52 protein-coding genes and 1 pseudogene (1 of these 53 running past the window's edge) are annotated in these 55967 nt (G+C 65.2%); 22 read left to right on the top strand and 31 right to left on the bottom strand.

What is annotated here, in order from left to right; genetic code table 11:
- The 3 genes from ASF61_RS06465 to ASF61_RS06455 all read right to left on the bottom strand — a co-directional run.
- Positions 1-19, bottom strand: the start of a protein-coding gene (locus tag ASF61_RS06465) for an ABC transporter permease (RefSeq protein ID WP_056152761.1). The gene continues 956 nt to the left of window position 1, outside the view; only the first 19 of its 975 coding nucleotides appear in the window; it begins with the start codon at positions 17-19; its stop codon lies beyond the left edge, outside the window.
- Positions 20-1591: an ABC transporter substrate-binding protein gene (locus tag ASF61_RS06460; RefSeq protein WP_056152758.1), complete on the bottom strand. Its 1572-nt coding sequence runs from the start codon at positions 1589-1591 to the stop codon at positions 20-22.
- A 78-nt stretch (positions 1592-1669) separates the two neighbouring features.
- Complete coding sequence (locus ASF61_RS06455) at positions 1670-2971, bottom strand: DUF445 domain-containing protein (protein ID WP_056152755.1); 1302 nt, start codon at positions 2969-2971, stop codon at positions 1670-1672.
- Between the two features lie 115 nt (positions 2972-3086).
- On the opposite strand from ASF61_RS06455, the gene ASF61_RS06450 reads away from it, so the two are divergent.
- Positions 3087-3779 (top strand): pentapeptide repeat-containing protein, encoded by a 693-nt coding sequence (locus tag ASF61_RS06450; protein ID WP_056152752.1) that lies wholly within the window; start codon positions 3087-3089, stop codon positions 3777-3779.
- Between the two features lie 131 nt (positions 3780-3910).
- The gene (locus tag ASF61_RS06445) at positions 3911-5086 is read left to right on the top strand and encodes a polysaccharide lyase family 1 protein (protein ID WP_200919812.1); all 1176 of its coding nucleotides are present in this window, start codon (positions 3911-3913) and stop codon (positions 5084-5086) included.
- A gap of 110 nt (positions 5087-5196) precedes the next feature.
- Here ASF61_RS06445 and ASF61_RS06440 read toward each other — a convergent pair whose 3' ends face one another.
- The 5 genes from ASF61_RS06440 to ASF61_RS06420 form a co-directional block, all read right to left on the bottom strand.
- Positions 5197-6585 (bottom strand): amino acid permease, encoded by a 1389-nt coding sequence (locus tag ASF61_RS06440; protein WP_082491249.1) that lies wholly within the window; start codon positions 6583-6585, stop codon positions 5197-5199.
- Positions 6586-7005: 420 nt separating this feature from the next.
- A complete protein-coding gene (locus tag ASF61_RS06435; protein ID WP_229205737.1) occupies positions 7006-8649 on the bottom strand; it encodes a chemotaxis protein CheW in 1644 nt (547 codons plus the stop codon).
- Complete coding sequence (locus ASF61_RS06430; RefSeq protein ID WP_056152742.1) at positions 8642-9223, bottom strand: chemotaxis protein CheD; 582 nt, start codon at positions 9221-9223, stop codon at positions 8642-8644. Before ASF61_RS06430 ends, ASF61_RS06435 begins: the two co-directional genes overlap by 8 nt.
- A gap of 10 nt (positions 9224-9233) precedes the next feature.
- Entirely contained in the window at positions 9234-10055 is an 822-nt protein-coding gene (locus ASF61_RS06425) for a protein-glutamate O-methyltransferase CheR (protein WP_056152739.1), read from the bottom strand.
- 2 nt (positions 10056-10057) lie between these two features.
- Complete coding sequence (locus ASF61_RS06420; protein WP_056152735.1) at positions 10058-11755, bottom strand: methyl-accepting chemotaxis protein; 1698 nt, start codon at positions 11753-11755, stop codon at positions 10058-10060.
- 325 nt (positions 11756-12080) lie between these two features.
- Between ASF61_RS06420 and ASF61_RS06415 the strand changes: the two genes are divergently transcribed.
- The 5 genes from ASF61_RS06415 to ASF61_RS06395 all read left to right on the top strand — a co-directional run bounded on the left by ASF61_RS06415 (position 12081) and on the right by ASF61_RS06395 (position 16678).
- On the top strand, positions 12081-14168 hold the full coding sequence (locus ASF61_RS06415; RefSeq protein WP_056152733.1) for a 3-hydroxyacyl-CoA dehydrogenase NAD-binding domain-containing protein: 2088 nt from the start codon (positions 12081-12083) through the stop codon (positions 14166-14168).
- Between the two features lie 85 nt (positions 14169-14253).
- The gene (locus tag ASF61_RS06410; RefSeq protein WP_056152730.1) at positions 14254-14556 is read left to right on the top strand and encodes a Dabb family protein; all 303 of its coding nucleotides are present in this window, start codon (positions 14254-14256) and stop codon (positions 14554-14556) included.
- Positions 14553-15548, top strand: a complete 996-nt coding sequence (locus tag ASF61_RS06405; protein WP_056152727.1) for an NADP-dependent oxidoreductase — start codon at positions 14553-14555, stop codon at positions 15546-15548. Before ASF61_RS06410 ends, ASF61_RS06405 begins: the two co-directional genes overlap by 4 nt.
- Before the next feature lie 85 nt (positions 15549-15633).
- On the top strand, positions 15634-16167 hold the full coding sequence (locus ASF61_RS06400; RefSeq protein WP_056152724.1) for a superoxide dismutase family protein: 534 nt from the start codon (positions 15634-15636) through the stop codon (positions 16165-16167).
- A gap of 76 nt (positions 16168-16243) precedes the next feature.
- Positions 16244-16678 (top strand): GNAT family N-acetyltransferase, encoded by a 435-nt coding sequence (locus ASF61_RS06395; RefSeq protein ID WP_056152721.1) that lies wholly within the window; start codon positions 16244-16246, stop codon positions 16676-16678.
- A gap of 190 nt (positions 16679-16868) precedes the next feature.
- Here the strand turns inward: ASF61_RS06395 and ASF61_RS06390 are convergent, their stop codons facing one another.
- From ASF61_RS06390 to ASF61_RS06380, 3 genes are read right to left on the bottom strand one after another with little or no spacing between them, the layout of a single operon-like run.
- The gene (locus tag ASF61_RS06390; RefSeq protein WP_056152718.1) at positions 16869-17618 is read right to left on the bottom strand and encodes an NRDE family protein; all 750 of its coding nucleotides are present in this window, start codon (positions 17616-17618) and stop codon (positions 16869-16871) included.
- Positions 17609-17896: a DUF4936 family protein gene (locus tag ASF61_RS06385; RefSeq protein ID WP_056152715.1), complete on the bottom strand. Its 288-nt coding sequence runs from the start codon at positions 17894-17896 to the stop codon at positions 17609-17611. The genes ASF61_RS06390 and ASF61_RS06385 overlap by 10 nt, the downstream gene beginning before the upstream one ends.
- A gap of 1 nt (position 17897) precedes the next feature.
- Entirely contained in the window at positions 17898-18920 is a 1023-nt protein-coding gene (locus ASF61_RS06380) for a folate-binding protein YgfZ (RefSeq protein ID WP_056152712.1), read from the bottom strand.
- Positions 18921-19109: 189 nt separating this feature from the next.
- Here ASF61_RS06380 and mltG point away from each other — a divergent pair, with 189 nt between their 5' ends.
- The 6 genes from mltG (at position 19110) to ASF61_RS06350 (ending at position 23819) form a co-directional block, all read left to right on the top strand.
- Positions 19110-20099: an endolytic transglycosylase MltG gene (gene mltG, locus ASF61_RS06375; RefSeq protein ID WP_056152710.1), complete on the top strand. Its 990-nt coding sequence runs from the start codon at positions 19110-19112 to the stop codon at positions 20097-20099.
- A 4-nt stretch (positions 20100-20103) separates the two neighbouring features.
- Positions 20104-20739 (top strand): dTMP kinase, encoded by a 636-nt coding sequence (gene tmk, locus ASF61_RS06370; protein WP_056152707.1) that lies wholly within the window; start codon positions 20104-20106, stop codon positions 20737-20739.
- A gap of 78 nt (positions 20740-20817) precedes the next feature.
- Positions 20818-21852, top strand: coding sequence for a DNA polymerase III subunit delta' (locus ASF61_RS06365; RefSeq protein WP_056152704.1), 1035 nt, complete (start codon positions 20818-20820; stop codon positions 21850-21852).
- 20 nt (positions 21853-21872) lie between these two features.
- Positions 21873-22268, top strand: a complete 396-nt coding sequence (locus ASF61_RS06360; RefSeq protein WP_056152700.1) for a PilZ domain-containing protein — start codon at positions 21873-21875, stop codon at positions 22266-22268.
- 55 nt (positions 22269-22323) lie between these two features.
- On the top strand, positions 22324-23112 hold the full coding sequence (locus ASF61_RS06355) for a TatD family hydrolase (RefSeq protein ID WP_056152698.1): 789 nt from the start codon (positions 22324-22326) through the stop codon (positions 23110-23112).
- Positions 23112-23819 (top strand): ankyrin repeat domain-containing protein, encoded by a 708-nt coding sequence (locus ASF61_RS06350; RefSeq protein WP_056152695.1) that lies wholly within the window; start codon positions 23112-23114, stop codon positions 23817-23819. The genes ASF61_RS06355 and ASF61_RS06350 overlap by 1 nt, the downstream gene beginning before the upstream one ends.
- Before the next feature lie 21 nt (positions 23820-23840).
- Here ASF61_RS06350 and ASF61_RS06345 read toward each other — a convergent pair whose 3' ends face one another.
- Positions 23841-24644, bottom strand: a complete 804-nt coding sequence (locus ASF61_RS06345; protein WP_056152692.1) for an alpha/beta fold hydrolase — start codon at positions 24642-24644, stop codon at positions 23841-23843.
- A gap of 175 nt (positions 24645-24819) precedes the next feature.
- On the opposite strand from ASF61_RS06345, the gene ASF61_RS06340 reads away from it, so the two are divergent.
- The 3 genes from ASF61_RS06340 (at position 24820) to ASF61_RS06330 (ending at position 26441) form a co-directional block, all read left to right on the top strand.
- Entirely contained in the window at positions 24820-25791 is a 972-nt protein-coding gene (locus tag ASF61_RS06340) for a methyltransferase domain-containing protein (protein ID WP_255354547.1), read from the top strand.
- Between the two features lie 66 nt (positions 25792-25857).
- Positions 25858-26106 carry a hypothetical protein gene (locus ASF61_RS06335; protein WP_056152912.1) on the top strand — a complete coding sequence of 83 codons (249 nt, stop codon included), beginning with the start codon at positions 25858-25860 and terminating at the stop codon, positions 26104-26106.
- Positions 26107-26240: 134 nt separating this feature from the next.
- A complete protein-coding gene (locus ASF61_RS06330) occupies positions 26241-26441 on the top strand; it encodes a hypothetical protein (RefSeq protein WP_056152686.1) in 201 nt (66 codons plus the stop codon).
- A gap of 12 nt (positions 26442-26453) precedes the next feature.
- Here the strand turns inward: ASF61_RS06330 and ASF61_RS06325 are convergent, their stop codons facing one another.
- Both ASF61_RS06325 and ASF61_RS06320 read right to left on the bottom strand, forming a co-directional pair.
- Positions 26454-27590, bottom strand: coding sequence for a phospholipase A (locus tag ASF61_RS06325; RefSeq protein WP_229205736.1), 1137 nt, complete (start codon positions 27588-27590; stop codon positions 26454-26456).
- 110 nt (positions 27591-27700) lie between these two features.
- The gene (locus ASF61_RS06320) at positions 27701-28207 is read right to left on the bottom strand and encodes a hypothetical protein (RefSeq protein ID WP_056152684.1); all 507 of its coding nucleotides are present in this window, start codon (positions 28205-28207) and stop codon (positions 27701-27703) included.
- Between the two features lie 93 nt (positions 28208-28300).
- Between ASF61_RS06320 and ASF61_RS06315 the strand changes: the two genes are divergently transcribed.
- On the top strand, positions 28301-29689 hold the full coding sequence (locus tag ASF61_RS06315; RefSeq protein ID WP_056152905.1) for a hypothetical protein: 1389 nt from the start codon (positions 28301-28303) through the stop codon (positions 29687-29689).
- A gap of 13 nt (positions 29690-29702) precedes the next feature.
- Here the strand turns inward: ASF61_RS06315 and ASF61_RS06310 are convergent, their stop codons facing one another.
- Together ASF61_RS06310 and ASF61_RS06305 are read right to left on the bottom strand one after the other, a co-directional pair.
- Entirely contained in the window at positions 29703-31370 is a 1668-nt protein-coding gene (locus ASF61_RS06310; protein ID WP_056152680.1) for an FAD-dependent oxidoreductase, read from the bottom strand.
- A 115-nt stretch (positions 31371-31485) separates the two neighbouring features.
- Positions 31486-32505 carry a site-specific integrase gene (locus tag ASF61_RS06305; RefSeq protein WP_082491248.1) on the bottom strand — a complete coding sequence of 340 codons (1020 nt, stop codon included), beginning with the start codon at positions 32503-32505 and terminating at the stop codon, positions 31486-31488.
- A gap of 190 nt (positions 32506-32695) precedes the next feature.
- Between ASF61_RS06305 and ASF61_RS06300 the strand changes: the two genes are divergently transcribed.
- The gene (locus tag ASF61_RS06300) at positions 32696-33676 is read left to right on the top strand and encodes a DNA-binding protein (RefSeq protein ID WP_056152677.1); all 981 of its coding nucleotides are present in this window, start codon (positions 32696-32698) and stop codon (positions 33674-33676) included.
- 112 nt (positions 33677-33788) lie between these two features.
- Here ASF61_RS06300 and ASF61_RS06295 read toward each other — a convergent pair whose 3' ends face one another.
- The 9 genes from ASF61_RS06295 to ASF61_RS06255 all read right to left on the bottom strand — a co-directional run bounded on the left by ASF61_RS06295 (position 33789) and on the right by ASF61_RS06255 (position 39151).
- Positions 33789-34508 carry a hypothetical protein gene (locus tag ASF61_RS06295; RefSeq protein WP_056152675.1) on the bottom strand — a complete coding sequence of 240 codons (720 nt, stop codon included), beginning with the start codon at positions 34506-34508 and terminating at the stop codon, positions 33789-33791.
- Positions 34508-35584, bottom strand: a complete 1077-nt coding sequence (locus tag ASF61_RS06290) for a type VI immunity family protein (protein ID WP_056152672.1) — start codon at positions 35582-35584, stop codon at positions 34508-34510. Before ASF61_RS06290 ends, ASF61_RS06295 begins: the two co-directional genes overlap by 1 nt.
- 10 nt (positions 35585-35594) lie before the next feature.
- Positions 35595-36305 (bottom strand): VRR-NUC domain-containing protein, encoded by a 711-nt coding sequence (locus ASF61_RS06285; protein ID WP_056152669.1) that lies wholly within the window; start codon positions 36303-36305, stop codon positions 35595-35597.
- The gene (locus ASF61_RS06280) at positions 36302-36883 is read right to left on the bottom strand and encodes a PAAR domain-containing protein (RefSeq protein WP_056152666.1); all 582 of its coding nucleotides are present in this window, start codon (positions 36881-36883) and stop codon (positions 36302-36304) included. The genes ASF61_RS06285 and ASF61_RS06280 overlap by 4 nt, the downstream gene beginning before the upstream one ends.
- Positions 36880-37548 (bottom strand): XRE family transcriptional regulator, encoded by a 669-nt coding sequence (locus ASF61_RS23165; RefSeq protein ID WP_156369480.1) that lies wholly within the window; start codon positions 37546-37548, stop codon positions 36880-36882. Before ASF61_RS23165 ends, ASF61_RS06280 begins: the two co-directional genes overlap by 4 nt.
- A gap of 75 nt (positions 37549-37623) precedes the next feature.
- Positions 37624-37824 carry a hypothetical protein gene (locus ASF61_RS06270; RefSeq protein WP_056152663.1) on the bottom strand — a complete coding sequence of 67 codons (201 nt, stop codon included), beginning with the start codon at positions 37822-37824 and terminating at the stop codon, positions 37624-37626.
- The gene (locus ASF61_RS06265) at positions 37821-38096 is read right to left on the bottom strand and encodes a type II toxin-antitoxin system RelE/ParE family toxin (RefSeq protein WP_056152660.1); all 276 of its coding nucleotides are present in this window, start codon (positions 38094-38096) and stop codon (positions 37821-37823) included. Before ASF61_RS06265 ends, ASF61_RS06270 begins: the two co-directional genes overlap by 4 nt.
- On the bottom strand, positions 38096-38371 hold the full coding sequence (locus tag ASF61_RS06260) for a CopG family ribbon-helix-helix protein (RefSeq protein WP_056152658.1): 276 nt from the start codon (positions 38369-38371) through the stop codon (positions 38096-38098). Before ASF61_RS06260 ends, ASF61_RS06265 begins: the two co-directional genes overlap by 1 nt.
- Positions 38372-38473: 102 nt before the next feature.
- The gene (locus ASF61_RS06255) at positions 38474-39151 is read right to left on the bottom strand and encodes a hypothetical protein (protein ID WP_229205735.1); all 678 of its coding nucleotides are present in this window, start codon (positions 39149-39151) and stop codon (positions 38474-38476) included.
- A gap of 194 nt (positions 39152-39345) precedes the next feature.
- Here ASF61_RS06255 and ASF61_RS06250 point away from each other — a divergent pair.
- Positions 39346-42315: pseudogene (locus ASF61_RS06250) on the top strand (Tn3 family transposase).
- 106 nt (positions 42316-42421) lie between these two features.
- Here the strand turns inward: ASF61_RS06250 and ASF61_RS06245 are convergent.
- Entirely contained in the window at positions 42422-43348 is a 927-nt protein-coding gene (locus ASF61_RS06245) for an alpha/beta hydrolase (protein WP_056152655.1), read from the bottom strand.
- 13 nt (positions 43349-43361) lie between these two features.
- Between ASF61_RS06245 and ASF61_RS06240 the strand changes: the two genes are divergently transcribed.
- On the top strand, positions 43362-44027 hold the full coding sequence (locus ASF61_RS06240; protein WP_162241972.1) for a DUF1080 domain-containing protein: 666 nt from the start codon (positions 43362-43364) through the stop codon (positions 44025-44027).
- Positions 44028-44066: 39 nt separating this feature from the next.
- Here ASF61_RS06240 and ASF61_RS06235 read toward each other — a convergent pair whose 3' ends face one another.
- The 4 genes from ASF61_RS06235 to ASF61_RS06220 form a co-directional block, all read right to left on the bottom strand.
- The gene (locus ASF61_RS06235) at positions 44067-45302 is read right to left on the bottom strand and encodes a DUF4861 family protein (RefSeq protein WP_056152649.1); all 1236 of its coding nucleotides are present in this window, start codon (positions 45300-45302) and stop codon (positions 44067-44069) included.
- Positions 45303-45481: 179 nt separating this feature from the next.
- Complete coding sequence (locus tag ASF61_RS06230; RefSeq protein ID WP_056152646.1) at positions 45482-47851, bottom strand: acyl-CoA dehydrogenase; 2370 nt, start codon at positions 47849-47851, stop codon at positions 45482-45484.
- Between the two features lie 95 nt (positions 47852-47946).
- Entirely contained in the window at positions 47947-51000 is a 3054-nt protein-coding gene (locus ASF61_RS06225; protein ID WP_229205740.1) for a di-heme oxidoredictase family protein, read from the bottom strand.
- Between the two features lie 262 nt (positions 51001-51262).
- Complete coding sequence (locus ASF61_RS06220; RefSeq protein ID WP_056152639.1) at positions 51263-53239, bottom strand: U32 family peptidase; 1977 nt, start codon at positions 53237-53239, stop codon at positions 51263-51265.
- A gap of 149 nt (positions 53240-53388) precedes the next feature.
- On the opposite strand from ASF61_RS06220, the gene yghU reads away from it, so the two are divergent.
- Together yghU and ASF61_RS06210 are read left to right on the top strand one after the other, a co-directional pair.
- Positions 53389-54231 carry a glutathione-dependent disulfide-bond oxidoreductase gene (gene yghU / locus ASF61_RS06215; protein WP_056152638.1) on the top strand — a complete coding sequence of 281 codons (843 nt, stop codon included), beginning with the start codon at positions 53389-53391 and terminating at the stop codon, positions 54229-54231.
- A gap of 156 nt (positions 54232-54387) precedes the next feature.
- A complete protein-coding gene (locus ASF61_RS06210; protein WP_056152635.1) occupies positions 54388-55578 on the top strand; it encodes a tyrosine-type recombinase/integrase in 1191 nt (396 codons plus the stop codon).
- 178 nt (positions 55579-55756) lie between these two features.
- Here ASF61_RS06210 and ASF61_RS23930 read toward each other — a convergent pair.
- Positions 55757-55967 (bottom strand): hypothetical protein (locus tag ASF61_RS23930; protein WP_229205741.1); only part of this gene is annotated, 211 nt, incomplete at its 5' end.

Genomic DNA, 55967 nt, shown 5'->3' with positions numbered 1-55967 from the left:
ACAGGCTCATCGTGTTCATCTACCTGGTCCACTTCATGTCGCTGATGCGGTAACTGCGCTCGAAAGCGTCGACGCTGACATTGCCGACGCGGCTGGAGACGGCGATGGTCTGGCGGTACCAGACCACCGGCACCACCGGCAGCGCTTCCTGCAGGCGGCTGGCCACGTGCTGGCGGTCGGCGTCCTGGGCGGCCGGCGCTTCGCCGCTGGCCAGGCGGCCCAGCGCGGCGTCGAGCGCGGCGTCGCGCCAGTGCATCGCGCCCCAGTCGCCGCCGCCGTTGCTGTAGTCGCCGATCATGGTCGCTGTCGGGTCCGGCGTGGTGCCGAAATTGCGCGCCACCAGTCCCATTTCCAGCGTGCCGCTGCGGTGGCCGGACGGGATGTCGCTGGAATTGCCGACCACTACCCGCACGGCGATGCCGATCTGGCGCATCTCTTCCTGGATCGCCGAGGCGATCAGCGGCAGTTCCGGGCGATCGACAAAGGTATAGAGCGTGAGCGCGAAGCGGCGCCCGTCGCGCCGCAGAATGCCGTCGGCGCCGGGTGTGAAGCCGGCTTGCCGGAGCAGCGCGCGGGCGGCGCCAGGATCGGTGCGCAAGGGCGCCAGCGCCGGCTGGTGCCAGCGCGCCAGCGCGGGCGGGAACAGCTGGGTGGCGCCGAGGTCGGCATCGCGCAACAGCGCCCTGGCGATGCCTTCGCGCTCGACGCCGAGGCTGATCGCGCGGCGCACGCGCTCGTCGCGCAGGAAGGGGTGGGCGGCATTGAGTTTCAGGAAGGTGGTGCGCGGCAGGTTCTGCGCCACCAGCGACACGCCGTTCTGCCGCTGCAGGCGGCGGATGCTGGGCGGATCGAGCGTAAAGGCCAGGTCGGCCTGGCGGCTTTGCGCCATCAGCGCCCGCGTTTCCGCGCGCGATACGCTGATGTAGCGCGCGCGGCGCACGGCCGGCGCGTCGCCGTTCCAGGTCGCGGCAAATTCGGTCTCGAACATTTGCGGCAGCGTGATCGACTTGATGCGGTACGGACCGCTGCCGACGATGGCAGTCACGCGGCCGTCGGCGGCAAACGACGACGGCGCCAGCAGCTGGGTGCCGTACTGCGTGAACAGATAGGGCAGCGGCGCGAACGGGCGGCGCAGGCGCACCACGATGGCGCCGCGCTCGGCGTACATGTCCTCGATGCCGGCCAGCTGCAGCACGCCCGGCGTCGTCAAGGCCCGCCGCAGCGACACCAGCGCCGTATTGGCGGTCAGCGCCGAGCCGTCATGGAAGCGGTTGCCCTGGCGGATGAAGAAACGCCATTCGCGCTGGTCGGGCGAGACATCCCAGCTGCTGGCGGCGGCCGGTCGCAGGCGGCCCTGGTCATCGACATCGAGCAGGGTTTGGGTGACTTCCATGCGGGTGAACATGAAGCCGCTGCGCGACGGCTCGATCCCGGTCAATTCCCACGGACCGACCACGGTCAGCGTATCGGCGCTGGCCGCCGCCAGTTCGTGGACGTGACCGGCATCGGCCAGGACGTACGGCGCCGCCAGCGGCAGCGCGAGCAGGGCGGCGACCAGGCGTGGCAGGAACGAGACGGACACTGGGCTCATGGACGGCAAAGTGATGAAAGACCTCGCATGGTAAAGCATGTGGGCCGCTGCGGCCAGTGCGGGATGGCGCCGGCGCACCTACACCGTGTACTGGACGATGACATGAATCAGCAGGCCGGCCACGCCGCCGACGACCGTGCCGTTGATGCGGATGAACTGCAGATCGCGGCCGATCGCCAGTTCGATGCGATTGCTCATTTCGTCGCGGGTCCAGCGGGCCAGCTGGGTTTCGATGAACAGTCCCACCTCGCCACGGTAATTGCGCACCAGTTGCGCGCTGCCCGCTTCCAGCAGCCGGTTCAGGCCCTCGCGCATGGCCTGGTTTTCGGCCAGCATGCGGCCGGCGTTCTGCACCAGCGTTTGCAGGCCTGCCGGTATCCGGCCCGGCACCCCGGGCGCCGCGCTGTGCAGCTCGGCCTGCACGCGGCTGCGCAGCGCATCCCACAGGCCTTCGAGCATGTGGCGCACCTTGTCGCTGGCCAGGGCGTCGTGCTGGAAGCGGGCGATCGCCGCCTGCCACTGCGGATCGGCCTTCAGGCGCAGCGCGCTGTCGGCGATCCACGCGCCCAGACGCGCGCGCAGCGGGTGCTGGCGGTCGACCCGGACATCGGCCACCTTGCGGATGGTGGAGCGGATCAGGCGCGGCATGGCCTTGTGCAGCGCGTATTCGACCACCGAGCTGTCGGTATTGACCGCGCTTTGCACCACGTTGCCGATGGTTTCGTGGTTGCCCTCGTCCGACAGGTACTCGCCCAGCTGGTCGAGCAGCAGGTCCACCAGGTGCTGCGGCTGGTCCTCCGCGATCAGCGCATCGACGCAGTCGCCGGCCAGGCTGGCCAGGTCCAGCCGCGCCAGTTCGCGGGCGGCCGTGTCGCACACCAGGCGCCGCATCCTGTCCTGGTCCAGCGACTGCAGCAGCTGTTCCAGAGCAGGGCCGGTCCAGCGCGTGAGCCGCTCGGCGTGGGCGGGATCCTGCAGGTACCGGCCCGCCTTGCCGGCGATATCGACCTCGCGCAGGCGGGCGTTGATCGCCGCCTCGGTAATAAAATGGTTTTCGACGAACTTGCCCAGGCTTTTGCCGATGCGGTCCTTGCTGTTGGGGATGATGGCCGTGTGCCACAGCGGGACGCCGAGCGGGTGGCGGAACAGCGCCACCACGGCGAACCAGTCGGCAATCGCGCCGATCATGGCCGCTTCAGAAAACGCTTCGAGGTAGCCCCAGGCCGGATGGCCGTGGCGCTGCGCGCGCGCCAGCGCAAACAGCAGCGCCGCCAGCAGCAACAGGCCCAGCGCCACCAGCTGCATGGTGCGCAGGCGCGCCCGTTGCAGCACTGCTTCCTGGTCGTCGAGCTGGCGGATGATGTCGAGTTCACGTTCCAAGCGGTTTCCCCCCGGTTGATCTGATCGCATTGTAGGGCAGGGGGCGCGGGAGCGGTCGCACGCGCGGCACTGCTGCGGGTAAAATGTCGGCCACCCGCATCGAGGAACCGTTTTCATGGCACCAGCTAGCTCACCCCCTTCCACCGTTTCCGGCATCGCGCTCGACCGCGACCAGCTGGCCCGGCACCTGGCGCAGGACGTGCGCCGCTTCGAACACTGCGCGTTCGATGATGAGGACCTGTCGCGGCTCGACCTGCAGGGATGCACGTTCGAGCGCTGCACGTTTGCCGGCGCCACCCTGTTCGCGGCAAAGCTGGCGCGCACCGTGTGGCAGCGCTGCCGCGCCGGCGGCGCCGATTTCGAGTCGGCGGACGCGGTCGACGCCCGCTTCGACAGCTGCGACCTGAACAACACCAGGTGGCGGCGCGCCAAGCTGGCCTCGGTCAGCTATTGCGGCTGCAAGCTGACCGGCGCTGCGTTCGAGGAAGTGGCGCACCTGGGGCTGCTGTTCGAGGAATGCCTGCTGGTGGGCGCCGACCTGCGCGGTTTGTCATTCCGGAAGGCACTTTTGAAAGAAAACGATTTTTCGGATGCGTATCTGGCCGGCTGCGACTTCCGCGACGCCACCTTCGAAGGGGGCAGCCTGCGCAATGCCGTGCTCAAGCAGGCCCGGTTCCAGGGCGCCGACCTGCGCGCGACCGATATCGAAGGGTTGAAATTGTCCGATGCAGCCGTCTTCAAGGGTGCCATCATTTCCCATGCACAAGCGGCAAGCTTCCTGCGGGCACTCGATTTTGTGGTAATTTAGTATAACGTTTTCCCCATTCTGCGACTTTTTTCGGCATTCTGGCGTCGGGGCTGGAAAAGCAGGTGATTTTGCTTGTTATTTCTGCTAGCGTTGCCTTAGGGAATTATCCCTATAACAACAACGGAGATAACATGATGAGCAAACCTATCCACATGACGGCAGCCGTCTTGGCTGTGCTGGCAGCCTTTGCCACCGCGCCGGTGCACGCCGACGACACCCTGCAGACGGCGCCCTCGACCGGCTGGGCCGGTCAGAACGGCGGCACCAAGGGCGGCGCCGGCGCATCGGCCGCTGCGACCTACAAGGTCAGCTCGGCAGCGCAGCTGCTCGCTGCGCTCAAGGCCCAGGGCGACAAGCCCAAGATCATCAAGCTGTACGGCACCATCGACCCCACCACGGCCGACAACGGCGGCGCCTACAAGGATGCCAACGACCAGGCTGCGCGCCTGCAGATCAAACTGAACAGCAACACCACGCTGATCGGCATCGGTTCAAATACCAAGCTGGTCAATGCGAACCTGGTGCTGAACGGCATCCAGAATGTCATCATCCGCAACCTCAATATCATCAATCCTTGCGACATCAACCCGATCTGGGATCCGGAAGACGGCAGCGCCGGCAACTGGAATTCCGAGTATGACGGCATCACGGTGCTCAATTCGAAGAATATCTGGATCGACCACAATGTCTTCACCGACGCGCCGAAAACCGATGACCAGCTGCCTACCGCCAACGGCCGTCTCAAGCAGTGCCACGACGGCGCGCTCGACGTCAAGAACGGCTCGGACTACGTGACGATTTCGCACAACCGCTTCGAGCTGCACCAGAAAAACACGCTGGTCGGTTCGTCCGACAGCCGCACCACCGACGACGGCCACCTGACCGTCACCTTCCACAACAACCATTACCTGAACGTTTCGGAGCGCGCGCCGCGGGTGCGCTTCGGCAAGGTCCACCTGTATAACAACTATTTCGAGGGCAGCCAGTCGCACAAGGTCTATCCGCATCACTACAGCGTGGGCGTCGGCTACAAGGCCAAGATCATCATGCAGAACAATGCCTTCGACATCGCCGGCGCCAGCGCGTGCGCGGACATCGTCACCAACCCGGGTTCGGCCAGCAAGTCTGGCGCAGTGACCGACGCCGGCTCGCTGCTCAACGGCGCAGCGCTGAACCTGGCCGGCAAGTGCAGCTTCAGTAACGCGGTGGGATGGTCGCTGCCGTACGCGGTATCGCCGATGTCGGCGGCTGCGGTCAGGCAGTCGGTGCTCGGCAATGCGGGCACCGGCAAGATCAGCGTGGACTGACAGGGAGGAAGGACGGCAAGCCGGTCGGGCTTGCCTTGTGCAGCAATACTTCAGGTGGCCTCGAAAACGCCTGCGCCGGTGTGAAGGTGGGCGCGTTTTCGAGGTTGCCGTCAATTCAGCAGCGAATGCTTGCGGGCGTAAGCAAAATAGACGATCAGGCCGAGCGCGATCCAGATCGCGAACGCCACCCAGGTGTGCCAGCTCAGGTAGGTCATCAGCAGCACGCAGAAGATCACGGCCAGCGCCGGAATCAGCGGCACCAGCGGCACGCGGAACGTGCGCTTGAGGTCCGGGCGTTTCTTGCGCATGATGACCACCGCGATCGAGACCAGGCTGAAGGCGGCCAGCGTGCCGATGTTGATCAGCTCGGTCAGGATGTTGAGCGGCACGAACGCTGCCACCACGCCGAAGAACAGGCCCACCATCCAGGTGGCAAAGAACGGCGTCTGGAATTTCGGGTGCACCGACGACAGCTTTTTCGGCAGCAGGCCATCGCGCGACATGGCAAAGATGATGCGGGTCTGGCCGTACGCCATCACCAGAATCACGGTGGTCATGCCGAGGATGGCGCCGAGGTCGACAAAGCCTGCCACCCAGTTTTCGCCCGCATACTTGAGCGCCAGCGTGACCGGGTGGTCGACACCGAGGAATTCCTTGTACGGCACGATGCCGGTCATGATCGCGGCCACCACCACGTACAGCACCGTGCACACGCCCAGCGAGCCGATGATGCCGATCGGCAGATCACGCTCGGGACGTTTGACTTCTTCGGCCGCCGAGGTCACGGCGTCGAAACCGATAAAGGCAAAAAATACCAGCGCGGCCGCGCTCAGCATGCCGTTGTAGCCATAAGGCATGAATGGCTGCCAGTTCGCCGGCTGTACGTGGCGTGCGCCAACCACGATAAACAGCAGCACCACGCCGATTTTGATGGCCACCATGATGTTGTTGACACGCGCCGATTCGCGCACGCCCCAGCCGAGCATGGCGGTCAGCACCAGCATGATGACCAGCGCCGGCAGGTTGATGATGGTGGACACGCCGGGGATGGCGCCAGGCGCCGCCGTCAGCGCCACCGGCAGCTGGTAGCCGAAGCCGGCGATCAGCGACTGGAAATAGCCGGACCAGCCCACCGACACGGCCGCGCAGGCCAGGCCGTATTCGAGCAGCAAGTCCCAGCCGATCATCCAGGCCGCCAGTTCGCCCAGCGTGGCGTAGGTATAGGTGTAGATCGAGCCTGCCACCGGCACCGACGAGGCGAACTCGGCGTAGCAGAGTGCGGCAAAGCCGCAGGCAATGGCGGCGACCACGAAGGAGAGGGTGAGTGCGGGGCCGGCAGTGACGGCGCCGGTGCCGGTCAGGACGAAAATGCCGGTCCCGACAATCGCGCCTATGCCCATCAGGATCAAATCGAATGGACCGAGTACTTTGGCCAGACCGCCGGGCTTCTTGGCACCGGCAATCATATCGTCGAGGTTCTTCGTTCTAAAAAGGCTCAAATCAGGCTCCAGATATTTTTATGGTGGCGGGATTGCACCCCGTGTCCCGGGTCGCGGCGACGGCAAATAATACAGGAAGATGACGGCCTGGCGATACTTTCATTTGTTGCATTATTGTAGAAATGCAGCAGGCGTTTCTGCTGCGGTCAGAACCGTTCAACGAAGGTCCTCCCCTCCGTCGTACCCGCGAAGACGGGTACCCGAGTTCTGCGAGACGCGTCGGCATGTCCGCCACATTGGGTCGCCGCCTGCGCAGGGACGACGTTCTGAACGTTTTAATGCTGACAAAGTCAATACTTTCCGCTTAACGACATCAGGTCCTTACCCGATATGGCAAGTCGGTCTCAGGCGGCCGCTACGGTAGAGGTCCAGGTCAGAAAGCCGGCGCCGGGCAAAAATGGCGCCGGCGACGATGCGGCGTCAGGCAGCTGCAGCCCGCAGCTGGTCGGCCAGCCGTTGCAGCAGGCGGTCGCATTCGAAGACGCTCAGCGTCTGGTGGCTGGCGCCGTCGCCCTCGATGTCGATGACGTCCGGCATATCGCTGCTCGGGCCCTTGCTGTCGGCGCCCGTGCCGCGCATGATGCGCGGCGCCGTGAAGCGGCGGCTGTCTTCGATGGTCATGATGTCTTGCACGGCATCGACCATCAGCCCGAATTTTTCCACACCGAGGGCGCCCGCCCGTTCGACCACCAGGATCTTGGTGTCCGCGGTGGCTTCGGCCGGCGCCATGCCGTATAGGCTGCGCAGGTCGATCACGGTAATCATCTGCTGGCGCAGGTTGAGCATGCCGCGCATAAAGTCCGGCATGCCGGGCGGACGCGCGATCTCGGCCGTGTAATCGATGATCTCGCGCACCTGTTTGATTTCGACGGCGTAGATATTGTCGAGCGCAAAGGTCAGATAGACGCGGCGCTGGATGCGCCGGGCCTCGCGCGCGGCCAGGCTGGCCGCCGCCGTCTCGTCGGTCGGATACAGGCGCGCGTGGCCATTGCGCATCTCGACGATTTCCGCGCTCGACAGGATCTGCCGGTGGTCGAGCACGATCACGTCGGCGCCGGACGGCCGGGCGATGCAGCCGGCGAACATGCCGGCGCGCGCGCGGCTCAGCAGCGGGATCGGCATCAGGTCTTCGGCATAGTAATGGACGATGCTGTCGACCGAATCGACCAGGAAGCCGATGGTGGCATCGTCGATGCGGGCAATCACGATGCGCTGGTCGGGCAGGTACTCGCGTGCTGCGCAGTTGGCGTCCTTGGCAGCGCCCGGGGCCGTGAGCAGCGTGCCGAAGCAGACGATGGCGACCGGGCTGCCGCGAAAATTGATGCGGCCCAGGCACAAGGCGCTGTTGAGGATGGACGGCTGGATTTCCGGCACGCGGATGATTTCCTGGATCGCGCCCATGTCGAACGCGAACGCCGAGCCGGCCGCGCGAAAACTCACGCACTGGCGCCGCTCGCCCTGCTGCCGGCGCGCGGCCTGGCGTCCGGCGCTCTGCAGGGCCAGCACCTGCGGCACGTTTTCGATGCGCACCAGCGCGGCCGGGTCGAGCACCTGCAGCAGGCGGGCGCCATCGGCCAGCAGGATGGTGCCGGCGACCACCGCGTGGCGGGCGCCGGGCGCATAGCTGAGCGTACTGCGCTGTTCGGGACGCACGCGCAGGATTTCGCCGGTGGCGTGGAACAGGATGCCGATCAGCACACCCTGGTAATCGAGAATGGCGATCTTGTGGGCAGGGTCGGCCGACGGCGCGGCGGGATCGAACACGCGGCTGAGATTGACGACCGGGATCACCGTGCCGCGCAGGTTGAACATGCCGTCGAGGAACGGCGGCGCCAGCGGCACGGCCGTCATCCGGTCCGGGTAATTGACCACTTCGCGGATGCAGGAAGCGGGCAGGGCGAACTCGTCCGGTCCCAGCAGGAAGGAACCGAACAGCTCGACGGATGGCGCGGCCGGCTGCGCCGGCATTGATGGTGGCATCGGTGCCTGCGGCACCGGCTGCGTTGGTCTCTGCGCGGGGGCCAGGTCGCCGGTCGCCATGCCGTTATCGACGGTATCAGGCATGGAGCGCCACCCGGCTGCGGGCCCGCGCCGGGGCCGTTGGCGCGATTGCGCATACTTTGACTTCCTGCGTGGCGCAATCGACGGTCAGGGTGCGGCCGCAGTTGCCGCCCACGTCGGCAAAGCGCAGCCGCAAGCCGTGCAAATCCAGCTGCCTGCGGGCGGCGTCGATGTTTTGCTGGCCGATCCGCAGGCGCGACGAACATCCCTCGAGCATATTGGCGCCGCCGGCCACCACCACCTCGATGTCGGCGTAATCGGCCGCACAGGCGCCCATCAGGCGCAGCAGCGAAGGCACGGCCTGGCTGACGTAGCGCGCACCCAGGTTCGCCGGTGGCGCCGACGACCCGGGCAGCAGGCAATGGGCCAGGCCGCAGCGGCCGCGCTTTTTCCACAGCAGGGCGATGCCCACGCACGAGCCGAGCAGCACCTGCATCTGGTCGGTGCGGGCGCCCACGCGCAATGCGCCGCTGGCGATGTGGAAGCAGCGCTGGCTGCCGGTGGTGGCCACCGGCGCGGCGTCGATGTCGAACCACGCGATCGGCGTGGCGATAAACGGATGTGGGAGTGCGTGCATGGCTGCCCCGTTATTGGTCGAGCTTGTAGATCATCGGCCGGTCGAACTGGTAGGCGGTGTCGAGGCCTGTGATCGATTCGGATTCGCCCAGGATCAACCTGGCATGGGGCGCCATACTGTGGCGGACTTGCTGCAGGACGGCCTCCTGGTGCTCCTGGTCGAAGTAGAACAGGACATTACGCAGGAACACGAGGTCGAACTGTTTCGGCGGTTTCAATGGCGTGAGCAGGTTGTGCTGGGCCAGTTCCACGTGTTTTTTCAGTGCTTCCATCACTTGCAGGCCATTGCTGCTGGCCTGGAAATACTTTTTGACCCATTCCGGGTGCGTGGCGCGGAGCTTTTCCACCGAGCGGCCGGCGTAACGCCCGCTGCGCGCATGGGCCAGGATCTGCTGCGAGATATCGGTGGCGTAAATCCGGTAGCCGAAGCCCGGCGTCCTGGCCTTGAACTCCTCGCACAGGATGGCCATCGAATACAGCTCCTCGCCGCTCGAGGCTGCTGCCGACCAGATCTTCAGCGGCTGGCCGGCGTGCTCGCGCTGCCACTGCGGCAGGAAATCCTGCTCCATGTAGTCCCACACCTGCTGGGTGCGGAAGAACAGCGTGTCGTTGGTGGTCACCAGGTCGATAAAGTGCGGGACCTCGGCGCGGTCCTTGACCACCTTGTCGAGGTAGGCCTGGTAGCTGCCGATCGCCAGCGCCTGCATGCGCGGGCGCAGCCGCCGTTCCAGCAGCACGCTCTTGCGCTCGGACATGGCAATGCCCGTGTGTTCGCGTACCAGCGCGATCAGCGCGGTCAAGGTTTCGGGCTGGATGCCGGCGGACAGGGACATGGTCACACCACGAAGCCGGACACGGTTTTGTTGAGGTCGCCTGCGCGCTGGTTCAGTCCCTCGGTGGAGCGCGCGATGCTGTCGCAGGCGGCCGCCGATTTTTCCGCTTCCTCGGCGATGTATTGCACGGCCGTGGCCACCTCGCGCGCGGTCAGCTGCTGCTCGTTGGTGGCGGTCGAGATGTCGGAGATGGCCACCGTGGTCTTGGCCACGCCGGCAACGATCTTGTCGAACGCGACGCTGGCCTGGCGCGAAATCTCGCTGCCGGCCGAGACACGCTTGACCGACTCGTTGATCAGCTTGGAAATTTCCTTGGTCGCCTGCGACGAGCGCTCGGCCAGCTTGCGTACCTCGTCGGCCACCACCGAGAAGCCCAGCCCGTGTTCGCCGGCGCGCGCCGCTTCGATGGCGGCGTTAAACGCCAGCATATTGGTCTGGGTCGCGATTTCGCTGATCACCTTGACGATTTCGCCGATGTCTTCCGACGACCGGTTGATCAGGTCCATCGCCTCGATCGACTTGGCGACCGCCTTGGCGCCGGCCTCGGCCTCGCGCTGGGTATCCTTGGCCAGCGCGTCGGCGTTGGCGCTGTTGCCGGCAATGATGTTGATCGAGCTGCTCAGGCCGTCGATGGACGCGTTCATTTCCTCGACCGTGGCGCCGAGCGCCTGGGTGCCGACCGCCACCGCGTTAGAGCGCTCGGCGATGGTGGTCGAGGCGTCCGACAGGCCGCTGGCCGAGGACACCACCTCGCCGATGAGCTTGCGCAGGTCGGCGATCATCTTGCTGATGCCTTCGGCCAGCTGGTCGAGCGCCTCGTCGCCCGAGATATCGATTTCGCTGGTCAGATCGCCTTGCGCCGCGCGCTCCACCGACAGCAGCAATTTATGAATCTTGGCGCTGTCCGATTCGGCCTTGGCCACCACCGAATTTTCCAGTTCCACCTGCGCGGTAATATCGCTGGCGAATTTCACAACCTTATAAGGTTTGCCATTCAAATCGAGTACCGGATTATACGTAGCCTGTATCCATACGGTTTTGCCATTGTTGCCGAGACGTTTATAACGGCCGGTATCGAATTCGCCGCGGTTGAGTTTTTGCCAGAAACGCTTGTAATCGCTGCTGGCCGCATACTCGGGCTCGCAGAACATGCGGTGGTGTTCGCCGCGGATGTCGTCGATCTCGTAGCCCATCACGTCGAGGAAATTGTCGTTGGCGCCGATCACGTGGCCGCTCATGTCGAACTCGATCACGGCCTGGGCCTTGCTGATGGCGGCAATCTTGCTCTCGTGTTCGGCGTTCTTGAGTTTGCTGTCGGTGATGACGGTGGCAAACTTGATCACCTTGTACGGCTTGCCGTCGTCGTCCATGATCGGGTTGTACGAGGCGCTGATCCAGATCTCGCGCCCGCCCTTGGCCAGGCGCTTGTATTCGCCGCGGTCGAATTCGCCGCGGGCCAGCTTGTCCCACAGGGCCTGGTAGGCGCCCGAGTGCACGTAATCGGGATCGCAGAACATGGCGTGATGCTGGCCTTGCACCTCGCTCAGCGTGTAACCCATGGTGGAAAGAAAATTCTCGTTGGCGTGCAGGATGCTGCCATCCAGATCGAACTCGATCAGCGCCTGGACGCGGTTGAGCGCGGTATTAATCGCCTGCAAGTCCTGTTCGCGGGTATGTATGGCTTGATTATGCGCTTCCATGAGGGTCCTGTTATATTTGGTGAGAATTATTTCAAAAGCAAATATTTAAATCCGGCAGCCTCGGCATTAATGTGGGGCCGATTTCTAATGCGTTTTATTATTCAGGCTGGCCACGATTATTTCAAGTGCGCCGCCCTGCTTTCCGCTGCTGCTGTACCTTATTTTCCACGTTGAATTAATATTTCCGCAAACCGGCATTTGAATGGGCGCGTTTATTCTCCTTAAATAAAAGTTTTACCGCCGCATTCAAAGCACTGGCTTTTCGATCAAGATTTCAGGTACGATCACGGCCTGCATTGCCAGCTCACTACAACAAGGACGAGACATGACTGCCCACTACCAGGTCCACGGCGCCGTTGCCGTAATTACCCTCGATAATCCGCCGGTGAATGGCATGGGACTGGCCACGCGGACTGCCGCCGTTGCCGGCATCGAGCGTGCGCTGGCTGACGACGCCGTGCGCGCCATCGTGATCACCGGCGCCGGCAAGGCGTTTTCGGGCGGCGCCGATATCCGCGAATTCAATTCGCCCAAGGCGCTGGCCGAGCCGACCCTGCATACCTTGATTGCCACCGCAGAGAGCGCGACCAAGCCGGTGGTGGCGGCGATCCACACCATCTGCATGGGCGGCGGGCTGGAACTGTCGCTCGGCTGCCATTACCGCGTGGCGCTGCCGGGCGCGAAAATCGCGCTGCCCGAGGTGAAGCTGGGCCTGCTGCCGGGCGCCGGCGGCACCCAGCGCCTGCCGCGCGTGCTGGGGCTGGAACCGGCCCTGCAGATGATCGTCACCGGCGAGCCGGTGTTGTCCGAGCAACTGGCGCAGACGCCGCTGTTCGACCGCGTGTTCGAGCCCGGCGCCGACCTGATCGCTTCGGCAATCGCGTTTGCCGACAGCATCGCCGACGTGCGCCCGCTGCCCAAGGTGCGCGCGCGCGCGGTCACCCACCCGCAGGCGGACGCCGTGCTGCAGCACGCCCGTGCGCAAGCGCTGGCCCGGGCGCCCGGCTACCCGGCGCCGCTCGAATGCATCGCCACCGTGGGGGCAGCAGTCAGCATGCCGTTCGAGCAGGGCATGAAGTTCGAACGCGAGCGTTTCATGCACCTGATCCAGGGGACCGAATCGAAGGCGCTGCGCCACGCCTTTTTTGCCGAGCGGGTGGCGGGCAAGGTACCCGATGTGCCGGCCGATACGGCGCTGCGCCCGCTGACCTCGGCTGCCGTGGTCGGCGCCGGCATGATGGGCGTGGGCATCGCCATCAATTTCCTCAATGCCGGCATGCCGGTGGCCCTGCTGGAAACCTCGCAGCATGCGCTCGACAAGGGCCTGGCGTCGCTGCGCACCTTATATGACAACGCCGTGGCCAAGGGCAGGCTGACACCGGAACAGCTGGCGCAGCGCGTGGCGCTGGTCCGGGGCACGCTCGACTATGCCGACCTGGCGCAGGCCGATATCGTGGTGGAAGCGGTGTTCGAGGACCTCGCTGTCAAGCAGGCCGTGTTCCGCGCGCTCGATGCAGTCGCACGGCCGGGCGCCATCCTGGCCACCAATACGTCCACCCTCGACGTCGACGCCATCGCGGCGGTCACCGGTCGTCCGCAGGACGTGCTGGGCCTGCACTTCTTCAGTCCCGCCCACGTGATGAAGCTGCTGGAAATCGTGCGTGGCCGGGAAACCGCCGTCGATGTGATCGCCACCGCGCTGGCACTGTCGAAAAAGCTGCGCAAGACCGGCGTGGTCGCGCGCGTGTGCGACGGTTTCATCGGCAACCGCATGATCGAGCAGTACAGCCGCCAGGCCGGTTTCCTGCTCGAAGAAGGCGCCTTGCCGGCGCAGGTGGATGCGGCAGCCGAGCGCTTCGGTTTTGCCATGGGGCCGTTCCGCATGGCCGACCTGGCCGGCAACGACATCGGCCAGGCCATCCGCCAGCGCCGCGCGGTGGAAAAGCCGGAACTGGCCTATTCCAGGACCGCCGACCTGCTGTGCGCCATGGGCCGGCTCGGCCAGAAGACGGGCGCCGGCTGGTACGATTACCGCCCCGGCCAGCGCACGCCGCACCCGAATGCCGAGGTCGATGCCATGATCGTCGCCCATTCGGCGCAGCTGGGCCTGGAGCGGCGCGAGATCGCGGACCGGGAAATCGTCGAGCGGCTCGTGTATGCGCTGGTCAACGAAGGCGCCCGCATCCTCGAGGAGGGAATCGCCTTGCGGGCCTCCGATATCGACATGGTGTACCTGACCGGTTACGGTTTCCCGGCCTACCGGGGCGGACCGATGTTCTATGCCGACACGGTAGGCTTGCCGGCCGTCCTCGCGGCCATGCAGCGCTTCGCGGCCGGGCGCCACGGCGACGCCTGGACTCCGGCGCCCCTGCTTGCGCGCCTGGCCGCAGAGGGCGGGCGCTTCAACGGCTGAGCATGGCCGCTGGGGGCCTGGCGCCGCCCGGTCCCCGTGTCATGTCAGCCCATTTCAAGATTCCCAGGAAAGACAGGAGAGACATATGCTGAAACACATCGTGATGTGGAAACTGAAGGACCACGCCGAGGGCGCCGACCGCGCCGCCAACGCCGTCAAGATGAAAGCCTTGCTCGACGGCTGCGCCGGCATCGTGCCCGGCATCGTCACGTTCGAACCGATGCTGGCCCAGCCCGGCCTGGAAGCGACCTATGACGTGGTGCTGTATTCGGAGTTCGTCGACAAGGATGCACTGAACGCCTACCTCGACCATCCCGACCACGTCGCCATCAAGCCGTTCATTGCGGCCGTGCGGCTCGAGCGCCAGTGCATGGACTACGAAGTATGACGCCGTACTGGCGCGTGGTGCTGGCCAGCCGCCCGCGCGGGGCGGTCACGCCCGAGAACTTCCGGCTCGAAACGGCGCAGGTGCCGGCCTTGCAGGACGGCGAACTGCTGGTGCGCAACCATTACCTGTCGCTCGATCCGTACATGCGCGGACGCATGAGCGCAGGCAAGAGCTACGCTGCTGCGCAGGCGCTGGATGAGACCATGATCGGCGGCACCGTCGGCGAGGTGGTGGCGTCGCGCCATGCCGGCTACGCGGTCGGCGACACCGTCGTCGGCGTGCTGGGCTGGACCGAGATGGCCGTTTCGGACGGCACCGGCCTGCGCAAGGTCGATGGCGGCAAGCTGCCGCTCTCGGCCTACCTGGGCGCGGTCGGCATGCCGGGCATGGCGGCCTGGTACGGGCTGAACAAGATCATCGCGCCCAAGGCGGGCGAGACCGTCGTGGTGTCGGCCGCCAGCGGAGCGGTGGGCAGCGTGGTCGGCCAGCTGGCGCGGCTGCAGGGTTGCCGCGTGGTCGGCATCGCGGGCGGACCGGACAAGTGCGCGTATGTGGTCGATGAACTTGGCTTCGACGCCTGCATCGACTACAAGGCCGGCCGCCTCGACGCGGACCTGGCGGCCGCCACGCCCGACGGTGTCGACGGCATCTTCGAAAACGTCGGCGGCGCCGTGCTCGACGCCGCGCTGGCGCGCACCAATGCGTTCGGACGCGTGGCGCTGTGCGGGATGATCGGCGGCTTCGGCGGCGCCGACATGGCAATCAACAACGCCAAGCTGTTGCTGATCAACCGCCTGACGCTGCAGGGTTTCATCGTCACCGAGCACATGGACCTGTGGCAGCAGGGGCTGGCGCAGCTGGCCGACCTGGTGGCAGGCGGACAGGTCAAATACAGGGAATCAGTGGCCCAGGGACTTGCTTCGGCGCCGGCGGCGTTCATCGGATTACTGCAGGGGTTCAATTTTGGCAAGCAACTGGTAAAGTTGATATGATTTGAGCGCGTTGTGCTGTATCAAGCGTCCAGCGCCCGCGCATCGTTTGCCTGCCCACCCGTTGTCTACTTTCGAAGGAACCGCAATGAAAACAGCCGTACTCAGCTGCATCCTGGCGCTGGCCGCCATACAGACCGCCTCGGCCGCCATCGACACGGCCAAGGTCACCGCCGAGGCCAAGCTGGCGCCGACCGCCAACAGCAAGACGTCCGGTCTGGTCACCTTCGAACAGACGGCTGCCGGCGTCCACGTCAAGGCCAAGGTCGAGGGCCTGACCCCGGGCCTGCACGGCTTCCATATCCACGAAAAAGGCGACTGCTCGGCACCGGACGGCAGCAGCGCCGGCGGTCACTTCAATCCCACCAGCGCGCCGCACGGCGATCCGACCCACAGCAGCAAGCACAGCGGCGACTTCGGCAACATCACGGCCGACGCCAACGGTGTCGCCATGCTGGACGTGACCGTGCCGCTGTCCCAGCTGACGCTGACCGAAGGCAGCCCGGTCAACGCCCTCAACCGCGGCGTGATCGTGCACACTGCGCCCGACGACCTGAAAACCCAGCCCACCGGCAATGCCGGCGGTCGCCTGGCCTGCGGTGTGATCCGCGCCACCAGATAAGGCGCACCGCAATCAGCGGTTCCGAAAACCAGGCCGGCGTGCGACAATGGTCGTTTTTCCTGAGCAAAGCGAAGCGATGAACGACACTGTCCAACACACGATACGCTACGGCGACTGGGCCACCATGGCTGCCGACGCCAAACTGATCCGCACCGAAGTCTTCGTCGAAGAGCAGGGCGTGCCGGCCGAACTGGAAATGGACGATATGGATGTCCTGTGCCTGCACGCGGTGGCCTACGATGCCGCCGGCGTGCCGATCGGTACCGGCCGCCTGCTGCCGGACGGCCACATCGGGCGCATGGCCGTGCGCAAGTCGGGACGCGGCACCGGTGTCGGCGGCGCCCTGCTGCAAGGGCTGATGGCGCAAGCGCGCGCCCGCGGCGAAAGCCTGGTCGCCCTCAGCGCCCAGACCCACGCCGCGCCGTTCTACCAGCGCCACGGCTTCGCCATCGAAGGCGAAGAATTCTACGAGGCCGGCATCCGCCACATCAATATGCACCACAAGTTCTGACCGCGAAGTTCATGCGGCTAAGTGAAGGTCTTCCTGCCCGTCGTACCCGCGAAGGCGGGTACCCAAGTTCTGCGAGCTGCGTCGACATGTCCAGCCAAATTGGGTCCCCGCCTACGCAGGGACGACGTTTTTATGCCAACAAAATTAATGCTTTTCGCTTAACTCGGCACCAATAGGCCCCGAAGTGGGGTTACCGGAAGATGTGTTCTTGCAAGGTGGCAGTGGCGTTGGCGTAGAGCTTGACGACGGTGGAGGTGCGGGTGCCGTAGCCTGGGCTGTCGATCCTGACGGAGGACAGCACGCGCTCGATGTCGAGCGGGACGCCGGTTTCTGGCAGGCGCTGGTCGGGGGCGGGGGTGGTATCGGCCAGCATTTCGAAGAAGGCGTCGTCGGGCGCGCCCAGGCAGATCAGGCTGGCCAGCTCGGCCTTGGTCTTGACCACCTTGGGCCACGGTGCGTCGAGCAGGGCGTTGGAGACGCCGTACACGCCCGGCGGCAGCGGCTGGCCGTTGCGCGGGTCGGCGTCGCCGCGGTTCGAATACCAGATCAGCGTGTCGCGGTCGCCGACGACGAGGTTGAAGCCGTTGTAGTCGGCCGCGCGGCCGCGCAGCGTGTCGATATAGGCCTGGGGGCTCAGATTGCCGGTGAGGAAGTCGGCCACCAGCCGGCCGCGCGACGGCGCATCGTCGCGGCGTTCGCCCGGTGCGCGGATATTGGTGATGGCCGCAAAGCGGGCGCCGTTCCGGTCCCCGCCCGCGTCGCCGTGCGCGATGCCCATCCAGCTGCCGCCCGCCTGCAGGTCGCGGCCGCCGTAGATGTGCGGATGGTCGGGCCACGGCGCGGCGGCTGCGGTGGCGCGTCCGTAAAACTCGTCGCGGTTGGCCGCTGCGACCAGGGGGACTGCCGGCAAAATTTTCCAGGCAAACACCATCAGGCACATGGCAGCACATCCATGAACGCTTCCACGTGGCGATTGCCGATGATCCATTGCGACAAGCCGGCCCGTTCGACCGCCACGGCCAGCGTGGCGGCAAAGTTGCCCGGTGCGTCAGGATAGATTTCCATCCAGGTTTGCACGCCGTCGCTCGCTTCGGGCCGGCGTTTGAGCTGGCTCGTCACGGCGAACTGGTCTGCCAGGTGCGCCTGCATGGCCACGACTGCCGCGCGCAGGCGCGCCGCATCGGCTTCCCTGACCTTGTAGTAGATGAACAGGTCCATGCTAGAGGTCGAGCGGTTCCAGCACGTATGGCAGCGGCAGGAAGGTCAGCGCCGGTCCTTCGGCCGAACCCAGCCGGACCGAGGCAGCCTCGATGGCAGCCAGTTTCATTTCTACCAGGGCATCGACGCCGCCGTGGCCGTTGGGCGCCGCGTTGACGATCATGCCGCACGGCTGCTCCGGATCGGCCGTGGCAAACACTTCGGCGCCGGCCGCCGCTGCCGAGTCCGCGATGCTGACCAGCGTCGTGCGGCGCTTGAGCTTGCCCAAGTACTGGCTGCGGGCGACGATTTCCTGGCCCGGGTAGCAACCCTTCTTGAAATTGACCGCGCCCAGCAACTCGTAATTGACCATCTGTGGCACGAACTGCTCCTGGGTGGACTTGTCGATGTGCGGCACCCCGGCGTGGATCTCGGACAGGCGCCAGGCCTGGTCGCCGCCGACCGCCAGCGTGCGCGCCAGTTCGGCGGCGATGGTGTCTGCCGTGGCGGCCGACATCAGCCACTGGTAGCGCGCGCTGCCGAAGGCATCGGCCACCCGCAAGAGCGTGCCCAGCGGGTGCTCGACGCGCGTATAAGGCTGGGCCGGCAAGGTGTCGAACCAGTTCTGCAGCACCACCTCGGCCTGGTCGCCGCCGAAGCCCAGCACCACCTCCATGCCCGGCAGCGCGGTGGCGTCGCTGAGCTTGGTCTTGGCGCGCAGCACGAACATCGACAACCGTTTTTGCACCGGGGCCTGGATCTCGCGCGGCAGCTGCAGGAAGATGGTGGTGGCGCTGCGCCACATCAGGAACGACGCCAGCAACCGCCCCTTGGGCGAGCAATAGCCGGCCAGGCGCAGGTCGCCGGCGCCCAGGTGTTCGACGTCATTGGTCAGCTGGCCGTGCAGGAACTTGGCCGATTCCTCGCCGTCGAGGGCAATCAGGCCTTGGTCGGTGATCGGCGCGACGAAACCGCCGGCAAGCGTGGTGGTGGTCAGCGGGCCAGCGGGCGCGGCGGCGGATAACAGTTCGGTCCAGGATGACATAATTTCCAGTATTTAACGACGTATTTGACGGTGTGAATGACGATTACGCATTATCATTACGGGCTCATTATAGTGATGTCGCGTCGATCGCGTCGGCACCGGTGCAAAAGCGGCCGGGCCGCTGCTGTGCAGGCGCTGCCAGTGGCACGCCGACCGATGGCTTCCCGATAGACCCCCTATGGCACGGAAATGGCTTTTATTAAAAAAATAATCACCCTCTGCATCCTCGTGGCGCTGGCAGCCGGCGCTTACTTCGCCTACTGGCAGCAGGCCCCGATCCTTGCCGGCGCAGCCGCACCCGTCGACTTCACCATCGTGCCCGGCAGCGGCGCCCATGCGGCCGGCCAGCAGATCGCCGATGCCGGCGTGCCGATCCAGCCGTTGCTGTTCAACCTGCTGGCGCGCGGCAGCGGCAAGAGCAGCCGCATCAAGGCCGGCTCGTACGAACTGAAACCGGGCACCACGCCTTCGCAGCTGATCACCCAGCTGGTGCGCGGCGAATTCGCCCAGGAGCAGCTGACCATCATCGAGGGCTGGAGCTTCCGCCAGATGCGCGCGGCAATCGACGCGCATGCCGGTCTCAAGCACGAAACGACCCTGCTCAGCGATACCGAGCTGATGGCGGCGATCGGGTCCGGGTACAAGCATCCGGAAGGGCTGTTTTTCCCTGACACCTATCTGTTCGCCAAGAATTCAAGCGACTTGCAGATCTATCGCCAGGCCCATGCGATGATGATCAAGCGGCTCGATGCGGCCTGGGCCAAGCGCGACGCGGGCCTGCCGTACAAGACGCCGTACGAGGCGCTGACCATGGCGTCCATCGTCGAAAAGGAAACCGGGCAAAAGTCGGAGCGCAACATGATTGCCGCCGTGTTCGTCAACCGCCTGCGCCTGGGCATGATGCTGCAGACCGATCCCACCGTGATCTACGGCATGGGCTTGAAGTTCGACGGCAATATCCGCAAGCGCGACCTGGAAACCGATACGCCCTTTAATACCTATACGCGCACCGGCCTGCCGCCGACGCCGATCTCGCTGCCGGGCGTGGAATCGCTGGCGGCCGCGATGGCGCCGGCGAAGACCGCCGCCCTGTATTTCGTTGCGCGCGGCAACGGCACCAGTAAATTCTCCGACAACCTGAACGACCACAATCGGGCAGTCAACCAATACCAGCGATAGCACGATGACCGATAACCGTACCCGCAGCAGCAAATTCATCACCTTCGAAGGCATCGACGGCGCCGGCAAGTCCACCCACATCGCGTTTGCCGGCCGTTACCTGGAACAGCGCGGCATCGCGCTGGTCAGTTCGCGCGAACCGGGCGGCACCGCGCTCGGCGAAAAGCTGCGCGCACTGGTGCTGCACGAAACCATGGACCTGGAGACCGAAGCGCTGCTGATGTTTGCCAGCCGCCGCGAGCACATCGCGCAGGTGATCGCGCCGGCGCTGGCGCGCGGCGCCTGGGTCATTTCCGACCGGTTCACCGACGCCAGCTTCGCCTACCAGGGCGGCGGGCGCGGCATGGACCGCAGCAAGCTCGAAGCGCTCGAGCAATGGGTCCACCCGCATCTGCAACCGGATCTGACCCTGCTGTTCGACGTGCCGCTGGCCGTGGCCCGCGCCCGCCTGGACGCCACCCGCGCGCTCGACAAGTTCGAGCAGGAACAGAGCGATTTTTTTGCCGCCACCCGCAACGAATACCTGCGCCGCGCCGCGCAGTTCCCGCAGCGCTTCCACCTGGTCGATGCCACCCGCACGATTGCCGAGATCGAGACCGAGATCGCGGGCGTGCTCGACGCCCTGCTGGCGCAAGACTAGGCGCCAGCGTCCGGCCGGCTGTCGTCACATAGCGTTTCGACATTGCTTCGGCAGCCAGTTTGCAACACACTAACGACAATGAGCGATACCATTTATCCTTGGCAGCAAGAATCCTGGCAGCAATTGCAGCAGTTGCGCCAGCGGCTGCCGCACGCCATCCTGTTCCACGGCGCGGCCGGGATCGGCAAGGCCGACTTCATCGAGCAGTTTGCCCAGGGCCTCCTGTGCGAGGCCGTGCGGCCGGACGGTCACGCCTGCGGTCAGTGCGTGTCCTGCGGCTGGTTCGTCCAGCACAACCATCCCGATTACCGCCGCGTGCGGCCCGAGGCGCTCGAGGACGAGCCGGCCGAGGGCGAGGAAGGCGAGGGCGATGCCAAAAAATCGGCCAAGTCCGCCAAAGCGCCGTCGAAAGAGATCAAGATCGAGCAGATCCGCAACCTGGCCGATTTCATGAACGTCTCCACCCACCGCGCCGGCTTGCGCGTGGTGGTGCTATATCCGGCCGAGGCGCTCAACATGCCGGCCTCGAATGCGCTGCTGAAAACGCTGGAGGAACCGCCGCCGGGCACCGTGTTCCTGCTTGCCTCCAACAGCCTGGACCGCCTGCTGCCCACCATCCTGTCGCGCTGCCGCAAGTTTGCCCTGCCGATGCCGTCGCACGCGCAGGCGCTGGCCTGGCTCAAGCAGCAAAACGTGGCCGACGCCGACAGCTGGCTGCGCGAGCAGGGTGGCGCGCCGCTGGCCGCCATGGCCCAGGCCGAACTGGGCAACCGGGACGACCTGGAAACCCTGCTGCAGCTGCTGGCCCGTCCCAGCGTGGAAGGCGCGCTGAAAGTGGCGGACAAGCTGCAGAAGGTGCCGCTCACGGCGCAGGTGTCGTGCTTGCAGCGCTGGCTGTATGATGTGTGTGCGGTCAAGCTGGCAGGCAAGGTGCGCTACTATCCACGCTACCAGCGCGAGCTGACGGGCCTGGCGGACAGGATCCACATCAGCCGCCTGCTGGCGGTCACGCGGGGCGTCAACGAGCGCCGCGCCACGTCGGACCATCCGCTGTCGCCCAAGCTGTTCCTGGAGGATATGTTGCTCGACTATACCGCCGCCTGCGCTTCCTAGTGTTTCTTACAAGGTGATCCATGCCCGCTGACAGCCTTTACGACGCCTCCGCCGCTGCGGACAAACCGGCTCAGTCGGGCCGGCCGGCTGTGCTGTCGCTGGCGATCCGCGAAAAGGCTGCACTGTACGCGGCCTACATGCCGTTCCTGCGTCATGGCGGCCTGTTCATTCCGACCCGGCAGGCGTACAAGCTCGGCGACGAACTGTTCCTGCTGCTGACCCTGATGGACGAGCCCGAAAAATACCAGGTGGCCGGCCGCGTCGCCTGGATCACGCCGGCAGGCGCCCACCACGACAAGGCGCAGGGCGTGGGCATCCATTTTCCCGGCGACGAAGGCGGCCAGAAGCTGCGCCAGCGCATCGAGGACATCCTGGGGCCGGCGCTGCGGTCGGCCCGCGCCACCCACACGCTGTAGCGCTCCGCCGGTGCCGTCGTGGCACGCGCGCCAGCCTTCAAGGTACAATCGCGCCATGTATATCGATTCCCACTGCCATATCAATTTCCCCGAGCTCGCCGCTCGCATGCCCGAGATCCTGGCCACCATGGCCGAGAAGCAGGTGACGCACGCGCTGTGCGTGTCGGTCGATTTGCCCGATTTCCCGCAGGTGCTGGCGCTGGCGCACCAGTATCCGCACATTTACGCCTCGGTCGGCGTCCATCCCGATTACGAAGACACGCCGGAACCGACCGTCGAGCAGCTGGTGGCGCTGGCCGACGATCCGAAAATCATCGCCATCGGCGAGACCGGCCTTGACTACTACCGCCTCGAAGGCGACCTCGAATGGCAGCGCGAACGCTTCCGCACCCATATCCGTGCCTCGCGCCTGACCCGCAAGCCGCTCATCATCCACACCCGCAGCGCCAGCGACGATACCATCCGCATCCTGCGCGAAGAGGGCGCGGCTCCCGAAGCGGGCGGCGTGGCCGGAGTGATGCACTGCTTTACCGAATCGCTGGAGGCGGCGCGCGCCGCCATCGCGCTCGGCTTTTATATTTCGTTCTCGGGCATCGTCACCTTCAAGAGCGCCAGGGAGTTGCAGGCGGTGGCGCTCGAGGTGCCGCTCGAGCGCATGCTGATCGAGACCGATTCGCCGTACCTGGCGCCGGTGCCGTTCCGCGGCCGTACCAACGAGCCGGGCTATGTCGCCCACGTCGGCGAATTCATCGCCAAGCTCAAGGGGGTTCCGGTGGAACAGGTGGCGGCGCAGACGTCTGCCAATTTTTTCAAGCTGTTCAATATACGCAAGGAGGCTGCCTGATGCCTGGCCACCGTCACCGTGCAGTGCTGGCGCGCCTGTCGCTGGCTTGCTGTCTGTCGTTTTCCATCTCCGGCCCGGTGCTGGCGGCCGCAACGCAGTCGCCGGCCGAAGTCGACCTGTTCCGCGCCGTGCAGATGAACCGCGCAGCGGGGGTGAAAAAGTCGCTGGCGGCCGGTGTCGATCCCAATGCGCGCGACCTGGGCGGCGAAACGGCGCTGATCGTTGCGATCCGCAACGACGCCAACGATGCCGCCACCGTGTTGATGGACCAGCCGGGCGTGGAGCTCGAAGCGAAAGCGCCCAACGGCAATACCGCGCTGATGATGGCGGCGTTCCGCAGGAACCAGCCCCTGGTGGTGGACCTGATCCGACGTGGCGCCCGCATCAATCCGCCAACTCATCAGCCAGGCTGGACGGCATTGCACTATGCGGCAGCCGGCGGCAGCGCCGAGATCACCAGCCTGCTGCTCGACCACCAGGCAGCGATCGACGCCGAATCGCCGTCGGGCATGACGCCGCTGATGATGGCCGCGCGCGAAGGCCAGGAAGACGCCGTCAAGGTCTTGCTGGCGCGCGGCGCCAACGCAGCGCTCAAGGACGGCGGCTTCCATCTGACCGCCTCGGGCTTTGCCATGAAGGCCGACAAGCCATGGATCGCCAAAGCCATCGACGCCCATCTGGCCGCCCAGCGCGCCAAACCGCGGTAAGCGGGCCTTGCCGCGCAGTGCTCAGTAGCCGTTACGGCTGAGGAAAGCGTCGATGTAGGCCGAGCTGTCTTCCGGCGCGCTCAGGTGCGGGCAGTGGCCGACATTGGACACCATCTTGACGACCGAATTGGGCAGGTGCTCGCGCAGGTAGATGCCCACCTCGCGCGGCGCCAGCAGGTCGTCGCTGCACTGCAGCACCAGCGACGGAATGGTGGACCTGGCTAGGTCGGCGCGGTGGTCGGCCGTGAAGGTCACGCGTGCAAAATGGCGGGCGATGTCCTGGTCGTTGCGCTCGAAGCGGGTCAGCAGTTCGCGGGTCAGATGCGGCTGGTTGGGCGCGCCCATGATGGCCGGCACCATCTGCCGGCTCCAGTCGAGGTAATTCTCGTCGATCATCTTGAGCAGCTGGTCCACGTCCTCGGCGTTGAAGCCGCCGACGTAATCGCCGTCGTTGATGAAGCTCGGGGAGGGACCGATCATGACCTGGGCGGCAAAGCGTTCGGGGCGCTGGATCGACGCCAGCAGGCCGATCATCGCGCTGACCGAGTGGCCGACGAAAATCACCTTGCCTTTTGCATAGAGTTCGATAATCTCCAGGATGTCCTGGGCGTGCCCATGGAGGTCGGCGTACTTGTCGCGGTCGTAAGCGGACAGGTCGGAACCGCCGCTGCCGGTCAGGTCGAGCAGAACGATCTTGTAGCGCCGGCTGTAGGCCGGATGGATGAAGCGCCACATGCTCTGGTCGCAGCCATAACCGTGGACGAACATCATCGTGTGTTCCCCATCGCCGTGGCAATGGACATTGTTGCGTTGCTGCACCGACATTACTATCTCCCTCGAACCATTGCCAGTATAAAGTAAAGTGCGGGAATAGTGACGAAAAGGTAATCTGTATCGAAGCGGCGCGCGTTAGCGGTCATGCGGCGAGAATTGGCGGGTATTTTCTGTCCAATTCGTAACATCATGGCGCTGCAAAAGTCTTGATAATGCAGCTATCCGCATTGCATCCAGAGTCAGTGCGATTTCTAGGAGAACCTTCATGCTGAACGAACGCGAAATCGAAAGCTGCTATCTGGGGCAATTCATACCAGTCCACTACCATCACAACATGCTGATGGACCAGAACCGCATGCACGGGTTCAAATCGGCGATCGATTATGCCGTCCAGCCCGGCGCCAAGGTGCTCGAACTCGGCGGCGGCACCGGTGTGCTGTCCTGGTTTGCCGCTGCCAAGGCGGCCAAGGTGTACTGCGTGGAATTCAATCCGGACATGGTGCGCGAAGCCCGCAAGATGCTGGCGCTCAATCCCAACGGCGAGAAAGTGGAAGTGATCCATGCCGACGCCTTCGAATACCTGCCGCCGGAACCGGTCGATGTGGTGATCTGCGAAATGATCCACGTGGCCATGCTGCGCGAGAAGCAGGTCGAGGTCATCGAATCGTTCAAGCGCCGCTACCTCGAGCGCTTCGGCGGACCGCTGCCGGTGTTCCTGCCCGAAGCAGTGATCATGGCAGTGCAGCCGCTGCAACAGGAATACGACTTCGAAGGCTTTTATGCGCCGATCGTGCAATTCCAGGAAACCCAGGTCGTCTATCCCGGCACCGTGGAACTGGCCGCTCCGGCCGTGTACAGCATCATCGACTTCAGCCAGCCCAACCAGCTCGCGTATGCCTGGCAGGGCAAGTTCGTGGTCGAACGGGCGGGCGAGATCAACGCCATGCGCTTCGTGACCAAGAACGTGCTGGCGGTGGTGCAGGAACGCGCCACCACCATCGACTGGCTCAATCACTACATGACGCTGCCGCTGGCTGCGCCGGTGAGGGCTGCTGTCGGCGATGTGCTGGAAGTGAGCTTCCAGTATCGCGCGGGCGGATCGATTCCGTCGCTGCAGGCGTCGCTCAAGGCCGGTCTCGTATTTCAAGCCACCCAGCAGACCACCGAGCAGGCCGGCGGCGTGCCGGCGTTTGCCTGAAGCAGCTGCTGCCAGCGGGGCGGGAACAGCGTATACTTCGTCTTTTACCCTTTAAAGTTGAAGAAGATGGAACCGATCGACCAGCGCTACCTCGTCCAGCAAAACAAGATCGCCGATGGCGATACCAAGCCCCCGGTGTTCGCCAAGGTCATGCGCAGCAAGGAAGGCGTGTTCGAAGGCGTCTCGTTCATCCGGTCCAAGGACAAGGCCTCGGTGCTGACCATCGCGCAGGCCAATGAGGCGATCGCCTGGTCGGCCAAGAAAAAGCCGAACGCGCACGAATACGTTACCAAGATCATCTGCGTGGGCCAGTAAGCTTCAGCGCCATCCATACCGCTTTTCTTCCGCTTCATCCCCGCCTGCGCGCAACCGGTCGCACCACCGTTGCAGCGACAACGCCCGCTCACTACAGTGCCATCATCGACACCATCTTGAGACGGGAGTGTTCCATGTTCGGTTTTCTGCTGTGGCTGGTCTTACTGCTGGTGTGCTGGCCGCTGGCCCTGCTGGCGCTGGTGCTGTACCCGGTGTGCTGGCTGCTGACGCTGCCGTTTCGCCTGATCGGCATTGGCGTCGAGGGCCTGTTCGCGTTGCTGCGCGCCGTGGTACTGCTGCCGGCGCGCATGCTGGGCGGCGGCAGCCGCCGCTAGCCCAAGGGCGTATTAAAATTCGACCTGGACGCCGGCGCCGATCGACTTCTGGCTGTAGTTGTAGTCGATCAGGCTCTGGCCATAGCCGCTGAAGGCCTGCACATAGCCTTTCAGGTTGGCTGCCACCGGGAACGCATAGCCGAGCTTGAGGGCGCCGCGGCTGGTGTGGAAGTTGCGGCGGGCCAGCAGCGAGATTTCCTGGCCATCCCAGCGGTAGCTGGCGGTCAGGTCGCCGTGGCCGAGGTAGTCGGTGATGTCGATGTTGTCGTTGTCCGAGCGTCCGTTATCGAGCCGGTGCCACAGGCGGAAGGTGAGGGCGAAATTATCCTTCTCGGCGCCGACCTGGGCATACACGCGGTTCCAGCTGCGCGACAGCGTGGAAGACTGGCCGTTCGACTGGTGCACCAGGCCCAGCGTCAGGAAACGCACATCGACGCCGCCCAGGTTCAGCGCCAGCGGCGTGGTCAGCATCAGTTCGGGCTGGTAGTTGGTCTCGCGGAACGGGCTCGATTCCGAGTGGTTGTACGCTTGCCAGAAGCTCTCCTGCGTGTAGCCGAACCACAGGTCCACCGGGTAGCCCAGCGCCTGCTCGATCATCTTCATCTTGAAGCTGAGCTGGTACATCAGTTCCACGTGCTGGGTCTTGAGGCCGGCCGGCGAAAATTCTTCGAACGGTTTTTCGTTATTGCCATTGCTGTAGTTGGCCAGCAGCAGGAAATTGTCGCGGTGGGGACGGAAGTTGAACACGCCGCGCTTGGCCGAGCGGTCCAGTTCCCACGACTGCACCATGCGCGAGACCTTGTCTTCCGGCGGAATGGTGGTCAGCTCGGCCACCTTGGGCGGCAGGACGGCCGCTGGCGGCGGGGGCGGCGCGTCGGGCTGGGTGCGGGCCGGGGCATCGGCCGCCGCGACCTTTTCGGTGTCCGGCACCGGGCCGCCGACGGCAGGCGCAGCAGCGACCTGACCGCCGGGCGTCTTGCGCGCCAGACCGTCGTAGCACGCCAGACGGGCGCTGGCGTCGCCCAGCACCGAGCAGCGCTCGACGCGCAGTTCGAGGTTCTCGGCCTCGGTAGGGGCAGCCTGGGCCAGGGCGAAGGTAGGGGCGACGCCCAGGCAGAGCAACAAGGCGGTTTTCGGACGGACAGTCATGCAAATATTCCCGGTGAAATATAAACTTGCAGTTTATTACACGGGATCGGGTTATTGCTGTTCGGTACGTCGCACATCTCGTCAGAAAGGTCGCACGCTGCGGCAACCCTTCATTCAAAGACCTTCAATTTCAGCTGGACCGACAGCGCGCCGTACAGGCGGTCCTTGTATTTCGGCACCACTGCAATGTTTACGCCCACGCGCTTGTACTCGACGCTGGCGGTCGGTATCGCTGCCGGGAACCAGCCGCCGTCGCGCATGTGCGGGTAACCGTCGAACGCGCCCACCACGGCGCCCAGCCGCACCGGCCCGATCCTGACTGGCTGGTAGTACACGCCCACGTAGTTGGAGTACTGGCGGTCGCTGTTATAGAAGCGCCCGGCCGTTGCCGACGCCACCGTCGAAAACCGGTATTCTGCGCCCAGGCCCGGGTTGCTGTCGTTGAGGCCGCGGTTGCGGTCGAAGTGGTACGAATAGAAGCCGGCATTGAGCCACACCTGCTGCAGCGGCGCGGACGCGATCATGCCGAAGGTATCGGCTGGATCGGCAAAGGCCGGGTTCGAAAGCATGCTCAACCCGGCCACGGCGGCAGCGGCGACACGCAAGCGCTTGATCATGGAGCGTTCCAAAAAATGGGAGACTGGCAATTATAGCCACATACTATAATTGCGTAGCCGAAACTACGTCGCTGAAACCAAATAATGACTGCCATGACCTTTGCTGCCCGTGTAGTGCCCCTGATCGTCGCCGTCATGCTGGCCGGCTGTTCCGCCGCCATCAAACAGCGCATCGCCGACTGCCAGGTCGGCGACTGGCAGCAGATCGGGCGCAAGGACGGCCTCGATGGCGCACCGCCGAACTTCGCCGAGCGCAAGGACTTTTGCGACGACCATGCCGACAGCGGCAAGTCCGCGGCCGCCGACGCGGGCGCCCGCTACACGGCGGGCTGGGAACTGGGCAACACGCAGATGTGGACCGCGGTGGGCGTCGCCGACGGTGCGCGCGGCATGGCGCAGCAATTCGCCGCGCGCGCTGCCGGCGAGGAAGTCCGCCAGCGCAAGACGCCGCCGAACCAGCGCGCCTACGATGACGGCTGGCTCAGGGGGAATGCGCAGTACTGGGAAGGGATCGGCAAACGCGACGGCGTGGCCGGTCGGCCGCTGACCGGCAAGGACGCCAGCCGCAGCCAGGCGGATCAGACCGGCATCCGCTTCGACGACGCTGCCTACGACAGCGGCTGGCAGGCGGGCAACCGCCAGTTCTGGCAGGATGCCGGCGCCAGCGACGCCAGCAACGGTGTGCCCGACAGCGCACTGCGTGAGCGCGCGGCCAGCGCCCGCAGCGCCGGCGTGCAGGTGCAGGAAGATGTCTACCGGGCCGCCTGGAACGGCGAGATCGTCAATTACTGGCGCAACCTGGGCGCGCGCGATGCGGTGACCGGTTCCGAGTTCGGCGTGCGCGGCCGCGAAGCGCGGCAAAAGGGTCTGAAGGTGTTCGAAGCCGAATACCGCCAGGCCTGGGAAAAGCGCCTGACCGAGCACTGGGAGCAGGCCGGCCGGGAGGACGGCTACGGCAAGCCGTTCCTGCTGGAAGAACGGATCGCCAATGCCCGCCGCGACGGCGTGTTCGCCATCCCCGACACGCGCGCCATCTACACGCGCGCGTGGGAAGCGGAGAATGCCCGCTACTGCGTGCCGGAAAACGCCTTCGAGCAGGGACGATTGAACCGCGGCCTTGCCTTCGAGGTCTGCCAGCCGCCGCTGCGCGACAGGCTGCGGAGCGCCTGGTTCAACGGCCAAGAATTCGCCAGCGCGGAATTACGCCAGCGCCAGGTCGTCGAAGACGTGCGCCAGCTCGAAGCGCGCCTGTACGAAGGACGCCGCCGCCTCGACCGCCTCGACCGCGACGTGCGCAACAGCCAACCGACCAAGGACAAACCCGCCACCGACGAATCGGACAGGCAAAACCGCCGCCGCGAACAGGACCGCCGCGACCTGGCGGACCAGCTGCGCCGCCTCGAACGCCAACTCGACGACGCCCACCTGTGGCTCGACCAGAACGACTTCAGCATGCAGCGGCTGCGCCGCGACATCTACTGATGCAGCGCCGCAGTCAGGGCCGGCGGGACAGGAAGTTGTGGATCTGCGCGACCACGGCGGCGCCTTCGCCGACCGCTGCCGCGACGCGTTTGGTGGAGCCGGCCCGCACGTCGCCGATGGCGAACACGCCGGGGACGCTGGTTGCGAGACTGGCGCCCGGTTCAGCGGACGTTGCGGTGCTGTGCGCGGCATGGCCGGTCAGGATGAAGTCCTTGTCGTCGACTGCCACGCCGCAGTCGGCCAGCCATCCCGTGTTGGGATCGGCCCCGATGAACAGGAACACGCGGGCGATGTCGTAATCGCGCTCGGCGCCGTGTTGGCGGTCGTGCACGGTGACGCGGCGCAGCCCTTCTTCGTCGTTGCCGTCGAGCGCGACGATCTCGGTATGCGCATGCAGCACGATGTTGGGTGTGGCGGCGATGCGCTCGATCAGGTAAGTGGACATGGTATCCACCAGGCTGCCCCTGCGGATCAGCATGTGCACGCGCGACGCGTGCGCGGACAGGTAGACGGCCGCCTGGCCGGCCGAATTGCCGCCGCCGACCAGGATCACTTCGGCATCGGCGCACAGCCCCGCTTCCAGCGGCGAGGCCCAGTAGTACACGCCCTTGCCCTCGAAGCGCGCCAGGTTCGCCAGTTGCGGACGGCGATAGCGTGCGCCGCACGCAACCACCACGCTGCGCGCCCGCAGCCGCTGCAGGCTGCCGCACATTTCCACTTCGAGCGGCCGGGCGTCGCACAGCAGGCGGGCGGCCGGCGCCGGGATCGCCATCTCGACGCCGAATTTTTTCGACTGGACATAGGCGCGGCCGGCCAGCGCCCGGCCGGAAATCCCGGTCGGGAAACCGAGGTAGTTCTCGATGCGGGCGCTGGCGGCCGCCTGGCCGCCGTAGGCGCGCGTCTCCAGCGTCAGCACCGACAAGCCCTCGGACGCTGCATACACGGCCGTGGCCAGCCCGGCCGGCCCGGCGCCGACGACGATCACGTCCCAGACCTGGGCCGAGTCGAGCACCGGCAGCGTACCGAGGCGCCGCCCCAGATCGACCATGGTCGGATTTTTCTGGACCTTGCCGTCGGGGCAGACCACCAGCGGCCAGTCGTCCGCCTGCGGCGCATGGTGGGCGCACAAGGCGCGCGCCTGCGCATTCTCGTCCGGTTGCAACACCTTGTGCGGCATGCCGTTCGAAGCCAGCCAGCCACGTAGCGCGTGCATGCGCGGATGGTGCTGCGGCGACAGCAGCACCGGGCCGCAGGCCGCGCTCTCCATCAATTCCACGCGCCGCAGGATGAAGGCGCGTACGATGCGCTCGCCCAGCTCCGCCTCCGCCACCAGCAGCGTGCGCAGCGTGGCCGTGGTCAGCACCAGCACCTCCACCGCGCCCAGCGCATGGCCGTTGACCAGCGTCGGCGCATCGGACAGCTGGCTCATCTCGCCGGCAAACTCGCCGGGACCGTGCTCGGTGATCAGCGAGCTGTTACCGAGTCCGTCGTAACGGCTGATGCGGATCCTGCCGCCGATGACCACCATCAGGCCGAACCGGTCGCGCCCCGCCTCGAACAGCATGGCGCCATCGGCGTACTGCGCACGGGCGCCGAAGCGCTCCATGCGTTTGAGCTCGGCCGGTGCGATGCGCGGCAGCGCCTGGGCGCTGCGCGACTGGAAGGGATCGGGGAAGGTCATCGCGCCAGTGTAGCGCGGTCCTTGGCCAGGCTGCCAGAGACGAAAGTAAGAGGTCGCGGTGGCCCGCACATGGGGGCGAACAGGGAAAACGGAAAAAATCGGGCGCTAAGCCAATTCAGGCGGGTTTGATCCTTGATCGCAGCAGACTTCCGGCCGCGTTCTGGTCGAATACACCCGCATCCTCGATGTAGCCCTGCACCGTGCCATCGTGGCGCCATGCGCCTTGCCGCTTGATGTCTCGGAAGTCGGCGCCGGCGCGGTACGCGCTGGTGGCCATGCCTCGCCGCAGGCTGTGACTCGACAGTTCCGGCACGTAGGTGAGCCGGGCCAGCTGAGCGGCGCCGGCCAGGATGGCATTTACGCTTGCCGGATTCAATGCATCGGCGCCCATCACGCCCCATTTGCTGATCGAGCGAAACACCGGACCACTGGTCACGCCGGCGGCGTCCAGCCAGGCCCGCAGAGCCGTCGCCGGACAGCACGGCCCGTCACTGTAGGGGATCGCTTTAACCACTCCCTCGCCGGTCTGGTCCGTCTTCGAGCGCGGTAGCGCGATCGTGATCCCCTGACAGTCCCAGGCGATGTGGTCAACCTCGATGTCCACCAGCTCGCTGCGCCGGAAGCCCCCGAAGAAGCCCACTTGCAGCAACGCGTTGTCGCGCGCCGCCTTCAATGTGCCCAAGCCGGCTAGCGTCGCCACGATCAGTTCCAGATCCTCGATCGGCAGCGCCTTGGCCTTCTTCTTCGGGCGGCCGTTGACGCGCGCGATCCCGGCCAAGGTCTTGCGCACAGTCGGCGTGGCCGCCGGATCGGCGAAGCCTTGGTGGACATGCCATTGCGAGAGCGCCGTCAGGCGCAGCGCCAGGGTGCGCGGGTTGAGCGTGTCGGCATACCGCACCAGGTAGCGGATGACGGCCGGCTCGTCCGCCGGCAGCACGCCGCCCCAGTCCAGGTAGTGGTTGATCGCCGAACGGTACGCCTGGCGCGTGTTCTCGGACGTGGCGGCCGCCAGGAAGGCGCGATGCCGCGCGGCGTGGTCTTGATCGTCCTGCGGCGTAACGGCAGTACGGATGGCCGGCGCCGGCCCGGTATCGGGCATATTGGCGGCTTCGGTATCGGCGGGTGTGGTGGTCATGGCGATGTCGCGCGACTTGCACGTTCATAACGGGATTATGGCCAGCATAGCACGCCACGAGCGGCATGGCCTGCTGTAAGCAAATTTATCGCAGGATAAAACGACGCGTGACAGCGAAAACCCAAAAGCGTAATATATCGTGATATTACGTGTTATGGAATACGTTACTTAATTTCGTGAAAGGTCCACCATGGCGCGCGCAGGCATTCTTTACTCCCAGGTGGCCAGCGCGGCCGCCCGGCTGGCGGCGGCCGGCACCAACCCCACCGTGGACACTGTCCGCGCTGCGCTCGGCGACACCGGCAGCAAGGGCACCATCGCGCCGATGCTCAAGCAGTGGAAGGCTCAGCACCAGGGCGAAGCGGCAGCCGCCGGCGCCGGCCTGCCCGCCGACTTGCTGGAAGCCGTCAAGGGTGTGTATCAACGGCTGGAGGCCGGCGCGCAGGCGCAGGTCGAGCAGCTACGCGCCGCGAACGACAAGGTCCGCCAGGAGGGGGCGCAGGAGTTGGAGGCGGAACGCGCCACCGGCCGCCAGCTGCGCGCCGAGCGGGACGTGCTCAGCGCCGAGCTGGCTCAGGTGAAGGCGGCGTTCGCGCACGAGCGCGACGAGCGGCAGCACGGCGCCGTGGCGATCGCGGCCCTGCGGGCCGAAAACGACGGCCTGACCCAGCGACTTGCCGACCGGGCCGCCGAGGTCCGGTTGCTGACCGACCAGCTGGCGCAAGCGCGGCACCAGTTTGATCACTTCCAGGAAAAGACGGCCGAGCAGCGGCAGAGCGACCGACAGGGTTTCGAGGCCCGCATCGGCACGCTGGAGCACGACGCCCAGCGGCTGCGCACCCACCTGCAGGAGCACCAGCAGGCGGTGGCCGTGCTACGCGCGGAGAAGCAGGGATTGCAACACCAGGTCGAGCGCGCCACCGGCGAAGCGAAGGAGCGCTTAGGCGAGGTCTACACCCTGCGCGAGCAGCTCGTCGCCGCGCGGGAAATGGCCAGCCGCGAGCACATGGACGCCGCGATGACGGCCGAGCTGCGAGACAAGACCGAGCGCGAGAATGTGAGACTCGATACTACGAATGGCGCTCTGCTCGATGAGGTAGCCGCGCTGAAAGCGCAATTGGAGGCTGCATCCGGTGCGATTAAACCGCCGGGGGCTGGCAAAAAGAAGTAACAGGCGCGACGCGCGCGAACAGGTGCAGCGCGTGGCACAGGATTTCTTGTCAAAAACCCACTGACCGCAAGTCGGCAACTTTCAAACGCAGATCGGTACCCATGGTGCAGTTTTACCCCCGGTCCGGAACACACGCATGCAACAAAAATATCTGCAAGGCGGTAAGCATCTGCCAGTGCAGGCTTTCCAGTTCCGCATCGCGCACCTCGTCTGTCTGCACCTCACCGTCGCTACTGATCTGGTACGGCATGCCAAGATGGGAGGCCATATCGATCTGGAAATATGAACGGTCACCGTAGGGGCGTTTCCCATCGATGCCCGGCAGCGGCCACGAGGGGGGATAAAGCATGTCGGTGCGCCAGCAGGACTGCCGCAGCAAGACGGCGTGTTCTTCACGGAACTCGAACATTCCGTCAGTCGAGACCCCGGTCTGCGAATCGGCGAAATAGTCGCGCATGTCGGCGGGAACGGCATATCTGCCAGCTGACATCACCGCTTTCGTGCAGAAAGCAGGTATCAGTTGGCCGGTTTCGACCAAGGCTCGCGCAAGCAACGCCTCATCCCGGCAACCGATTAGTTCAAACCCAACATTGAGGGTGGACCGATTCGCACCGAAAGGGAGAAACTGCCGCAGGCCCGGCGCCCCGGATTCGACCGTCAACCATGTGACACGCAGGTTTCGCAGTATGGCGAGATGCAGTACGCTGAATTCGTCCGGCGGACGTGCCGCGAGCGTTTCAGCAATCGTCGCGTGCTGACGTTCCAGCAACTTGTATTCAGAACGGCACCGCCAAAAATGCCGCAGTTGGGCGGCGACATCGCGCAGCCTCATCACAAGCGATCCGGCAAAGTGGTTGCCTTGGTCAGCTTCGGTTCGTCCAGCAGCCGGGCCTTGTAAGCCTGCACTTCGTCCTCTGGCACGTCGAAGCGTTGGAGCCACTGCTCCGCGCCCCAACCGATGAGGCGGGGCTCGCCTTCCTTGGACGCGTAGTGCAGGCTGACCTTGGGCGCACGCACTTCTTTGAACAGCATGTTGGGGAGCACCAGCCGGGCAGGCTTTGGTTGGTCGGCGGGCGCGCCCTCTGGCTTCGGCCCGGCCTGCACGACCAAACCCGCGCCGTAGTCGTAGAGTGCGAACCAGTCCATTGGCAATTCGGAGCGGATCGCCGATAGCCCGCCGATCTTCTCGATCATTTTGTGATTGACGGCAGTCAGCCAGGAAACGGTTTTGATGCCCAGATGGGCCGAGCGAGTTGCACCAACCGGCTCACCGACATCAAGTCCGTTGAGCATGTTGGCCAAGTAAGCCTCGAATGGCTGATTGTCACTCTCTCGCGGGGCCGATAGCACCAAGCCCTGCCCACCGTAACCGTGGAGCGCCTTTAGACGCTTGGCGAAGCTCACGAACATGGCCTGGAACGCCGCAGGATTCTTCTCGACATGCAGCAATGGCATGGTAAAGCGTAACGCTGAGGTGCCGCGCACGATCATCTTGGCTTCCCACCCACGCCGACCAAAAACCTGGAACTCCCAGTCGCCCGCATCGTGCGGTTGCTTGCCGCTGACGTAGGTAAAGCTCACCAAGTCGTTTTCATTCATGCGCTTGATCATCGCACGCATCGATGGCGCCTTTTCATAAACGAACTTGTCCGGGCCTTCGGGCGGTTCCGCACGCCACAACCAGGTCAGATGGGCCTTGGCGATCACCTCGTACTCGTCGAAGCAGGCGCAAATGGCCTCACGCACCTCGGCTGTGTGGGCGTCGTTGAAGAACAGCGTGCCGGTGATGGCGGGGACACCGCCCACGTAGTCCTGCGGGCCCTGCTTGGTCAGCAGGCCGCCGGGAATGTGCATCTTCTCGGGATGCTCGCGCATCAGTTGGATCGGATCAAAGGGAAGATCGGTCATGGGTGATTCCTTAGAATGCAGGCACCGGGCCAGGTGGTGGCCGGCGGGTGATAAGCATGTACAAAATGCGGGCGAGAGCCGCCGCCGCACCAATTTCCTCGACCGGAATCTTGGACGGTTTGGGCTCGGGCTGGCTACAGTCGCAACTCTCAGGCCCAATGACAACGAGCTTGTTGTCGCTGCCGGCGATCTGGACGTAGGCGTCTTCTTGAGGTTTGTCGATCTTGTCGGGTGGAAATTTTATTTCAACAACCTGCTTGATATTGTCTTGGGTCGGCGGCTTGCTCGGATCGTTGACGATGACGACATCGGGGCGACGCACCATGCCCGCGCCTTTGAGGTAAGGCGAACCGTGGTCGGCCTCCCAGTGCTTCTTGATGAAGCCCGGCAGCCAGTCGTGCGGTTTTGTGTCGACCGCCGAATCCATGATAGGCTCCGGCGGCTGTTTGGTCATGTCGTAATTGACCTCCGGCTTGTAGGGGCTGCGGTGTTCAAGTACCGCGTCCAATCCCCTGATCTGCTTGGAAACACAGGACTGCTTGAGCGAGCGTCCGTCCGTACCGATGCCAGGATCATCCTTGCATTTGCAGATGGCCGAGCACAAAACCTTCTTGTCCACGAAGTCCACGTTGGGCCGGTTGATCTTCACCACCGTGGTAGTGCCGCCTTGAGACATGCCTCCGGTCGCCAACGGCGCGGATGGTTTGATGGGTTCCGTCATGGCTGTCCAGAATCGGCAAGGTCGAAAGCCAGCGCCTCGCTGGCATCGCGCTCGACCCACTGGGTGAAGCCCTCGGCGTCGGTGCTGCCGGTAAAGTACTGGCCGCCCGTCGAGCGCACACGCACCGACTGGCCGGTAACGGGCTCGCCAGAGGTCAGATCCAATACCTGGAAGCGGCCGCGGAAACGTTGGGCGGTGTCGTCCAGCGGTTCATCCTGGTAGCCAGCCACAAAGCCGGCACCGATGGCGCCCAGGCCCTTGGCCAGCATATCGTCCGATGCGCTGCCAGCCGCGTCCGGCCCCGTGCCGCTGGACGGCTCGGTGCGGGTGAGCATCTGGCTGGAAATCAACACCGCGCCGCAGGCGACCTTGCAGCCGTGATAGGCGACCGCGCGGCCGTCTTCGATCAAGCTGGCGTCGCCCTGGCTGATCGGGAAAACGCCCTTGCACCGTGGACAGGCCACCATGTCGCCCATGCGCGCCCAGCCTTTGCCCAGGGTATCGGCGGTCGGCGCGCAACCGATGACCGTACCGCCGTGGCTGGTCTTGTCGCCAACGACGATCAACGGTTGGCTCATGGATGGCCTCCGTCTGCTGATGGAGGAACATAGTTCGGGTCGAGCAGGCCCTTGATCGGCGCCTCATCGGCGTACTGCACAATCACCATGCCGTTGTGCATGGGGCCGGTGATGCGGTCGCCATTGTCCAGTTCGCTGCCGACCAAGGCCATCATCCGCCCCTTGCAGAGCAAGGCCGCGCCAGCGCCGGAGACGATACGGGCTTCGTCACCGTCCGGGTAGCGTACGATGTCGCCCACCAGCGCGACGCGCCCGCCCGCCGTGCGCAGGCCGCTGCTGGCGACGATCACGCCGCCGCGCTCGGTAGTCGAGCATTCGGTGGCGGCCGGATAGCGCCCCTTGACGGGCTTGGCTGCGAGTTGTGCCATGAACTCGGCGACGAGACGCTCGCCGTCGGCTTCTGTGTATTCCATCAGGTCTCCTTCGGTGGTTATTGTGTGCCGCGCCAGCGCGGCGGCGATGTTGACCAATGCGTCGAGCGAGAAGCGCTCCGTCGCGCCGCGTCGCAAGTCACTGATACGCGGCTGGGTCTGCCCGCAGATGCGCGCGGCTTCCTGCTGTGTCCAGTCGTTGCTGGCCAGCAGCATCTGAATGCGTGCGATCAGCGCGGCGCGCAATTGCAAATTGGGCGGATCGGGAAGATTGCCGGGGTCGTTCGTTGTCATCGATGCATTATGCCATTATTGGAATTGCCGTGCAGCGCTGTTCCGACATTGGACGTTCGACGCGATTGTTCTGGATTACTCCGAGCGCGGCAAAGCATCGGCTTGCAGAACTTCGGCGCCGGCCTGCCGAAACGTTTCCGCCATCCCCGGGGGGATGGCGTACCAACATCCGTCGCCGACTTTGGCAAACATGCCTTGCTTCTTTTCAGCAGATTGGTCCGCAGCGGTTGCCGGCTTGGCGTCGAACACCCGATTGTTGGGGCGCGCCATGCTCATCGTTCCTCCCTCGTATGCCACAGGCGCAGAACATAGACCGTCGATTCAACGATTTCGTAACGCATCTCGTATTGGCCGACAAGGATGCGCCGCACCTCGCCGGGCTCGAATTCCTCCCGCTTTTCACCGATGCGCGGGTTGGCGATCAGGCCTGCGGTCGCGGCCGTCAATGACTTGACCACGCGCGCCGCAGCAGGCTTGTTCACGGCGGCCAGAAACTCATGTAGGCGCACCAGGTCCGACAATGCCTTGCCGCTCCACTGCAACCGCATCAGGGTACCACCGGCGCCGGCAGTGGGTTGTCCGTGTCGAGGCTGTCGGCCCACGCCTGCACCGCCTGGTGGTCGATGACGTGGCCGGCCTTGACGTCGGCCATCGCCTCGCGGGTGAGGCGGCTGCGCTCCTCTTCCTGGTCGACCCAGGCGCTGAGCGCCTGTTTAACGACCCAGCCGCGCGATCGTTCCAGGCGCGCGGCCAGCAGGTCGACCTTGTCGGCCAGCGGCAGAGGGACGTGTGCGGTGAGCACTTTGGTTTCGGTCTGTGCCATGGTGTTTCTCCTCAAAAATCTGGTGGTGGAGCGGGGCTGGGAGCTACGGGCGAATCCTCGCCGAGAGCCATGTTGCGTACAACACGGCCTTGCTACGACATATTAAAACGCCGAATCCAATCCCTTGGCTTCCCAGCCTTGCGACGTGAGCTTCACGCCGTGTTTCAGCTCGCTCTTGCCCGCGCCATCGAGAATGCTTTTAATGGCAGGGAAAGCGGCCTGCACCTCGGGCTTAGTTGCCCAGCTAGCCGTGTGGTCGACCTTGTAGGTGTAGGTGATGCCGGCCTCCTGGTAGTCGCCTAACTTCATCGGCCCCTCCCATTTCACGATCTTGTCGAGCGCCTTCTTGCCCCAGCAGAGGTCGGTCTGACGGACGGTGGTTCTGCCGTTCAATCCGATCGACTCGACGTCCTTTTCCTGGGCGAAAGGCTTGGCTGCATCGGTCAGCGAATAGCGTTTCACCTTGGCTTTCGCACCGGTCGGCTTGCCCATGATGCCCATGATATCCACTTCGACGTCCTCGCCCTTGACCAGGCCAACCGATTGCAGCGCGCCCATCCGGGAGGCGCTGCCGGATTTCAAAGCCTTCTCCATGCGCAGGTCCATTTCAGTCACTTCGACCGGCCACTGCTTGGTGTTGAGGCAAAGATCCCCCTTCTTGTCGAAGTACTGGCTCATCGCCGCGCCAAAGTTTTTCTCATTGGCGTCAGTCTTACTGCCGCACGCGGTCAGCGAAACGGTGGCCACCACGGCGAGGATACTGGTGAATTTTTGCATCATTTCCTTTCGTTGAGTTTCGCGCATTCCGTAGGGCCCATCGTTCCTAGGCCAGATTCATCCTCCCATAGCGCAATAAAGGTGTCAATCGTTTTTAATCATAAAAAATCATATTGATTTTCTTCGACTGATTGAACGCAACTATGCCATTATGGCAATCAAAATTCTCGAAATAACTCTCCGAAAGGACCGATCGAATGCCGCGTCGCGCACTGCTTTCCGATACGGAAAGAGATAGTTTGTTAATATTGCCGGAGAATCAGAATGACCTGATTCAGCATTACAGCTTCACCGACGCGGACTTGGCGCTGATCCGGCAACGCCGTGGCGCCGCCAACCGCTTGGGTTTTGCCGTGCAGCTATGCCTGCTGCGCTACCCTGGCTACGCGCTGGCCAGCGACACCGTACTGCCGGAAGCGGTGGTCCATTGCATTGCCAAACAGGTGGGCAGCGACGCCGCAGCCTGGCCGGAGTATGGAGAGCGCGAAAAAACCCGAAACGAGCACCTACATGAGTTGCGCGCCTATATGGGACTGTCCGTGTTTGGGCTACCTCATTTCCGCAAGCTGGTGCACAGCCTTTCCGACCTCGCCATGCAAACCGACAAGGCGATGATCCTCGCGGCGCATTCCCTTGAATCACTGCGTCAGCAGCGCATCATCCTCCCGGCGCTGACGGTAATCGAACGCGCCTGTGCCGAGGCCGTGACGCGGGCGAACCGGCGTATCTATCGCACCCTGATCGACCCGTTAGAGCGCCACCACAAGCGCTCCCTGGACAACCTTCTCAACGTCGCGCCCGACATGAACGTCACATGGCTGGTCTGGCTACGCCAGTCGCCGCTCAAGCCGAACTCACGCTACATGCGCGAGCACATCGAACGGCTCAAGGTATTCCAGTCGCTGGCCCTCCCTGACGGACTCGGGCGCCAGATCCACCAAAACCGGTTGCTGAAGACGGCCCGGGAGGGCGCGCAGATGACGCCGCGCGACCTGGCCAAGTTCGAAGATGAGCGGCGCTACGCCACTCTGGCGGCGCTGGCCATCGAGGGCATGGCCACGGTGACGGATGAGCTGGTCGACCTGCACGACCGGATCATGATCAGACTGTTCAGCGCGGCCAAGAACAAGCATCAGCAGGATTTCCAGAAGCAAGGCAAGGCAATCAACGACAAGGTGCGGCTGTATTCGAAGATCGGCCGCGCGCTGGTCGAGGCCAAGGCATCGGGCCGAGATCCCTACGCCGCGATCGAGGCGGTGTTGCCTTGGACCGATTTCGCCCAGAGCGTCACCGAGGCCGGCCAGCTGGCGCAGCCCGAGTCGTTCGATCACCTGTCCCTTGTCGGCGAGCAGTACAGCACCCTGCGGCGATACACGCCCGAGTTCCTGGACGTGCTCAAGCTGAAGGCGGCGCCGGCCGCGCAGGCCGTACTGGACGCGATCGACGTGCTGCGCGGGATGAACGCGACCGGCGCCCGCAAGGTGCCGGATGACGCGCCGACCAGCTTTGTCAAGGCCCGCTGGAAGCCCCTCGTCATCACCGACGAAGGGCTCGACCGACGCTTCTACGAGATTTGCGTGCTCTCGGAGTTGAAAAATTCGCTGCGATCGGGCGATATCTGGGTCTAGGGTTCGCGCCAGTTCCGCGACTTCGAGGAATACCTGCTGCCAACGGAAAAATTCGGCGCCATGAAAACAGCACGGCAGTTGCCGATCGCGGTCAACCAGGACTGCGACCGGTATCTGCATGACCGCTTGCTGCTGCTTGAGGAGCAGCTTGCCAAGGTCAACTGTCTAGCTCTGGCCAACGAGCTGCCGGACGCGATCATCACCGACACCGGACTGAGGATCAGCCCACAGGACGCCGTGGTGCCGGACGCTGCGCAGGCGCTGATCGACCTCACCAGCGGCCTACTGCCCCGGATCAAAATCACGGAACTGCTGATGGACGTGGACGAATGGACCGGGTTCACGCGCCATTTCGTCCACCTCAAGAACGGCGAGGAGGCCAAGGACCGCACGCTGTTGCTGTCGGCGATCCTGGCCGACGCGATCAACCTCGGCCTGACCAAGATGGCGGAATCGAGCCCGGGCGCCACCTACGCGAAACTGTCCTGGCTACAGGCCTGGCACATCCGGGACGAGACCTACTCGGCCGGCCTGGCGGAACTCGTCAACGCCCAGCTCAGGCACTCGTTTGCCGGACACTGGGGCGACGGCACCACATCGTCGTCGGACGGCCAGCGCTTCCGCGCCGGCGGCCGTGCGGAGAGCACTGGACATATCAACCCGAAATACGGCGCCGAGCCTGGCAAGCTGTTCTACACCCACATCTCCGACCAGTACGCGCCATTCAGCACCAAAGTGGTCAATGTCGGCGTGCGCGACTCCACCTATGTGCTGGACGGCCTGCTGTACCACGAGTCGGACTTGCGCATCGAGGAGCACTACACCGACACGGCCGGGTTCACCGACCACGTGTTCGCGCTGATGCACCTGCTGGGGTTCCGGTTTGCGCCGCGCATCCGCGACCTGGGCGACACCAAGCTGTACGTGCCCGGCAAAGTGGCGGACCACCCGGCGCTGCGGTCGATGATCGGCGGCACCCTGAATATCAAGCACCTGCGCGAGCACTGGGACGACGTGCTGCGCTTGGCCTCATCGATCAAGCACGGCACCGTCACCGCGTCCCTCATGCTGCGCAAACTCGGCAGCTACCCGCGCCAGAACGGCCTAGCGATCGCGCTGCGCGATCTGGGCCGCATCGAGCGCACGCTGTTCATCTTGGACTGGTTGCAGAACGTGGAGCTGCGCCGGCGGGTGCACGCCGGGCTGAACAAGGGGGAGGCGCGGAATGCGTTGGCCAGGGCGGTCTTCATCCACAGGCTGGGAGAGATCCGCGACCGGACGTTTGAGCAGCAGCGGTACCGCGCCAGCGGTCTGAACCTGGTGACGGCCGCCATCGTGCTGTGGAATACCGTGTATCTGGAGCGCTCAACACAGGCCCTGCGCGAGGCCGGCAAGCTGGCCGACGACGATATGCTGCAATTCCTGTCGCCCCTGGGCTGGGAGCACATCAACCTGACAGGGGACTACGTCTGGCGCCAGAGCAGGAAGGTCGATGAAGGCAAATATCGGCCGCTGCGCGCCTTCAAAGACGGGCCATAGGGCTTAGCGCCCGATTTTTTCCGTTTTCCCTATTTCCCCCACATGGCACGGATCGGCAGATCCAACCGCTACGGCAGCTACGGCAGCAGCGCCAGCCGCGCGCCAGTCATTTTGCCGGCGGCTGTCCTGCCTTCGATGCCGTCAGCAAGCCCCGTTCGCGCAGCCATTCCTCGGCACGGTGCGGCCATTGCGACGTGGTGCCCAGCCCCTCGCGCATGCCCATGCCGTGGCCGCCGCGTTCGAACAAGTACATTTCGGCCGGCACCCTGGCGCGGGTGAGCGCCTGGTAGAACAGGATGCTGTTTTCCACCGGCACCGTGTTGTCTTCCTGCGTGTGGATCAGCAGCGTGGGCGGCGTGGCAGGCGTCACCTGGTCTTCCAGCGACATCAGGGCCACCGTTTCCGGCGTCGGATGCTCGCCGAGCAGCATCCTGCGCGAAATTGCGTGGGCGGCCGGATCTTTCAGCGTGATCACCGGGTACATCAGGATCAGGAAATCCGGGCGCGCACTGACCGTGTCCAGCGCGGCGCCGGTGCGGCCCAGCGGGTGGTCGTACAGGGTGCCGGCGCTGGCAGCCAGGTGACCACCGGCCGAGCTGCCCATCACGCCGATGCGCGCCGGGTCGATGCCCTGTTCGGCTGCGTGCGCCCGCACCGTGCGCACGGCGCGCAGCACGTCCTGCAGCGGCGCCGGGTGGCCGTATTCGCGCATGCGGTACTTGAGCACGTAGGCGGTCACGCCCAGGGTACTGAGCCAGTGGCCGAACTGTTCGCCTTCGCGTGCCGTGGAGAGCCGTGCATAACCGCCGCCGGGACAAATGATGACAGCTGTGCCATGATGCCGGTCGGCCGCCGGCCCGATGCGGGTCAGCGTGGGCACCGAGACATTGGCGATATGCCCGCCGCTGACCTGCTCGGGGCCGATGTCACGCAGGCCCGGCACGCCTTCGGGCCACAAGGGGATCACGTCGCTGCCCGCGTGGGCCGCGCTCGACGCCAGACTCAATATCAGTGCCATCAGGGCTTTTTTCATGGAAGACGATCAAATGAGAGCGAACGTTATCGGAATGGTGCTGCTGCTGTCCGTGCAGTCTACCAGCGCCGCGCCATTATTCAACGGCCGCAATCTCGACAACTGGACCCTCGAGACCACGCCTGCCGCCAGCATCGAGCAGGTGGTGCGCGTGCTGCCCGAAGGCGTAATCGCGGTTGCCGGCCAGCCGTCCGGTTTTCTCGCCACCACTAACAGCTATGCCAACTACCGGCTGCACGTGGCGTGGCGCTGGACCGGCAAGCCCGGTAATGCGGGCGTGCTGCTGCACATCAGCGACGGGGCGAAAGACCGCGTCTGGCCGCTCAGCCTGCAGGTGCAGACCAAGCATGGCCGCGCCGGCGACCTGTTGCCGATGGCCGGCGCCGCCTTCAGCGAGCCGCTGACCAGCGCGCCGGACGCCGTGCCGCGCACCAAGGACAAGATGGCGGCCGACAGCGAACGGCCGGCGGGCCAGTGGAATGTCGCCGACATCGTCGCCCGCGACGGCACGGTGGAGGTATCGATCAACGGCGTGCTGCAAAACCGCGTGACAGGCGTGCAGCCTGCCGCCGGACGCATCGGCTTCCAGCTCGAGGGCGCGCCCTACGAGCTGCGCGACGTCGATGTGGTGGAGCTGGTCGCACCTGTCGATCCCACCGGTCCGCACCGCGCGCGCTGACAGCGCAGACGGTCCTGTGCAGACACGCCGCGCACCGCGTTATTTGCCGGCCGCCAGCGACACGGCAACCGGTGCACGCACGCGGGCGGCCTGGGATGCGACGTAGCGGGTCCAGTCGTCGCGGCTCGTGATCTCGCCGGCCCGCGCCCAGGCGGCGCCCACGTAGTAGCGCAGCGGCTGGCCGGAAACGATTTTTGCCGTGATCAGCGCATTGAGCTTGTCTTCGGCATAGTCGTTTTCGCCGGCGGTGGGCAGGATGACGGCCGTGCCGAACGCGTCGTTCGATTGCTGCTCGACCCACTGCAGCAGCGCGCGGTCGGCGGGCTGCGTGATCGGCTGCACCCTGGCCTGCTGTCCCTTGTCGGCCGGGGTTTTATTCAGGCCGATGGCGGCGGTCAGCTGCTGCGGGCCGGTAAAGGTGAAGGTACTGTCAATCTGGTCGAAATAGTGGCCGGCATCGACGGTAAAACGCTTCACCTCGGACACCTTGGCGCCGCCTGCATCCCAGCCATCGTAATACAGCTCGAAGATGGCGCGGATCGGGCCGTTGGCGATGACCTTCCAGCGCGCGTAGTTGACGCCGGTGGACAGGGTCTTGCCATCCCAGATGCCGGTGCCGCCGGCGCCGCGCGATTTGCCGACGTTGTACATGTCCATGCCTTCGCCTTCGTCGTGGTGGTAATGGTCATGGCCCTTGTTGTACCAGCGGTCGACGATGGGGTAGGGCACGCGCTTGAACCAGATGTCCATGCCGCTGGTGACCAGCACCTCCTTGCCGCTGCCCTCGGGCGCAGGTGCGGCCAGCGCCGGACCGTAGGTGCGGTGGGCGATCTTGTCGTTCTCCCAGGCGAAATCGTCGAGGCGCTCCTGGATGTAACGGGCCGAGACTTTGCTGGGGAACACAGGCGAGACGACGTCGGTCTTCTCGACCGTGAAGGTGGCGCGCTTTTCGCCGGCGGCGAAGTCGTGCTGGAAAATCAGATCGCCGTAGGCGATGCCTTCGTTCTTCGGATCCTTGGACTGCGGCGCCACATTGGTCACCTGGTAAGGCAGCGCCTTGCCCGACGCATCCCTGACCGCGATGCGCTGCAGCAGCGCGCCGGGCAGCGCCCGATTGACTTCGGACCAGGGGATGGTGATGGTTTCCGACGGGCGGGCCTGGTCCAGCGTGTGGGTAACGGTCACGGTCATGCGCTCGGCGGCGCTGACCATGCCGGCGCTGGCCATGGCAGAAAACAGGATGGCGGGGACGAACAGCTGCTGACGGAGTTTCATGGCGTGACCAGTCCTTCGAGGTGATGTGGCAAAAAGAATAAAAACGCCTAGACTTTAACGCAATAGTTCAGTCTGGCAAAGCGCCACGATGGTCACGGATGTCACTGTCAACGGCAGGCGGCGCCACCCGCCCCATCGCGGGCAGGCGGCGCCTGGTACTGGTTTCATGGTGGATGGTGTCACGCTTCCAGCACGATGGCCGGCGCCGTCATGCGGCGGCGCTGGTCGGCATCGGCAGCCGCGTTGAAGTCGGTCGAGAAGTCGTCGACATGCACCGACAGGTCGGTGAAGCGGGCAAAGTCGGCCAGCGTACGCCGCTCCTCGGGCGTGATCAGTGCCAGCGACACCGCGCGCGCGCTCCACTGGTCGAGCAGCGGCAGGTTTTGCGGCATGGCCTCGATCTGGCCGGCGCGGACCGCCGGCTTCAGGCGGTGTTCGATCGCTTCCACCTGCGGCAGCAGGGCGAACGCCAGTTCGCCGCAGGCCACCGGGTCGCGCAGGTCGTCGGCCAGGTAGCCGTCGGACAGCAGGCGTTCGCGCCCCGGGCCGGCCGTCTGCATGGCGCGCGCCACGTCGCTGCCCAGCGCATCGTCGGGCGCCGCGTACGGCATCCCGAACGGGAACAGCAGCACGCGCACGGCGCCTGCCACCAGGCGGTTGGGGAAGTTGTCGAGTACACCGGCCAGCGCCAGTTGCGTGCGGTGCAGCGCATCCTGCACCGACCAGTGCACATAGGCGGCATCGTCGTGGTGGCGGCCGTCGTCCTCGTAGCGCTTGAGCGTGGCGCTGACCATGTACAGCATCGACAGCGCGTCGCCGAGGCGCGCCGAGATCCGTTCGCGCCGTTTCAGTTCGCCGCCGAGCACGAACATCGAGGTATCGGTCAGCAGCGCGAACGCAGTGGACAGGCGGCCCGCGGCGCGGTAGTAGCCGGCCATGGCCGGATCGGCCTGCGTTGGCACGGGCGCCGACGCGGCGCCGGTCAGCGCATACCAGAGCCCGCGCGCGGCATTGGCGCAGACAAAGCGCACGTGGCCGAAGAAGGCGTCATCGAAGGCGCGCTCGGCGCGGCGCTGGTCGGTGTCGGCGGTGGCGTGCATCTCGCGCAGCACGTAGGGATGGGCGCGGATGGCGCCCTGGCCGAAGATGATCAGGCAGCGCGTCAGGATGTTGGCGCCTTCCACCGTGATGGCGATCGGGATCTGCTGGTAGGCGCGGCCGAGGAAATTGCTCGGCCCCATGCAGATGGCCTTGCCGCCGAGGATGTCCATGCCGTCGTTGACCACGGCGCGGCCGCGCTCCGTCACGTGGTACTTGGCGATGGCCGAGATCACGGCCGGCTTTTCACCGAGGTCCACGGCCAGCGCGGACAGCTTGCGGGTGGCGTCCATCATGTACAGGTTGCCGCCCATGCGCGCCAGCGCTTCCTGCACGCCTTCGAACTTGCCGATCGCGGTCTTGAACTGGCGGCGGATCGCGCAATAGGCGCTGGTGCCGCGCACGGCCAGCTTGGCCGTGCCGACACTGGTCGACGGCAGCGAGATGGCGCGGCCGGCAGCCAGGCATTCCATCAGCATGCGCCAGCCCTTGCCGATCTGCTGCGGGCCGCCGATGATCCATTCCATCGGGATGAAGACATCCTTGCCGCTGGTCGGACCGTTCTGGAATACGGCGCCCAGCGGCCAGTGGCGACGGCCGATCACCACGCCCTGGTGCGTGGCCGGAATCAGGGCGCAAGTGATGCCGGGCGTGGCGCCGGCCGGCAGCAGCCCATCGGGATCGACCACGCGGAACGCCAGTCCCAGCAGGGTGGCGATGGGGCTGAGCGTGATATAGCGCTTGTTCCAGGTGACGCGCAGGCCCAGGGTTTCTCGGCCTTCGTGCATGCCCATGCAGACCACGCCGGTGTCCGGGATGGCGGCGGCGTCCGAGCCGGCATAAGGGCTGGTCAGCGCAAAGCACGGAATTTCCTGGCCCGCGGCCAGCCGCGGCAGATAGTAGTTTTTCTGGTTTTCGGTGCCGTAGTGGAGCAGCAGCTCGGCCGGTCCCAGCGAGTTGGGCACCATCACCTGCACCGCCAGCGCCGACGAGCGGGTGGACAGCTGCATCACCACCTGCGAGTGCATGAAGGCCGAAAACGCCTTGCCGCCGTATTCCTTGGGGATGATCATGCCGAGAAAACCCTTCTCGCGCGCATACTGCCAGGCCGGCGCCGGGATGCCTTGCCACACCTGGGTCGATTCCCAGTCGTCCACCAGTTCGCACAGCTGGCGCACTTCCACGTCGAGGAACGACTGTTCCTCGGCAGTGAGCGTGGGGCGGGGCAGCTGCATCAGCTTGTCCCAGTCGGGGCGACCGGAAAACAGGTCGGCGTCCCACCAGGTGGTACCGGCTTCGAGCGCATCGCGCTCGGTGTCCGACATGGCGGGCAAAATGCGCTTGAACAGCGCGAAGATGTGCGGCGTGACCAGGCTGCGGCGCAGTGCCGGCACGCCGAGGATGACGGCCGGAATGCCGACGATGACGGCCAGTATGATCCAGAAAACCATGATGTGCTCCTCCTGTTTTGAGGAGCACCATACTGCGGACCGCGCCCGGCCACTGTGCGCCTGCGCTCACAACGCAGCGGTGGGCGCGTCGCGGCCTACAGCGACTTGAGGAAGGCCAGCACGGCGTCGCGGTCGGTTTTGGACAGCTGCTCGAAGCGCTGGCGGGCACGGGCCGCTTCGCCGTCGTGCCACAGGATGGCCTCGGTCAGCGTGCGCGCCCGACCGTCGTGCAGGTAGCCGACATTGCCGGCGCCGCCCATCACCTTGTCGGTGTAGCCGATGCCCCACAGCGGGGCCGTGCGCCACATCGCGCCGATGGCCTGGCCTTCGACCAGCTTGTCGGCCAGGCCGGCGCCCATGTCGTGCAGCAGCAGGTCGGAATACGGCGCGATGGTCTGGTTGCGCAGTTCCGCCAACAGGTGGCCGCTGCCGGTGGTCATCTGCGCCGTGTGGCAGGCCGTGCAGCGCATGCCGTCGAACAGCCGCGCGCCGGCCGCGGCCCGGCCGGCATCGACCTTGTGCTCGTCGAGCGGCGCCACGCCTTGCGGGAAGCCGCTCGGCAGGCTGCGCTGGGCCGGCACCGCCACCAGCGCCAGGTACTGGGTGATCAGCTGCAGGTCCGCCTCGGTGATGCCCGGCTGCGCGGCAGCGCCCTTGCAGTTGGCCGGGTCGGTATGGCACGCCTGGCTGCGGTACACCGGCGAGGTGACTGCCATGTCGGCCAGCAGCGCCGATGCGGCCTGGTGGCGCAGCGTGGCCTTCGACGCTTTCCAGCCGAAGCGGCCCAGCCGGACCGCGCCCGATTCGGGATCGAACACGAAGTTGGCCACGCCGCGCACGCCGTCGCTGTCGGGCGCCGAGCGCACCCGCGCCAGGATATCGGCTTCCGCTATCGCCTCGAGCAGGCCGGTGCCCAGCATCGGCTGCGCCGCCCGCAGCGACACCACGGCCGGCGTGGCGCCATCGAAAGCGACGGTCGGTTTGCGCAGTTCGACCACGCTGCCGTCGGCCAGCCTGACCTGGCGCGTCTCGAAGCCTGCCACGCGCACGCCGTTGCCCCAGTTCTGGCGGGCGCCGCTGCCGGACACGCCGTTCATCTGCATCGCCGCGCCGTATTGCGGATGGGGCGACTGGGTACCGTTGGCGTCCACCGCCGCCACGCGCACCGACATGGTGTCGAGCCGCTGGTTGATGGCGGCGGGCGCCGGGCTGCGGCCGTTGTTGACGTGGCAGGCGATGCAGGCCGACTGGTTGAAGCGCTGGCCCTGCAGGCCGGCCGCAGCCGCATAGCGGTCGTTGCCCGGCTCGTTGTGCGCGCCGGTGGTGAAATTGGTGTGCACGAGGCGCCGGCCTTCGACGAAGCGCTGGATATTCTGCATGCCCGTGTGGTTGTGCGGCTGCTGGAACATGAATGCGCCGTTGTCGCTGTAGTTGTACGACACGGAGCCGAGGCCGCCGGCCAGCGTGGCGGCAGGCAGCGGCACCGAATTGAGGCGCGGTTGCACGCCGTACCACGGCCGCAGGCCGGCGCCCACCACGTAGATCCACTCGCTCGAATAATAGCGGATGCCACCGGTATCGCCGATGGCGGTCATGGCGGCGGTGGTGGAAAACATCGACGGCGACACCTCGATCGCATCGCCCACGGCCAGTGCGCGCGGCGGTACGTAGGCGTTGTTCGGCATGCCGGCGGCATCGAGTCCGCCGTGGCCCGGGTAGTCCCTGACCTGCAGGGTGCAGGCGCCGTTGATGCCGCTGGCGGTGGTCAGCTTGCCGTTGGCGGGATAGGGCGTCGGTTTGCAGACGGCGACATCGCGGTCCACCAGTTCGCCGGGCGCCATCCAGCCATAGCCGGTCACGCCGGGGCGGTCGAAGCCGCGGAAGAGGGCGATACCGCCGGGCAGGAAATCGACGGTCGTGTACTGGTTGACGATCAGCTTGGGCGCGGTGACGCCGGCCACGCGGCTGTTGTCGATGATCTCGACGCCCCAGGTGCGGTTCTTGAAATACTGCGGCACGAAGGTCAGGTAATTGCCGGGGCCCTTGTCCACCGCCAGGCCCGTGACCGGGTCCACGGTGTCATTCGGGCCGTAGCCGATCTCGTTCCAGTCCTCGCCCCGTTCGCGCCCGTGGCGCGCCAGGCCGCGGGCGCCGAAGCGGGTCACCAGGGTGCCGTCGGCCAGCGTGAACTGCAGCGTTTCGAGCGGCTCGCCGGCCGAGGGCAGCGGCGACCAGCCGGCGCCGCTGGCCGGGAACGGCTGCGGCGAGGTGGCGGCCGTGGGCAGGCTGTTGTCGCTGCCGGGCGACTTGAATGCGACCTCGAACAGCGAGTAGCCGTACTGGGTGGCGCGCGCCACGCCCTGCAGGCGCAGGTAACGGGCATGGGCGCCGAGGTTGAAGAACTCCTCGGTGCCGCCCTGGCCGTCGGTGACGTAGCGCAGCTGCGACCAGTTCTGGCCATCGTCGGACACCTGCAGCGCATACTGCCTGGCGTACGCGCCTTCCCACTGCAGCTTCATGTAGCCGATGGCAGTCCTGGCGCCGAAGTCGAACTGGATCCAGGCGTTGTCCTGCGCGGTGCTGGACCAGCGGGTAGCTGGCTTGCCGTCGATGGCCTGGGCCGCCGACATGGCCGGGTTTTCCACCGCCGACGACGTGGCCGCCACCGGCTTGATGAGTACGCCCGGCTGGTCGGGATCGTTCGGTATCGGTTCCGGGTCCGGTGCCGGGGCAGACGCCGGGCTACCGGTGTACGCCTGGATTTCGAAGATCGAGTAGCCGTACTGGGTGACGCGCTGCACGCCCTGCATGCGCAGGTAGCGGCCCTGGACCGAGAAGCCGGTGGCGTCTTCGGTGCCGCCCTGGCTGTCGTCCACGGTTTTGATCGTGGTCCAGCTGCTGGTGTCGCTCGATACCTGCAGCAGGTAGCGCCGGGCGTGGGCATTTTCCCAGTCGATGCGCACTCGGGTGATGTTCTGCACCGCGCCGAAGTCCAGCGTCAGGTGCTGGTCGTCGCCGGCGGCGCTGCTCCAGCGGGTGTTGCTGTCGCGATCGATGGCGGCTGCCGCCGACAGGTCGCCCCGTTCGCTGGAACTGGCGCTGGCCGCGACAGGGCTGAGCGCCGTTTCCACGCCGGAGACCGCGATCATGCCGGCCAGCGTGCTGCGGCGCGGCGTGTTATCGGGTGCGTCGCCGGCGCCGCCGCAGGCGGCAAGCAGCAGTGCTGCGCCGAACGGCAGCACGCGGTGAGTCAGAGAAGATAGGTGGTTCAAGGCAGGCCCCTCGGCGGTTGCAGTGTATGGATAAATGATTCCATATGGAAACATTGATACTATCACAGCTGTTAACCAAGAATCGATGCGGGCCTGTCTTTTGGTAGATAAGCCACACTGGGCTGTTGCGTAAGGCTTTTCAGGTGGTCGGGCGCTGGCGGTGGAACTTGATCGGCGTGTAGGCAACGTTGGACGGCGGCGCCGACTTCAGGATGTTCGGCTTCATTGCGCCCACCACGTGCATCTCGCACGGTTTGCAGTCGAAGCGCAGCGTGTAGGTCTCCTTGCCGCTCACCAGCGTCATCGGCTCGGCCTTGACCTGGCCCTGCACACCCTGCACGCCCTTGGCCTGCTTGGGGCACAGGTTGAACGAGAAGCGCAGGCAGTGCTTGGTGATCATCAGCGGCACGTCACCCGCTTCCTCGTGCGCCTCGTAGGCCGCCGCGATCAGCTGGACGCCATGCTTGTGGTAGAAGGCGCGCGCCTTTTCGTTGTACACGTTGGCCAGGTAGCTCAGTTGCGTTTCCGGGTACACCGGCGGCGGCTCGACCGCGGCCTTGCGCTGCGGGCGTTCCCAAGCCGCCAGGCGCACCGCCTCGTGGGCGGCCACCGCGTCGCGGCGCAGCGCATTGATGGCAGCCGACGGCACGAACCAGGGCTGCGACAGGTTCAAGACGACGTCGGACGCGGTAAACATGGTGGCGCCCAGCTTGGACAGGCTGGCGCGCAAGCCGTGTTCGGCCTGTTCGGCCTGCTGCGCCGGCTGCAGCGCCATCGGCGCGTCGGTCACGCTCAGGCAGCCGTCTTCGTCGAGCAGTGACAGCCGCAGCCCGGCGCCACCGTCCAGTTCCGACAGCGTGACATGCAGCGCGACCTTGCGGTCGGCCGACTTCTTGTTCAGGTTTGCTTCCCACTGGTGGTCGCGGTTGCGGTGGATGGCGATGCCGGCCCTGAAGCCGGGCAGGGCATTGAACGCCTCGTTGGGGAACACGCGCCATATTTCACCGTCATCGCTGTCGCCGAGCTTTTTGGCGACGTTGGCCTGGATGCCGACCGTCTCGCGCTTGTGCATGTAGTTCAAACCGTCGCCATTGGCCAGCGGGGCATTGGCCACCATGTCGAAATGGTCGGTGGCCACGCGGGTGACGGTGCCCAGTTCCACGCCCAGGTACTTGGGGCTGTCGAAGGCGCCGATTTCGTCCTGGCGGCCGTTGGCGAAATAATCGGTGTGACCGCGGTTGAAATTCTTGTCGACATCGGGCGTGAAATGGATGCTGGTGGTGCCGCTGGCGGCGCGCTTGAATTCCGGGCGGCGCTCGAGGATTTCGTCGAGCAGCAGGCGGTAGTGCGCCGTGATGTTCTTCACGTAGCCCATGTCCTTGTAGCGGCCTTCGATCTTGAGCGAGCGGATGCCGGCGTCGATCAGCGCTTCGAGGTTGCGGCTCTGGTCATTGTCCTTCATCGACAGCAGGTGCTTGTCGTAGGCGACCACGCGGCCGGCGTTGTCGGACAGCGTGTACGGCAGGCGGCAAGCCTGCGAGCAGTCGCCGCGGTTGGCGCTGCGGCCGGTGTCGGCGTGCGAGATGTAGCACTGGCCGGAAAACGCCACGCACAGCGCACCGTGGACGAAGTATTCGAGCGGCGTGTCGGTGGCAGCGTGGATCTCGCGGATCTGCTTGATGGTCAGTTCGCGCGCCAGCACCAGCTGCGAGAAGCCGGCGTCGCCGAGGAACTTGGCCTTTTCCTTGGTGCGGATGTCGCACTGGGTGCTGGCGTGCAGCTGGATCGGCGGCAGGTCCATTTCCATCAGCCCCAGGTCCTGCACGATCAGCGCATCGACGCCCGCGTCGTACAGCTGCCAGATCTGCTTGCGCGCGCCTTCGAGCTCCGAATCGTGCAGGATGGTGTTGAGCGTGACGAATATGCGGGCGTGGTAGCGGTGCGCGAACTGCACCAGGGATGCAATGTCTTCGATCGGATTGCTGGCATTGTGGCGTGCGCCGAAGGCGGGGCCACCGATATACACGGCGTCGGCGCCGTGGAGGATGGCTTCGCGGCCGATTTCGGCGGTTTTGGCGGGCGACAGCAGTTCGAGCTGGTGAGCGAGCAGAGACATGGCGGATTCCTTCTGTGAAGGGCGACATTATAGCGGGCTTGCCGAGCCCCGGCACGCAATGGGCCCGGGCGCCAGCAAAGCCGCGGGGCATCCGCTAGAATCGACCGTCAGCGCGCCGATGCCCGTGCGCGCCTTCCAAGGAGACCCGTATGACCGAAGCAAGCAACTACGTTCCCCCCGCAGTCTGGACGCCGCCCACGTCGGTGGGCGGCACCTTTGCCAGCATCAACCGCCCGGTGGCCGGCGCCACCCACGACAAGGAGCTGCCGGTCGGTCGACATCCGCTGCAGCTGTACTCGCTGGGCACCCCGAACGGCGTCAAGGTCACCATCCTGCTCGAGGAATTGCTGGCGGCGGGGCATGCGGGCGCCGAGTACGACGCCTGGCTGATCCGCATCAACGAAGGCGACCAGTTCGGCAGCGGCTTCGTCGACATCAATCCCAACTCCAAGATTCCGGCGCTGGTCGATCGCTCCGGCGCGGTGCCGCAGCGCGTGTTCGAATCGGGCTCGATCCTGGTGCACCTGGCCGAGAAATTCGGCGCCTTCCTGCCGAAGGAGGGCAGTGCCCGCACCGAAACGCTGAACTGGCTGTTCTGGCAAATGGGATCGGCGCCGTTCATGGGCGGCGGGTTCGGCCACTTCTATGCGTACGCGCCCGACAAGCTCGAATACCCGATCAACCGCTACGCGATGGAAACCAAGCGTCAGCTCGACGTGCTCGATCGCCAGCTGGCACAGCACCGTTACGTGGCAGGGGACGACTACACGATTGCCGACATGGCGATCTGGCCATGGTATGGCTGGATGGTGCTGGGGCAGCTCTATAATGCGGCCGAATTCCTGTCCGTGCACGAGTACCAGCACGTCAAACGCTGGGCCGAGGAGATCGCCGCGCGGCCGGCCGTCAAGCGCGGGCGCCGCGTGAACCGGGTATTTGGCGACGCCAGCGAGCAACTGGCCGAGCGCCACGACAAGGCCGATCTGGACTGAATTCGTGAGGGACCTGGCCGGTGAAAGCCGGCCCGCCAGCAGCGCGGCCTACGTCTTTAACTCGACATTACCTTCTATATTGTCGATTTAAATAACTGTATGCAATACTGTATAATTGACTGTATATTCACACAGTCCTTTATCCCGGTAACCGTCATGCAGCAGCCAGCGCCAGAGAAGAAGTTCGCCGTCATCAATCTCGACCCGTTTCCCGCGCACAGTGACGGCGCGGCCCGGCGCCGCCAGCGCGACCGTGACGCCTTGCGCACCATCGCCGAAGACGCCATCACCGATGCCCAGACCGACAGCGAAATCGCCCGTGAATTCATCAGCCACGGCGAACTCGGGCCCAAGTCGATCGCCAACACCCAGAAAGAACTGTTCCGCTTTCTGACCTGGTGCCGGGAGGAGGCGGGCAAGACGCTGCGCCAGCTCAGCGTGGCGGACCTGAACGGCTACAAGGAGTTCCTGAAAGCGCCGCCGGCGTCGTGGATTTCGACCACCAAGTGGCCGCGCAGCGACGAGCGGTACCGGCCGTTCAGCGGCCCGTTGTCGGACGCCAGCCGGCGCCAGGCCATGATCGCGGTTAAGGGACTGTTTGCGTACGCCACCCAGACCGGCTATCTGCGGCGCGATCCGGCAGCGCTGGTCAAGCACGTGAAAACGGCGAGCGCCAGCCGCATCACGCGCTACCTGACCCACGATGCACTGAACCTGGCGCTGCACACGGTGGCCACGCGCGAGGCGCCGACGCCGGCCGCCATGCGCCGGCGCGAACGCGACCGGTTCCTGCTGACGGCCTACATCCACACCGGTGCACGCCTGAACGAAATCGTCAGCGCCGACATGGGCGCGCTGTACACCGAGGGCAACGGCCGCTGGTGGCTCGATGTGCTCGGCAAAGGCAACAAGCCGCGCCGGCTGCCGGTGCCGCCCGATATGCTGTCCGCCTACCGCCAGTACCGCGCCGCCTACGGCTTGCTGCCGCACGCGATCCGCAGCGACACCACGCCGCTGGTGCTGTCGAGCCGTGGCGACACGCTGGTGCGCATCACCGATGAAGCCGCGTCCGACGCGCTCAAGGCCATCTTCGCTGCAGCCGCCGGCGCTGCCGACGCGTTCGGCGACGCCGACATGGCCGCCACGCTGCGGCAAGCCTCGGCCCACTGGCTGCGCCACAGCATGCTGACCAACCACGCCAACAACGGCGTGCAGCTCAAAACACTGCAGGAAACCGCCGGCCACGCCAGCATCGCGACCACGGCAGCGTATCTGCACAAGACCGATCATGAGCGGCATGACGAGATCCTGGCGTCGGTTGGGATGCGGACGGCACCCGATCCATAACCGAATCCCAAACTTCGCATAATTTATATTATGTAAAATTAGCTCCGTGAGCTGAAGCAAGGTTTATGCACAAAGTACGCCGACATGATTCCAAGGTATTTGTGTCTTGAAGCTGCTGAACAGTCGTCCCATAGTTGAGTTATCCCAACAATTTCCCTGCCGGTCGTCCTCGCTGCTCCTAGGCCATTTCCATGTCTTGCACGACAAGGTCGGCGTCGGGCTTGTGTCCGTTAATCGCCCTGCTGATACCATTTAGTATCGCGCAGTCCAGTTTTCCATCACCATTAAAATGGTAATCCCCCCTGCAAATGATCGCCATCAGAAGTAGAATTTTCTCAATTAGTTTTTTGAAAGTTCTGCAATGAAGACTTCCCGATTCACCGACAGCC

Origin of the sequence: Duganella sp. Leaf126, from assembly GCF_001423125.1 — a bacterium.
Classification (GTDB): domain Bacteria; phylum Pseudomonadota; class Gammaproteobacteria; order Burkholderiales; family Burkholderiaceae_D; genus Rugamonas.
The sequence above is the reverse complement of the archived record's forward strand: the minus strand, read 5'-3'. Positions and strand labels throughout refer to the sequence as shown.

Excerpts from the sequence above, each read along its gene's own strand:
- ASF61_RS06460 (WP_056152758.1), bottom strand. The coding sequence starts at position 1,591 with ATGAGCCCAGTGTCCGTCTCGTTCCTGCCACGCCTGGTCGCCGCCCTG.
- ASF61_RS06450 (WP_056152752.1), top strand. The coding sequence starts at position 3,087 with ATGGCACCAGCTAGCTCACCCCCTTCCACCGTTTCCGGCATCGCGCTC.
- ASF61_RS06445 (WP_200919812.1), top strand. The coding sequence starts at position 3,911 with ATGATGAGCAAACCTATCCACATGACGGCAGCCGTCTTGGCTGTGCTG.
- ASF61_RS06435 (WP_229205737.1), bottom strand. The coding sequence starts at position 8,649 with ATGCCTGATACCGTCGATAACGGCATGGCGACCGGCGACCTGGCCCCC.
- ASF61_RS06430 (WP_056152742.1), bottom strand. The coding sequence starts at position 9,223 with ATGCACGCACTCCCACATCCGTTTATCGCCACGCCGATCGCGTGGTTC.
- ASF61_RS06425 (WP_056152739.1), bottom strand. The coding sequence starts at position 10,055 with ATGTCCCTGTCCGCCGGCATCCAGCCCGAAACCTTGACCGCGCTGATC.
- ASF61_RS06420 (WP_056152735.1), bottom strand. The coding sequence starts at position 11,755 with ATGGAAGCGCATAATCAAGCCATACATACCCGCGAACAGGACTTGCAG.
- ASF61_RS06415 (WP_056152733.1), top strand. The coding sequence starts at position 12,081 with ATGACTGCCCACTACCAGGTCCACGGCGCCGTTGCCGTAATTACCCTC.
- ASF61_RS06410 (WP_056152730.1), top strand. The coding sequence starts at position 14,254 with ATGCTGAAACACATCGTGATGTGGAAACTGAAGGACCACGCCGAGGGC.
- ASF61_RS06405 (WP_056152727.1), top strand. The coding sequence starts at position 14,553 with ATGACGCCGTACTGGCGCGTGGTGCTGGCCAGCCGCCCGCGCGGGGCG.
- ASF61_RS06400 (WP_056152724.1), top strand. The coding sequence starts at position 15,634 with ATGAAAACAGCCGTACTCAGCTGCATCCTGGCGCTGGCCGCCATACAG.
- ASF61_RS06395 (WP_056152721.1), top strand. The coding sequence starts at position 16,244 with ATGAACGACACTGTCCAACACACGATACGCTACGGCGACTGGGCCACC.
- ASF61_RS06390 (WP_056152718.1), bottom strand. The coding sequence starts at position 17,618 with ATGTGCCTGATGGTGTTTGCCTGGAAAATTTTGCCGGCAGTCCCCCTG.
- ASF61_RS06385 (WP_056152715.1), bottom strand. The coding sequence starts at position 17,896 with ATGGACCTGTTCATCTACTACAAGGTCAGGGAAGCCGATGCGGCGCGC.
- ASF61_RS06380 (WP_056152712.1), bottom strand. The coding sequence starts at position 18,920 with ATGTCATCCTGGACCGAACTGTTATCCGCCGCCGCGCCCGCTGGCCCG.
- mltG (WP_056152710.1), top strand. The coding sequence starts at position 19,110 with ATGGCTTTTATTAAAAAAATAATCACCCTCTGCATCCTCGTGGCGCTG.
- tmk (WP_056152707.1), top strand. The coding sequence starts at position 20,104 with ATGACCGATAACCGTACCCGCAGCAGCAAATTCATCACCTTCGAAGGC.
- ASF61_RS06365 (WP_056152704.1), top strand. The coding sequence starts at position 20,818 with ATGAGCGATACCATTTATCCTTGGCAGCAAGAATCCTGGCAGCAATTG.
- ASF61_RS06360 (WP_056152700.1), top strand. The coding sequence starts at position 21,873 with ATGCCCGCTGACAGCCTTTACGACGCCTCCGCCGCTGCGGACAAACCG.
- ASF61_RS06355 (WP_056152698.1), top strand. The coding sequence starts at position 22,324 with ATGTATATCGATTCCCACTGCCATATCAATTTCCCCGAGCTCGCCGCT.
- ASF61_RS06350 (WP_056152695.1), top strand. The coding sequence starts at position 23,112 with ATGCCTGGCCACCGTCACCGTGCAGTGCTGGCGCGCCTGTCGCTGGCT.
- ASF61_RS06345 (WP_056152692.1), bottom strand. The coding sequence starts at position 24,644 with ATGTCGGTGCAGCAACGCAACAATGTCCATTGCCACGGCGATGGGGAA.
- ASF61_RS06335 (WP_056152912.1), top strand. The coding sequence starts at position 25,858 with ATGGAACCGATCGACCAGCGCTACCTCGTCCAGCAAAACAAGATCGCC.
- ASF61_RS06330 (WP_056152686.1), top strand. The coding sequence starts at position 26,241 with ATGTTCGGTTTTCTGCTGTGGCTGGTCTTACTGCTGGTGTGCTGGCCG.
- ASF61_RS06325 (WP_229205736.1), bottom strand. The coding sequence starts at position 27,590 with ATGACTGTCCGTCCGAAAACCGCCTTGTTGCTCTGCCTGGGCGTCGCC.
- ASF61_RS06320 (WP_056152684.1), bottom strand. The coding sequence starts at position 28,207 with ATGATCAAGCGCTTGCGTGTCGCCGCTGCCGCCGTGGCCGGGTTGAGC.
- ASF61_RS06315 (WP_056152905.1), top strand. The coding sequence starts at position 28,301 with ATGACCTTTGCTGCCCGTGTAGTGCCCCTGATCGTCGCCGTCATGCTG.
- ASF61_RS06310 (WP_056152680.1), bottom strand. The coding sequence starts at position 31,370 with ATGACCTTCCCCGATCCCTTCCAGTCGCGCAGCGCCCAGGCGCTGCCG.
- ASF61_RS06305 (WP_082491248.1), bottom strand. The coding sequence starts at position 32,505 with ATGACCACCACACCCGCCGATACCGAAGCCGCCAATATGCCCGATACC.
- ASF61_RS06300 (WP_056152677.1), top strand. The coding sequence starts at position 32,696 with ATGGCGCGCGCAGGCATTCTTTACTCCCAGGTGGCCAGCGCGGCCGCC.
- ASF61_RS06295 (WP_056152675.1), bottom strand. The coding sequence starts at position 34,508 with ATGAGGCTGCGCGATGTCGCCGCCCAACTGCGGCATTTTTGGCGGTGC.
- ASF61_RS06290 (WP_056152672.1), bottom strand. The coding sequence starts at position 35,584 with ATGACCGATCTTCCCTTTGATCCGATCCAACTGATGCGCGAGCATCCC.
- ASF61_RS06285 (WP_056152669.1), bottom strand. The coding sequence starts at position 36,305 with ATGACGGAACCCATCAAACCATCCGCGCCGTTGGCGACCGGAGGCATG.
- ASF61_RS06280 (WP_056152666.1), bottom strand. The coding sequence starts at position 36,883 with ATGAGCCAACCGTTGATCGTCGTTGGCGACAAGACCAGCCACGGCGGT.
- ASF61_RS23165 (WP_156369480.1), bottom strand. The coding sequence starts at position 37,548 with ATGACAACGAACGACCCCGGCAATCTTCCCGATCCGCCCAATTTGCAA.
- ASF61_RS06270 (WP_056152663.1), bottom strand. The coding sequence starts at position 37,824 with ATGAGCATGGCGCGCCCCAACAATCGGGTGTTCGACGCCAAGCCGGCA.
- ASF61_RS06265 (WP_056152660.1), bottom strand. The coding sequence starts at position 38,096 with ATGCGGTTGCAGTGGAGCGGCAAGGCATTGTCGGACCTGGTGCGCCTA.
- ASF61_RS06260 (WP_056152658.1), bottom strand. The coding sequence starts at position 38,371 with ATGGCACAGACCGAAACCAAAGTGCTCACCGCACACGTCCCTCTGCCG.
- ASF61_RS06255 (WP_229205735.1), bottom strand. The coding sequence starts at position 39,151 with ATGATGCAAAAATTCACCAGTATCCTCGCCGTGGTGGCCACCGTTTCG.
- ASF61_RS06245 (WP_056152655.1), bottom strand. The coding sequence starts at position 43,348 with ATGAAAAAAGCCCTGATGGCACTGATATTGAGTCTGGCGTCGAGCGCG.
- ASF61_RS06240 (WP_162241972.1), top strand. The coding sequence starts at position 43,362 with ATGAGAGCGAACGTTATCGGAATGGTGCTGCTGCTGTCCGTGCAGTCT.
- ASF61_RS06235 (WP_056152649.1), bottom strand. The coding sequence starts at position 45,302 with ATGAAACTCCGTCAGCAGCTGTTCGTCCCCGCCATCCTGTTTTCTGCC.
- ASF61_RS06230 (WP_056152646.1), bottom strand. The coding sequence starts at position 47,851 with ATGGTTTTCTGGATCATACTGGCCGTCATCGTCGGCATTCCGGCCGTC.
- ASF61_RS06225 (WP_229205740.1), bottom strand. The coding sequence starts at position 51,000 with ATGATCGCGGTCTCCGGCGTGGAAACGGCGCTCAGCCCTGTCGCGGCC.
- ASF61_RS06220 (WP_056152639.1), bottom strand. The coding sequence starts at position 53,239 with ATGTCTCTGCTCGCTCACCAGCTCGAACTGCTGTCGCCCGCCAAAACC.
- yghU (WP_056152638.1), top strand. The coding sequence starts at position 53,389 with ATGACCGAAGCAAGCAACTACGTTCCCCCCGCAGTCTGGACGCCGCCC.
- ASF61_RS06210 (WP_056152635.1), top strand. The coding sequence starts at position 54,388 with ATGCAGCAGCCAGCGCCAGAGAAGAAGTTCGCCGTCATCAATCTCGAC.